The following is a 57,671-nucleotide window of genomic DNA, read 5'->3' on the forward strand; positions in this document are numbered from 1 at the left end:
CTTTACTATACTTAATCGCATTCATTAGTAAATTATCAAATACACGAACCATCTTTTCCGAATCAATCGATGCATATGCACGTTCCTCAGGAAATCTCTTAACAAACGCAAGCCCATGCTCTTCCGCCTGTGGTACTAACTCTTCTATTAATTGCTCAAGTAACTCATTTATACATACTTCTTGTTTTTCTAATACAACTTGCTCATTTGTTAACTTCGTATACTCAAATAAATCTTCTATTAAATTCTTTAACTGCTCCGACTTTACAAAAGCAATTCTCGTATATTCATCATGTTGTTCTTTATTTTCATATTTAGAGTCTCGAAGTAATCTCAAGTAACCCATAATAGAAGTAAGTGGTGTACGTAAATCATGAGATACATTCGTAATAAGCTCGTTCTTTTGCTTTTCTAATTTACGTTCCTTTTCTATATTATTCATAAGCTCTTCTGCCATATTGTTAATATTCTCAGTTAGTGCAGCGATCTCATCCTCACCTTTCTTCTCAATACGATAAGCTAAGTTCCCTCTTTCTATTTCCTTTACCCCTTGCGCCATCGCTTCAATCTGCTTCATCTTTCTCTTTGTTATATAGAAGAAAGAGAAAATGAATACGAGTACACCTATTAGAAATGGAAACGGTCCTTCCACTTTATAATAGACTACCTCCCCTTGAGGAATTCCGCTCACAAACATATATAAGTTCTTACCTTCAATTGTAATAGGTGAAAATGTAATAAACTCTTTTCTTGATCTTTCAATATCATTATTATTCGAATAATTGATAGCAAATGAAGTCGCATTACGAATTGTGTTATGCAAATTGATTTGCTCTTCTTGCGCCTGCTTCGTTTTATACAGAACCTTACCATTTTCATCGGTAACTAATATTTTAAAAGCATCATGCCCCTGCGCTAAGTTTTCATTTTCTAGTTCTATCATATTTCGCACAGCATCTAACTTATTTTCATCAACCATCATTTCCGCTGTACTTTGAGCTTTACGATTAATTTGCTCCATACCATCTTTATAATTAATCTCAGCATGTCGACTAGCATCCTCAAAAATAGGTGCTACTATCTTCGTTGATACAAAGAGACCTAATAACGCACATGCAGTAAACGCAGTAATAAGTTGAATTCTTATACTCCGCTTCACACTCTGTACTACCTTTTTAGCTAACCTTCTAGTTTTCTTATACACATAAGTAAAAGGGCTAAATATCTTTTTCAATCTTATACCCCACTCCCCATACCGTTTTTATATATCTTGGCTTCCTCGGATTCTCCTCGATCTTTTCACGCACTTTCCGAATATGTACCATTACAGTGTTATCAGACTGGAAAGATCTTTCGTTCCAAACCTTTTCATAAATTTGCTCAGCGCTAAAGACCATACCTGGATTACGAGCTAGCAATTCTAAAATTGAGAATTCCCTTGGAGTTAGTTTGACTTCTTCTCCCTCTACAATGACTTTATGGGTCGAGATGTTAATTTTCATATCACCTATTTCTAGCTCGTCCTCATCTTGAATAGCAAAACCATTCATTTTCATATAGCGACGTAGCTGCGATTTAATTCTTGCGATTAGCTCTAACGGATTAAATGGTTTCGTTACATAATCATCTGCACCTGTTGTTAATCCTAAAATTTTATCCATGTCCTGCGTTTTTGCCGAAAGCATAATAATTGGCATCTCTTTCGCCTCCCTTACTTTCATACACATATGAATACCATCTACTTTCGGCATCATAATATCTAATACAACTAAGTGCACTTCATTTTCTTCTAATATACGTAATCCTTCTTCTCCGTCCCCTGCTTGCAGTACTTTATATCCTTCGTTCTTTAAATAAATTGTAATAAGATTCCTAATTTCTTTTTCATCATCTACGACAAGTATTGTTTCCCCAGCCATAATATCTCCCCCATCAGTTTTTAATCCCTAACTTCTATTATAAGAAAACTTCTGAAGAAAAACGCTCGGAAATCCTTAAGATTTTCTGAAGACGCAAAAAAGGTCTAGACTCCCCTTAAGTCTAGACCTTTCAAAAAACCCCTTTTATTTACGAACGTAGATAAAATATAGTACGAATAAAACTCCCATAACATACATAATTGGATGAATCTCTTTACGACGACCACTCACAACCATTGTAATTGGATAGAAGATAAAACCGATTGCAATTCCTGTTGCGATACTATACGTAAGTGGCATTGAAATGATAGTAAAGAATGCTGGTACTGCAATCTCGAATTTCTTCCAATCAATTTCGCCTAAAGATGAAACCATCAAGATCCCTACAATAATTAATGCTGGTGCTGTTACAGCTGGTGTCACAACACTTAATAGTGGTGAGAAGAATAGCGCTAGCAAGAAGAACCCTGCTGTTACAACTGCTGTAAATCCAGAACGTCCACCCGCTGCTACCCCTGCAGAAGATTCAATATAAGACGTTGTTGTTGATGTACCTAAAATCGCACCGATTACAGTTGCAATTGCATCTGCGAATAAAGCTTTTCCTGCACGTGGTAATTTATTGTTCTTCATTAATCCCGCTTGATTTGCAACGGCTACAAGCGTACCTGCTGTATCAAAGAAATCGATAAAGAAGAACGTTATAATAACAATCGCCATTTGAACAGTGAAAATATCTCCAAAGTGAGTTAACGCCATACCGAACGTCGGTTCTAGACTCGGTATTGCTCCTACTACAGCTTTCGGAGTATCAATTAATCCCGTTGCTACTCCTAAGATTGCTGTAAGAATCATACCGTAAAATACTGCACCATTGACTTTCTTAATCATGAAGATGATTGTAGTAACAACTCCGAAGATTGCTAGTAACGTTGTGCCCTTTGTTAAATCCCCCAATCCAACAAGAACAGCATCATTTTTCACGATAATTCCGGCATTTTGGAATCCAAGGAAGGCAATGAATAATCCGATACCCGCCGCTACTGCAAACTTTAACTCTACTGGAATTGCATTAATGATTTTTTCACGAATACCTGAAGCAGTAAGAATAATAAAGATAATACCTGACATTAATGTTCCAGCAATCGCCGTTTGCCACGGAATTCCCATCGTTAACACCGCTGTATAAGCAAAGAACGCGTTTATTCCCATACCTGGCGCTAAAGCAATCGGATACTTCGCAAATATCCCCATAATTAACGAACCAATCGCCGCTGCTAATGCTGTAGCAACGAATACTGCACCTGGATCCATTCCTGTACCTGCCGGTAATCCTTTAACATTCCCAAGCGACAGCGTAGCAGGATTGACAAATAGTACGTAAGCCATAGATAGAAATGTCGTTAAACCTGCTATGAACTCTGTTTTATAATTTGTGCCGAGTTCATCAAACTGAAAATAGCGTTTCATCTTACGTTTCCCCCGTTATATGATTACTCGCCGTATTTCACCCTAGCCCTCTTTTATCTCGAAAAATAAAAAAGGCTTCCATTGCATATACATGGAAGCGTTCTATAAACAAAGACAAGTTTCCCCTTATCTTTATACAAACGCCTCGTAGTCAAGCCATTTACGGTAGCTAGGTAGAAACTTTCGGGCCATATCCCCGATATTATACGACGGCATAATATTCACTTTTCGTTTGAATTACATACTCATATTAACTCGATGATGGGCTTTTGTCAATTTAAAAACGAACATTTTTATAAACTTTTATATTTTCGTTCGTATTAAGAAGAAAAACAAAAAGATCCATCTATACATAAACGATAGATGGATCTTTTTTATTACAATACTATTCCCACTCGATAGTTGCTGGTGGCTTACTCGTTATATCATACACGATACGGTTAACGTGTTTTACTTCGTTTACGATACGTACAGAGATTTTCTCTAATACATCCCAAGGGATACGTGCCCAGTCAGCTGTCATACCGTCGATAGATGTTACTGCACGGATACCTACTGTGTAATCGTAAGTACGCTCGTCACCCATAACACCTACACTACGCATACCAGGAAGCGCAGTGAAGTATTGCCAAACTTCGCGGTCTAATCCTGCTTTTATAATTTCTTCACGTAAAATCGCATCAGATTCACGAACGATTTCTAATTTCTCTTCTGTAATTTCACCTAATACACGAATACCAAGTCCTGGACCTGGGAACGGTTGACGCCATACGATTTCATCAGGAATTCCTAGTTCTGATCCTAATACACGTACTTCGTCTTTAAATAAAGTGTTTAAAGGCTCAATTAATTTGAACTGCATGTCTTCTGGAAGTCCACCAACGTTATGGTGAGACTTAATTGTTTGTGCAGTTGCTGTACCACTTTCAACGATGTCTGTGTAAAGTGTACCTTGCGCTAGGAAGTCCATTCCTTGTAATTTAGAAGCTTCATCATCAAATACGTAAATGAATTCATTACCAATGATTTTACGTTTTTGTTCTGGATCTTCTACACCTTTTAACTTGTTCATGAAGCGTTCTTTTGCATCCACTTTAATAACGTTCATATGGAAGCCTTCGCTAAATGTTTTCATAACACCTTCTGCTTCATCTTTACGAAGTAAACCGTGGTCCACGAAAATACATGTTAGTTGATCACCGATTGCTTTATGAATTAATACTGCTACAACAGAAGAATCTACACCGCCACTAAGTGCGCATAGTACTTTTTTGTCTCCAACAGTTTCACGGATCTTCTCTAATTCTACTTCAATAAAGTTCTCCATGTTCCATCCTTCAGAACAACCACATACGCCGAATACGAAGTTTTTAATTAAATCGTTACCGTGCTCAGAGTGACGTACTTCTGGGTGGAATTGTACACCGTATAAGTTTTTCGCTTCATTGCTCATACCAGCAATTGGACAAGACTCACTTGTTGCATCTACTACGAATCCTTCAGGTAAACCAGTTACTAAGTCACCATGGCTCATCCATACAACTTGCTCTTCTGGAAGGTTCGTATATAATTTTGATTCGTTCTCTACTTTAAGAACAGCTTTTCCATACTCACGGTGGTTTGCACGTTCTACTTTACCACCGAACTGTTGCGTCATAAGTTGCATACCGTAACAAATACCGAAGATCGGTAGACCTAATTCAAAGATTTTTTCATCACAATGTAATGCACCTTCACCATATACACTATTTGGTCCACCAGAGAAAATGATCCCTTTTGGATTCATTGCTTTAATTTCTTCTGCAGTAATTGTATGCGGATGAAGTTCACTGTATACACCGAACTCACGAATTCGACGTGCTATTAACTGATTGTACTGACTCCCAAAATCTAAAACGATAATTGTATCATGCTGCTTCTTCAAAATAATCACCCCAACGTTAGTTCTCGTATATAAATATTTTCACCAATTTGGCGAAAAGCATTACTAATATAATAAAAAAAGCCAGTCCTCCGCCTCTAGTCTCATAACAAAGAAAAGGCAGGGGTCTGGCTTTATAAAGAAAGATAGTCTCCGCTCTTTATAAATATAAGACACACTGCCTTCATAGTCAGGTTGTTTACGGTAACCCGGTAGAGACTCTCAAACCATATCATTGAGGATATATGAAGGATCGTTTTATATTATCTTCCTAGATTCTAACAATGAAGTATCAATATGGTCAAGAGAGAAAGCGACAAAATTCTACAGAAATTAATTTCCTGCGCTCAAAAACACAAAAAAACATCCACTTCTATATAAAAGTGGATGTTTTTCGGGCAAACGGAATTACATCATTCCGCCCATACCGCCCATGCCCATGCCGCCCATGTCAGGCATTCCAGCAGCACCAGCTGGTTCTGGCTTGTCAGCAACTACAGCTTCAGTCGTTAAGAACATAGCTGCAACAGATGCTGCGTTTTGAAGTGCAGAACGAGTTACTTTAGCTGGATCTACGATACCAGACTCAAGCATGTTAACCCATTCGCCAGTAGCTGCGTTGAAACCAACGCCTACTTTTTCGCCTTTTAGACGCTCTACAACTACAGATCCTTCTAGACCAGCGTTGATTGCGATTTGACGAACTGGCTCTTCTAGTGCGCGAAGTACGATGTTGATACCTGTTGCTTCGTCGCCTTCAGCTACGATAGAAGCTACTTTTGTGTATACGTTCATAAGTGAAGTACCACCACCTGCAACGATACCTTCTTCTACTGCTGCACGAGTTGAGTTAAGTGCATCTTCAATGCGAAGTTTGCGCTCTTTTAACTCAGTTTCAGTTGCTGCACCTACTTTAATTACTGCTACGCCGCCCGCAAGTTTTGCAAGACGCTCTTGTAATTTTTCACGATCGAATTCAGAAGTAGTTTCTTCTAATTGCGCGCGGATTTGACCGATGCGAGCTTCGATTTGTTGTGAATTTCCAATACCTTCAACTACAGTTGTGTTTTCTTTCGTTACAACAATTTTACCAGCGCGTCCTAAAGATTCCACTGTAGCAGATTTTAAGTCACGTCCTAGTTCTTCAGTAATTACTTCGCCACCAGTTAAGATTGCGATATCTTCTAGCATTGCTTTACGACGGTCACCAAATCCAGGAGCTTTAACAGCTACTACATTGAATGTACCACGAAGTTTGTTCACTACTAATGTAGCTAACGCTTCGCCTTCTACATCTTCAGCAATGATAAGAAGTGGTTTACCTTGTTGTACCACTTGCTCTAATACTGGTAAGATTTCTTGGATGTTAGAAATCTTCTTATCAGTAATTAAGATATATGGGTTATCAAGAACTGCTTCCATTTTGTCAGAATCAGTAATCATGTAAGGAGATGCATATCCACGATCAAATTGCATACCTTCTACTACGTCTAATTCTGTTGTGAATCCTTTAGATTCTTCTAAAGTAATAACGCCGTCGTTACCAACGCGCTCCATTGCTTCAGCGATTAATTGACCAACTTCTTCGTCAGCCGCAGAAATAGCAGCTACTTGCGCGATAGAAGATTTACCTTCGATTGGTTTAGAAATCGCTTTTAATTCTCCAATTGCAGCAGTAACAGCTTTTTCGATACCTTTACGAAGACCCATTGGGTTTGCACCAGCTGTTACGTTTTTTAAACCTTCACGAATCATAGCTTGCGCTAATACAGTTGCAGTTGTCGTTCCGTCACCAGCTACATCGTTTGTTTTGCTAGCAACTTCTGCTACTAATTTCGCACCCATGTTTTCGAATGCATCTTCTAATTCGATTTCTTTTGCAATTGTTACACCGTCATTTGTAATAAGTGGTGAACCGAATTTTTTCTCAAGTACAACGTTACGACCTTTTGGTCCAAGCGTTACTTTTACTGCGTTTGCAAGAGTGTCGACACCGCGAAGCATCGAACGACGTGCTTCTTCACTAAATTTAATATCTTTTGCCATAATAATTGACCCCCTTGAATTTTTAAATGTATATAATTAACCGATAATTGCTAAAATGTCACTTTCACGTAAAATCAAGTAGTCTGTACCTTCGTATTTCACTTCAGTACCTGCATATTTTGAGAAGATGATAAGATCACCTGCTGCTACCTCTAAAGCAACACGCTCTCCATTTTCAAGCACTCGGCCAGTACCTACTGCAATAACTTTACCCTCTTGTGGTTTTTCTTTTGCAGTGTCTGGTAATACAATACCACTTGCTGTTTTTTCTTCTGCTTGAACAAGTTCAATTACAACGCGATCACCTAATGGCTTTAGCATGAACAATAACCTCCTCATTTTGTTATGTAAATTTTATTTATTAGCACTCAAGTCACACGAGTGCTAACACACTTCTAATAATAAATAATCTCAATTTTTTTTGCAAGTAAAAAAATCATAATTTTTTCGCAAATTACTTTATACACTTTCCTATATAGCATTACTTCTTCTACTGCCTTTACTATATGAATCGTTGTTCCCACTTCTTGTATGTTACAATATGAAAGACACCCTAAGTTGTTTTCGCTAAACGTACAACTTTTTCCTGTCTCCTATTTTATTTTCAAATACTTATTTACAAAAAAAATATAATTCAAATGAAAGTTTATATCGTAGGTAGCATATTTACATGTTATCCTACCTTATCTCATACACTAGCGTTAGAAAGGATGGTTAAACCATTTGAAAAAACAATATTGGTGGATTATCGTTACATACATTTTAATGCAGTTATCAGGCATTGCCGGGTTACCGCTTCTCCTGAAAACTGGACTATACGATAATAGGGGATTTACTAGAGAGGAAAAAATTCAGCTCATAACTGGTCATTGGGCTATCATTAGCTTTTTCATTGCATTATGCGTTGTACTTTGGTTACTCAGAACAGACATTCGTGACAGGCATTTAGATAAAATGCGCTCTACTGTTCCAGCTACAATTGGGTGGATTTTTATTGGTTTCTTCTTAGCACTGTTCTCACAAAGCATTGCCGGTATGATCGAAATGCGTTTATTAGGGATTACACCGGGATCTGAAAATACAGCAAGACTTATGGACATCGCAAGAACGACACCTTGGTTCCTTATCGTCATATCTATAATAGGACCTATTTTGGAAGAAATCGTATTTAGAAAAATTTTATTCGGTACACTTTATAAGAAGTTTAACTTCTTTATTGCCGCTATTATTAGTTCACTTGTATTCGCGGCGATTCATTTTGATTTTACTCACTTATTGGTATACACTTCAATGGGGCTCGTATTCGCCTTTTTATACGTAAAAACGAAACGAATTATCGTTCCTATTGCAGCTCATGTTGCAATGAATACATTAGTTGCAGTCGCTCAAGTTGTAGTAAGTAATGAGCAAATTCAAGAAATGATTAAAGAAGCTGAAAAAATGCAAGGCTTTATCGGAGGATTTTTAGTATGAGAAACTCACCATTGTTCATGGCTGCATTATACTTTCTTCTTGGATGTATCTTTACACGCTTCGCTATTACGAACGTAACAGATACAATCTGGAATATGTGGACAATACTATTTGCAGTTATGGCAACAATTGATTTTAATTTGGCACTTCGCCTTATCTTAGTCAAATTCACAAAGAAAAAACAATAATAAAACGCAGAGGTCATCTCCTCTGCGTTTTATTGTGGATAATTCTTCAAAAAGTAAACAAGCGTTTGTAACTCTACAGCTAAATCAATGTGATGAATTCTTATATTCTCTGACACATTTAAGCGTGCTGGTGTGAAATTTAAAATACCATGCACGTCCGTTTCTGCCAATCTATCTGCCACAGATTGCGCTACTGTAGCGGGTACCGTTAATATTGCCACTTGTATATCAGTTGATAAACGTTCTTCTAATTCATCCAAATGATATACAGGAATTCCTCCGATTTCTGTTCCAACTTTCTCTTCACTAACATCAAATGCCATTTCAATTTTTGTATTATTGTTTTTCGTGAAATTATAATGTAAGAAAGCGGTCCCTAAATTACCTACTCCAATAAGTGCTACACGTGTTATATCATCTTGGTCGAGTGTTTCACGGAAAAATGATAATAAATAATTTACGTTATATCCATATCCTTTTTTCCCTAACGCTCCAAAATATGAAAAATCTCTTCGAATAGTTGCGGAATCAACCTTTACCGCTTCACTCAATTCGGCTGATGAAACACGTTGCTTACCAGAAAGAGATAAGTTTTGGATAAATCGATAGTATAGAGGCAATCGTTTGGCAGTGGCCTGTGGAATTTTTTGCTGATCCATATAACCTCTCCTCTCTTCCTATCTTTATTCTTATACTTGAATCAAATACAGAAGTTTAGTACTCATGAATTTCCTTGTATAATAAAAAGAAGAAGTATTCTCTCTTTATTTTAAACTATACACTATTTTTAGTATGATTGAGAAATATAAACATGGCAAAGTTAAGAAATTATTTGAGGTGAAAACATTGATATTATTACAAGTGAATGGGCTTTCGAAATTATACGGTGCAGAAACGATTCTTGCAAACATAAAATTGGAAGTTCAAACAAAAGATCGTATCGCATTAGTCGGACGAAATGGAGCCGGAAAATCTACATTATTAAAAATAATAGCTGGTGAGTTATCTCATGATGGTGGTGAAATTATAAAGCCGAAAGATGTCTCAATGGGGTATTTAGCTCAAAATACCGGATTAGAAACGTCTTTAACAATTTGGGATGAAATGTTAACCGTCTTTACACACTTGCAGCAGATGGAGACAAAACTTCGAAGGCTAGAGCAAGAGATGGGAAAAGAAGAAAACTTTTCAAATGCGACTATATACGAGAAATTATTAGCTGATTATGACCAATTACAATTAGATTATAAAGATCAAGGCGGCTATCAGTACGAAGCGGATATACGCTCGATTTTAAGCGGTCTTGGCTTCCCTGTTGAAACGCACCAGACGACAATTTCTACATTAAGTGGTGGACAAAAGACTCGATTAGCTCTTGGGAAATTATTATTAACTAGACCAGACTTACTTATTTTAGACGAACCTACAAACCATTTGGACATTGAGACACTAACATGGCTTGAACAATACTTACAAGGCTATCCTGGTGCGATTTTAATCGTTTCCCATGACCGTTATTTCTTAGATAAACTCGTTACACAAGTATACGAAATTTCTAATAAGGAAAGCCGACGATTTGTTGGTAACTACAGTAAATATTTAGACTTAAAATCAGCTCTATACGAGCAAGAGATGAAGCGTTATGAAAAACAACAAGATGAAATCGCTAAACTGGAAGACTTTGTGCAAAAAAATATAGCTCGCGCATCTACGACAAAACGTGCTCAAAGTCGCCGTAAACAATTAGACAGAATGGACGTATTAACTAGACCATTAGGCGATTCTAAATCAGCTTCCTTCCACTTCGATATTGAAAAACAAAGTGGAAATGATGTTTTACAAGTAAAAGATGTAACTATTGGCTATGAACAGGAACCGATTATTGAACATGTAAATATGCGCTTAACTCGTGGTGATAGTGTTGCCTTAGTTGGGCCGAACGGAATTGGAAAATCTACATTATTAAAATCCATTGTGAATAAGTTACAGCTATTACATGGAAACGTTGCTTTTGGATCAAATGTATCTGTTGGTTATTATGATCAAGAACAAGCCAATTTAACATCTTCGAAACGAGTTTTAAATGAACTATGGGATGAATATCCCCTGCAACCTGAAAAAGAAATTCGCACTATACTAGGCAACTTTTTATTCACAGGGGATGATGTATTAAAACCAGTATCTTCTCTTAGTGGTGGACAAAAGGCTCGACTAGCTCTTGCAAAACTTATGATGCAAAAATCCAATTTATTAATTCTTGATGAGCCAACAAACCATCTTGATTTAAATAGTAAAGAGATTTTGGAGAATGCTTTAATTGATTACCCAGGTACTCTTCTATTCGTCTCTCATGACCGCTACTTCATTAATCGCGTAACGACAACGGTTGTTGAGTTATCAACAGAAGGTGCACAAGAATATTTAGGTGATTACGATTATTACGTTGAAAAGAAAAATGAAATGATTGAACGTGCGGAATTTGAGCAGCAAGAAGATGAAGTACCTGTTCAAAAAGTGGTGGCACAAGAAAAATTAAATTATCTCGAAGAAAAAGAACGTAAACAGTTAGAACGTCAACGCACTCGAAAAATTGAAGAACTGGAACAAAATATCGTAGGCTTAGAAGAAGAAATTGCTACATTAGAAGATCAGCTTTGCTTACCAGAAATATATGCAGATTATGAAAAGGCTAGTGAAATTACAACTAAAAAACAAACACTGCAAGAACTGCTTGAAGCTTGTATGGCAGAATGGGAAGAACTGCATATATAAGAGAATTTAAAAGAGGAGGATGTCTCATAAGTCAGGCTTTTTGACGAGATGACCTCTTTTTTATTTTCTTTTTTGAATCAATACCATAGTAAATGAAATTATATAAACAATTCGACAAGGATTGACAATAGTAGCACCTTATATAATAAGAGGATGATGTTTCAAAATGTTTTTTTGGACATCTCCTTATTTTTATTTCCCAAAAATGAATTTCTTCAAAGGTCAGACTTCACCTACGTTATCCACAAGGTTATGCACATATCCACCTTTATAATATAAACTTCCAAATAACTTTTCCACATTATCCACAACTAAATAAAAAGTTATACACATTTCATGTACACAAAAAAACCCATATTATCAACAGATAATTTGGGTTTTATCCACAAGCTGTGGTTAATTTTGTGTATAACTATGCTTCAATATCTAATCCTGGATTTGCATTTAAAGCTAATGTAGCGCGTTTTCCTTGTTCGTATGCAATTGTACCTGCAGCTGCAATCATCGCTGCATTATCTGTGCATAAAGATAGAGGAGGAATAATTAGCTCTATATTTTCTTTTTGTGCAAATTCTGCTTCTAAACGTGCACGAAGCCCTTTATTGGCAGCTACTCCACCAGCAAGAAGCACTTGTTTTACATTATAAGCATCTGCTGCACGAGACGCTTTCGTTACAAGTACATCTATTACACTTTCTTGGAAACTTGCTGCTAAATCTTCTGGTGCAATTTCTATACCGCGTTGTTTTGCGTTATGCACAGTGTTGATAACTGCTGACTTCAATCCACTAAAACTAAAATCATACGAATCAGGTTCTAGCCACGCACGAGGCAAATCAATTGTTGGTTTTCCTTCATGCGCAAGGCGATCAATATGAGGACCACCTGGATAAGGCATTGATAATGTACGAGCTACTTTATCGTAAGCTTCTCCTGCCGCATCATCTCGCGTTTCACCAATCACTTCAAATGAACCATGCTCTTTCATATAAACAAGCTCCGTATGCCCACCGGATACAACAAGCGATAGTAACGGGAATTGTACGTCTTTTACTAAACGGTTCGCATAAATATGACCGGCAATATGATGAACACCAACTAAAGGGATATCATGAGCAAAAGCCACAGCCTTCGCTGCATTTACACCTATTAAAAGTGCTCCAACTAAACCTGGGCCTTCTGTTACAGCAATTGCATCAATATCCTCAAAAGTGATATTCGCTTCTTTTAAAGCTTCTTCTAACACAACTGTGATTTCTTCTACATGATGACGGGATGCAATCTCTGGTACAACTCCGCCAAAACGCTTATGACTTTCAATTTGTGATGCAACGACATTCGCAATGATTTCCGTTCCATTTTTAACAACTGCTACAGCTGTTTCATCACAGCTTGTTTCAATACCAAGTATAATCGTATTTTTTTCCATTATATATTCACCCACATTACAAGACCATCTTCCTGATTGTCCGCATAGTATCGTTTACGAATCCCACCATTTTGAAATCCGTATTTTCTGTATAACTGCTTTGCTACTTCATTTGACACGCGTACTTCAAGTGTCATTGTTTTTACTCCTAACCCTTTCGCCTCGGAAATGACTTCTTTCAATAAGGCATCCCCTAGCTTTTTGCCTCTGTATTCTGGCAGGATAGCTATATTTGTTACATGTGATTCATCAAGAATTATCCACAATCCACAATATCCAATTACGAGACCATCTTTTTCTAGCACGACATAATGTGCATGTTCATTCATCTCTAATTCGCGGTGAAAGGCATCTGCAGTCCAAGGGGTTGAAAAAGATGCTTCTTCAATAGCTACAATTTGATCAATATCATCGAGTGCCATCTTTCTAAATATCATATCCATCTTCTGCAAGGCCCCTACTTGTTTTGACTTTCTAACCATTTTGTTTCAGCTTCAGCTAAACGAAGATAGCTAGGAACAAACGTATGCACGTCTTGTTCTTCTTTTTGTAATCCTAAAAATGCTAATTCACTTGGCCTTGGGTTATTCTTAGTGAACGGAGCAAATACAGCTTGTTCACCTAAATATTCTACAATTGTTTCTTTATGCAATTTAACATCGTTACCGATAAATAAAACAAGCTGTCCTTTATCTTTTAACATTTGCAACCAGTCTACAATAAGAATAATTCGATCTTCTTCTATTGAAGTTAACTGCTCTCCTTCATATGTATATAACCCAGTATAAATTTGTCCACGTCTTCCATCAAATAAAGGACAAATTAGTCCACTAAAGTTAGCACCATTTGCAGCTAACACTTCTAAACTGGATACACCTACAATTGGTATTTGAAGTGACCAAGCTAATGTTTTTGCAGCTGTCACACCTATACGAACACCTGTATATGATCCTGGTCCAGCTGCTACAACAATTTTAGTCAATTCTTTCGGTTTTACACCGCATTCTTTTAAAAGTTTCTCTACAGCTGGCATAAGACGTACAGAATGGTTTTTTGTTAAATTTGTAATGATTTCCCCAATCACGTTCCCTTCCTCAATAAGGGATACACCCATTACGTAATTTGAAGTATCAATTGCTAGTACTTTCATCTTGTAATAGCTCCTCACATAATCTAATATAGCGATCTCCAATTGGCTCGAGTAGAATTTTTCGTGTATCATCTCCAGCATGGAATAAACTAATTTGTAACTTCTCATTCGGTAAATATGCTTCTATTAAATGAGCCCATTCTACTACTGTAATCCCTTCACCATAGAAATACTCATCAAATCCTAAATCTTCTTCACTTTCCGCTAAACGATACACATCCATATGATATAGCGGTAATCTTCCTTTATATTCTTTAATAATATTGAAGGTAGGACTATTTACGACTCTTTTCACTCCAAGACCTTTTGCTAGTCCTTTTGTAAAAGTCGTCTTGCCAGCTCCAAGATCACCTTCTAAAATAATTACATCTTTTTCCTTTACAAGTCCCCCTAATTTTTCTGATAATCGTTGGGTTTCTTCGGAAGATTTTGTTGTTATTTCATATTTACTCACAGACTTCACCTACTTTACTCACAATGTTCTCTGCTCTTTATTATACAGGTTTTAAATATATAAAAAAGTCCTTAGGAGTTTTCCTAAGGATAGTTTGACTGTCTTTATTAGTTTTTTGTTAAAACAAATAAAAAAATACGAAACAACTTGTTTCGTTCTTTTCTTTATATAAAATGGCGGTCCCGACCGGGGTCGAACCGGCGATCTCCTGCGTGACAGGCAGGCATGTTAACCACTACACCACGGGACCATTTGGTTGCGGGGACAGGATTTGAACCTGCGACCTTCGGGTTATGAGCCCGACGAGCTACCGTACTGCTCCACCCCGCGATGATATAAATAGCCTGGCAACGTCCTACTCTCACAGGGACAAGGTCCCAACTACCATCGGCGCTAGAGAGCTTAACTTCCGTGTTCGGTATGGGAACGGGTGTGACCTCTCTGCCATCATTACCAGACTGTATTCATTTAAGACAAGAATCATCATAACTCATTCGACATTTAAAGTCAACAAGTTTTTTATATTCTTTCAAAACTAGATAACATCGCTTCATATTATATGGTTAAGTCCTCGATCTATTAGTATTCGTCAGCTCCACATGTCACCATGCTTCCACCTCGAACCTATCAACCTGATCATCTTTCAGGGATCTTACTAGCTTACGCTATGGGAAATCTCATCTTGAGGGGGGCTTCATGCTTAGATGCTTTCAGCACTTATCCCTTCCGCACATAGCTACCCAGCTATGCCCTTGGCAGAACAACTGGTACACCAGCGGTGCGTCCATCCCGGTCCTCTCGTACTAAGGACAGCTCCTCTCAAATTTCCTACGCCCACGACGGATAGGGACCGAACTGTCTCACGACGTTCTGAACCCAGCTCGCGTACCGCTTTAATGGGCGAACAGCCCAACCCTTGGGACCGACTACAGCCCCAGGATGCGATGAGCCGACATCGAGGTGCCAAACCTCCCCGTCGATGTGGACTCTTGGGGGAGATAAGCCTGTTATCCCCGGGGTAGCTTTTATCCGTTGAGCGATGGCCCTTCCATGCGGAACCACCGGATCACTAAGCCCGACTTTCGTCCCTGCTCGACTTGTAGGTCTCGCAGTCAAGCTCCCTTATGCCTTTGCACTCTACGAATGATTTCCAACCATTCTGAGGGAACCTTTGGGCGCCTCCGTTACACTTTAGGAGGCGACCGCCCCAGTCAAACTGCCCACCTGACACTGTCTCCCGGGTCGATAAGACCCGTAGGTTAGAATTTCAATACAGTCAGGGCGGTATCCCACCAGCGCCTCCACCGAAGCTAGCGCTCCGGTTTCAATGGCTCCCGCCTATCCTGTACAAACTGTACCAAAATTCAATATCAGGCTACAGTAAAGCTCCACGGGGTCTTTCCGTCCTGTCGCGGGTAACCTGCATCTTCACAGGTACTATAATTTCACCGAGTCTCTGGTTGAGACAGTGCCCAAATCGTTACACCTTTCGTGCGGGTCGGAACTTACCCGACAAGGAATTTCGCTACCTTAGGACCGTTATAGTTACGGCCGCCGTTTACTGGGGCTTCAGTTCAGAGCTTCGCTTACGCTAACCCCTCTCCTTAACCTTCCAGCACCGGGCAGGTGTCAGCCCCTATACTTCGCCTTACGGCTTCGCAGAGACCTGTGTTTTTGCTAAACAGTCGCTTGGGCCTATTCACTGCGGCTTTCCGTTAAGAAAGCACCCCTTCTCCCGAAGTTACGGGGTCATTTTGCCGAGTTCCTTAACCAGAGTTCTCTCGCACACCTTAGGATTCTCTCCTCGCCTACCTGTGTCGGTTTGCGGTACAGGCACCTTTTATCTCGCTAGAAGCTTTTCTTGGCAGCGGGGAATCAAAGACTTCGCTCCATAAGGAGCTTCCCCATCACAGCTCAGCCTTCACGATAAGCGGATTTGCCTACTTATCAGCCTAACTGCTTGGACGTGCACAACCAATCGCACGCTTCTTCTATCCTTCTGCGTCCCTCCATTGCTCAAACGATAAAGAGGTGGTACAGGAATATCAACCTGTTGTCCATCGCCTACGCCTGTCGGCCTCGGCTTAGGTCCTGACTAACCCTGAGCGGACGAGCCTTCCTCAGGAAACCTTAGGCATTCGGTGGACGGGATTCTCACCCGTCTTTCGCTACTCATACCGGCATTCTCACTTCTAAGCGCTCCACCAGTCCTTCCGGTCTGACTTCACTGCACTTAGAACGCTCCCCTACCACTGATACCATTGGTATCAATTCGCAGCTTCGGTGGTGTATTTAGCCCCGGTACATTTTCGGCGCAGAGTCACTCGACTAGTGAGCTATTACGCACTCTTTAAATGGTGGCTGCTTCTGAGCCAACATCCTAGTTGTCTAAGCAACTCCACATCCTTTTCCACTTAATACACACTTTGGGACCTTAGCTGGCGATCTGGGCTGTTTCCCTCTTGACTACGGATCTTATCACTCGCAGTCTGACTCCTAAGGATAAGTCATTGGCATTCGGAGTTTGACTGAATTCGGTAATCCGATGAGGACCCCTAGTTCAATCAGTGCTCTACCTCCAAGACTCTTACACTTAAGGCTAGCCCTAAAGCTATTTCGGGGAGAACCAGCTATCTCCAGGTTCGATTGGAATTTCTCCGCTACCCACACCTCATCCCCGCACTTTTCAACGTGCGTGGGTTCGGGCCTCCATTCAGTGTTACCTGAACTTCACCCTGGACATGGGTAGATCACCTGGTTTCGGGTCTACGACCACGTACTAAACGCCCTATTCAGACTCGCTTTCGCTGCGGCTCCGCCTCTTCAGCTTAACCTTGCACGGGATCGTAACTCGCCGGTTCATTCTACAAAAGGCACGCCATCACCCATTAACGGGCTCTGACTATTTGTAGGCACACGGTTTCAGGATCTCTTTCACTCCCCTTCCGGGGTGCTTTTCACCTTTCCCTCACGGTACTGGTTCACTATCGATCACTAGGGAGTATTTAGCCTTGGGAGATGGTCCTCCCAGATTCCGACGGAATTTCACGTGTTCCGCCGTACTCAGGATACATTCAAGAGAGAACGAAGTTTCGACTACGGGGTTGTTACCCTCTGTGACGGACCTTTCCAGGTCGCTTCGTCTACCTCGTTCCTTTGTAACTCCGTATAGAATGTCCTACAACCCCAAGAGGCAAGCCTCTTGGTTTGGGCTAGATTCCGTTTCGCTCGCCGCTACTCAGGAAATCGCATTTGCTTTCTCTTCCTCCAGGTACTTAGATGTTTCAGTTCCCTGGGTCTGTCTTCCATACCCTATGTATTCAGGTAAGGATACCATACCATTACGTATAGTGGGTTTCCCCATTCGGAAATCTTCGGATCAAAGCTTACTTACAGCTCCCCGAAGCATATCGGCGTTAGTCCCGTCCTTCATCGACTCCTAGTGTCAAGGCATCCACCGTGCGCCCTTTCTAACTTAACCAAACTAAAATTAAAAAAATATGAGCTACACTGTTATCTAGTTTTCAAAGAACATACATTTAAACTTGAGAGATAGTTCTCTCAAAACTGAACGAAACGAAACAAGTCAACGTTTATTGATGAACTGCGTTCATCAATTCTCCATAGAAAGGAGGTGATCCAGCCGCACCTTCCGATACGGCTACCTTGTTACGACTTCACCCCAATCATCTGTCCCACCTTAGGCGGCTGGCTCCATAAAGGTTACCCCACCGACTTCGGGTGTTACAAACTCTCGTGGTGTGACGGGCGGTGTGTACAAGGCCCGGGAACGTATTCACCGCGGCATGCTGATCCGCGATTACTAGCGATTCCAGCTTCATGTAGGCGAGTTGCAGCCTACAATCCGAACTGAGAACGGTTTTATGAGATTAGCTCCACCTCGCGGTCTTGCAGCTCTTTGTACCGTCCATTGTAGCACGTGTGTAGCCCAGGTCATAAGGGGCATGATGATTTGACGTCATCCCCACCTTCCTCCGGTTTGTCACCGGCAGTCACCTTAGAGTGCCCAACTTAATGATGGCAACTAAGATCAAGGGTTGCGCTCGTTGCGGGACTTAACCCAACATCTCACGACACGAGCTGACGACAACCATGCACCACCTGTCACTCTGCTCCCGAAGGAGAAGTCCTATCTCTAGGATTTTCAGAGGATGTCAAGACCTGGTAAGGTTCTTCGCGTTGCTTCGAATTAAACCACATGCTCCACCGCTTGTGCGGGCCCCCGTCAATTCCTTTGAGTTTCAGCCTTGCGGCCGTACTCCCCAGGCGGAGTGCTTAATGCGTTAACTTCAGCACTAAAGGGCGGAAACCCTCTAACACTTAGCACTCATCGTTTACGGCGTGGACTACCAGGGTATCTAATCCTGTTTGCTCCCCACGCTTTCGCGCCTCAGTGTCAGTTACAGACCAGAAAGTCGCCTTCGCCACTGGTGTTCCTCCATATCTCTACGCATTTCACCGCTACACATGGAATTCCACTTTCCTCTTCTGCACTCAAGTCTCCCAGTTTCCAATGACCCTCCACGGTTGAGCCGTGGGCTTTCACATCAGACTTAAGAAACCACCTGCGCGCGCTTTACGCCCAATAATTCCGGATAACGCTTGCCACCTACGTATTACCGCGGCTGCTGGCACGTAGTTAGCCGTGGCTTTCTGGTTAGGTACCGTCAAGGTGCCAGCTTATTCAACTAGCACTTGTTCTTCCCTAACAACAGAGTTTTACGACCCGAAAGCCTTCATCACTCACGCGGCGTTGCTCCGTCAGACTTTCGTCCATTGCGGAAGATTCCCTACTGCTGCCTCCCGTAGGAGTCTGGGCCGTGTCTCAGTCCCAGTGTGGCCGATCACCCTCTCAGGTCGGCTACGCATCGTTGCCTTGGTGAGCCGTTACCTCACCAACTAGCTAATGCGACGCGGGTCCATCCATAAGTGACAGCCGAAGCCGCCTTTCAATTTCGAACCATGCAGTTCAAAATATTATCCGGTATTAGCCCCGGTTTCCCGGAGTTATCCCAGTCTTATGGGCAGGTTACCCACGTGTTACTCACCCGTCCGCCGCTAACTTCATAAGAGCAAGCTCTTAATCCATTCGCTCGACTTGCATGTATTAGGCACGCCGCCAGCGTTCATCCTGAGCCAGGATCAAACTCTCCAATAAAGTTAGTTTGTCTAGCATCTAAAAATAAAAATTGACGTTCACGTTGTTTGTTTCGTTCAGTTTTCAAAGAACTAAAAGCGGGTGAAGAGAATCGAACTCTCGACCAGAGCTTGGAAGGCTCTTGTTTTACCACTAAACTACACCCGCGTGGTCGGGAAGACAGGATTTGAACCTGCGACCCCCTGGTCCCAAACCAGGTGCTCTACCAAGCTGAGCCACTTCCCGTTATGGCGCGCCCGAGAGGAGTCGAACCCCTAACCTCTTGATCCGTAGTCAAACGCTCTATCCAATTGAGCTACGGGCGCTTATTCATGATGTTTTTTCGTCGTTGTATTTTGGCGACTCAATTATCTTATCATACTACATTTTCAAATACAAGTACTTTTTTAAAAAGATTTTTTGATGCGGCCGAGAGGACTTGAACCTCCACGGGGTTTCCCCCACTAGGCCCTCAACCTAGCGCGTCTGCCGTTCCGCCACGACCGCGCGGAAAAAACAAAAGTGAGCCATGAAGGATTCGAACCTTCGACCCTCTGATTAAAAGTCAGATGCTCTACCAACTGAGCTAATGGCTCGTAAATGGCTGGGCTAGCTGGATTCGAACCAGCGCATGACGGAGTCAAAGTCCGTTGCCTTACCGCTTGGCTATAGCCCATCGAAATAGTTATCTTCTTTTCAAAGACAAATGTTATTGTACCATAATGACCAATAAAAAACAACTGCTATATAGCAGAAGTTAAAATGGCGGTCCCGACCGGGGTCGAACCGGCGATCTCCTGCGTGACAGGCAGGCATGTTAACCACTACACCACGGGACCATTTGGTTGCGGGGACAGGATTTGAACCTGCGACCTTCGGGTTATGAGCCCGACGAGCTACCGTACTGCTCCACCCCGCGATAATATTATTTATATAATTTATATGGTGGAGGATGACGGGATCGAACCGCCGACCCCCTGCTTGTAAGGCAGGTGCTCTCCCAGCTGAGCTAATCCTCCGAAGTGGTGACCCGTACGGGATTCGAACCCGTGTTACCGCCGTGAAAGGGCGGTGTCTTAACCACTTGACCAACGGGCCAATATATATGGCAGAGAAGAAGGGATTCGAACCCTCGCACCGCGTTAGCGATCTACTCCCTTAGCAGGGGAGCCCCTTGAGCCACTTGGGTACTTCTCTGTATATGGCTCCGCAGGTAGGACTCGAACCTACGACCGATCGGTTAACAGCCGATAGCTCTACCACTGAGCTACTGCGGAATAATAAAGACAATTTGTATCTTATAAAATTTCTCATCGTAAGTCAAGAAGTTTTTTTACAACGTCTTGCGCAAACGGGACATGTTTATAATATACTGGATTGCGTTTTCACTGTCAAGATGTTTTCACTACCAGTTTTAGTTGTCCTTTGCACTTTCCACATACATATCTTTGTGTATTTATTTTACGTCTTCTTACATATTGAAACGAACAACCTATACATTCATACGTATAAACTTTCGTTTCCTCCTCACTAATCATTCGTTTACAAAAACGTGGTGCACCTACTTTCTTTAATAACTCACGAAAATCTCTATCTCGGTGCTTATACCCTTTTCCTGTGATATGTAAGTGATAATGACAAAGTTCATGTTTAACAATCCCGACTAACTCTTCTTTACCATATATTTCGTAATATCGATAATTCAATTCTATATTATGATTCTTCAATAGATAGCGCCCACCCGTTGTACGTAACCTACTATTAAACATCGCTTTATGTAAAAACGGCATTCCAAAGCATTGTAACGATACCTCTTCCACTAACCTCTGAATTTCTTGCTCATCCATTCTCATTCCTCCTAAACAAAAAATATTTTTACACTTTTCTCCCTTCCTATACATATATTAAATAGTACATATACCCATCCTCATTCAAGAAGCGTGATTTCTAAAAATGCAGCATTGATAGAAATCCACTCACCAACCTCTCATCAATATTTCTTTAATATAAAAGGAGGAATTTTTGAGAGCAGGATTAAACAAGGAGGGATTCCTATGCCTACATGGCTAAAGAAACAAATGCAACGTGCATATTTCGAAAAAAACCGGTATCAAATCAAGTTACTAAATGAATGCTGGTTTTATTATAGTAAAATACACCAAAGCTCATAATCAATGAAACTTTCCTATCCATAAAAAGAGAGCAGTTTCATCTGCTCTCTTTATTTTCTATTCAATTGGTAACATTGATAATGCAACACGACCTTTTTTCGTATCAATATCATCTACCCATACCTTTACAATTTGCCCCACCGATACGATATCTAATGGATGCTTTACAAATTGTTTACTTAGTTTAGAAATATGTACTAAACCATCTTGCTTCACACCAATATCAACAAAGGCACCGAAATCAACAACATTGCGGATCGTTCCCTCTAATTCCATACCACGCTTTAAATCTTCTAATTTTAAAATCCCCTTTTTCAAAAGTGGCTTTGGCAACTCATCCCTCATATCTCGTTCCGGGCTAATTAAAGCATCCATAATATCAACTAATGTTGGCTCACCAATCTCGGTCTCTTGAGATAATTTAGAAATATCTACTCCTTCTAAACTCTTTTGCAAGTTTGGTTTCCCCACATCATTCTTTGATAACCCTAGGCTCTTTAATAACAATTCAACATTTTTATATTGTTCTGGATGAATCCCTGTGCGATCTAACGGATTCGCTCCTTCTAATATACGTAAAAACCCGATACATTGTTCATATGTTTTTGCACCTAAACGCGGGATTTTCTTTAATTCAGTACGCTTCGTGAATTTTCCATCTTCCTCACGCTTAGCTACAATATTTTTCGCAACTGTTTTTGATAACCCCGAAACATATTGCAACAATGCAACTGAAGCTGTATTTACATTAACACCAACTCGGTTAACCGCTGTCTCTACTACAAATGTTAATGATTCATTTAATCTCTTTTGAGATACATCATGTTGATATTGTCCCACCCCAACAGATTTAGGGTCAATTTTCACAAGCTCTGCAAGTGGATCTTGCAGACGTCTCCCAATTGAAACAGCACTCCTTTCTTCAACCTGTAAATTCGGGAATTCCTCGCGAGCTACATCAGATGCTGAGTACACACTAGCACCCGCTTCATTTACAATAATGTAAAATACATCTCGTTCTACATTTTGTAATACATCTACTATAAATTCTTCCGTTTCTCTCGAAGCTGTACCATTTCCAATCGCTATCATTTCAACTTCATATTTATCTATAATGGAAATGATTTTCGTTTTTGCATCCTCATATTTACGAACAGGCGGATGCGGATAAATAACATCTATGTGAAGAACTTTCCCTGTATCATCTACTACAGCTAATTTACAACCGGTCCTATATGCTGGATCTACCGCTAACACAACTTTCCCTTTCATCGGAGGCTGTAATAATAAATTACGTAAATTCTCAGAGAAAATATGAATCGCTTGCTCTTCGGCCGTTTCCATTAATTCTTTACGAATTTCTCTTTCTATTGAAGGTTGAATTAATCGCTTATATCCATCTTCCATCGCTAATTGTACATAATGTGCACTTTTAGAAGCTTCATCAAGAATCATTTTTTTATGTAAAAACTGAAGAATTTCTTCAATTGGCGTGATAACAGAAACTCTTAATACGTCTTCCTTTTCACCACGATTCATAGCTAGTACACGATGCGGCACTACTTTTTGCAACGGTTCTTCGTAGCCATAATACATTTCATATATATTCTTTTCATCTTTTTCTTTATCTTTTACAGATGAAGACATAATCCCTTTTCGGAAAGTAGTATTGCGAATCCAACTACGATATGCCGCATTATCCGAAACAAGTTCCGCAATAATATCTTGCGCACCTTGCAACGCATCTTCTGCAGACTCCACTTCTTTTTCTGCATTAACAAATTCCATAGCCTTCTCTGCTGGATTCTCTTTTTTATATAACAATAGCCACTCAGCTAACGGTTCTAATCCCTTTTCTTTAGCAATTGTAGCTTTCGTTCTTCTCTTTTCTTTATATGGACGATATAAATCTTCTACTTCCTGAAGTTTTTTTGCGGCAACAATATGACGACGCAGCTCTTCGGTTAGTTTACCCTTTTCACCAATAAGACGAAGAACCTCTTCTTTCCTATCTTCTAGTTGCATCATATATTGCCATCTTTCTAAGATTGCACGAATTTGCACCTCATCTAGTGATCCTGTCCATTCTTTTCGGTAACGAGCGATAAATGGAACTGTGTTACCTTCTTCTGTTAATTGAATAACATGACGAACTTGCTTTTCTGTAAAGCCTAATTCTTTCACTAACATTTTCATTAACCCTTGTCGATTATCTACCATTTCCATATCCAACCGTAACCTCCTCTATAATAAAAAAAAGTTGCCCTGTAAAGAGAGCAACTTAAACTGCCGATTTAAAAATCTATTAGTCCTAAACTAATTTGTAACGCTTCATCTACACGACTCATCATCACTTCATCCAAATGAGTGATTTTGTCCGTTAAGCGTTGCTTATCGATTGTTCGAATCTGCTCAAGTAAAATAACAGAATCTCTCTCAAAACCATACTTTTTCGCATCAATTTCCACATGAGTGGGTAATTTCGCTTTTTGAATCTGTGCAGTAATAGCCGCTACAATCACAGTCGGACTAAAACGATTTCCGATGTCATTTTGAATGACAAGAACCGGACGAACGCCTCCTTGCTCAGAACCAACAACTGGGGAAAGGTCTGCAAAATACACGTCGCCGCGTTTTACAATCAAAATATTACCCCCCGCTAACTAAGCGTTCTACTGTATGAGCTGCTTCATACTCTGCTAAGAAAGCTTCAGATGCAATACCAAGATTAATTTTTCCCATTTCAATGTACCCACGTCGCATTGATTCATGTTGGTAGCGTTTCTTCGTCTTATGTTGACGCAATAACAGTTGTGTTGCCTGGCAAATTAGTTCATGGCGATTCTTATTCTCTTGTTTTCCAATTCCGTCCAATTCCGTTACCATTTGCTTTGGCAACCGAACCACGATTTCAGTAGTTACACTTGATTCGGACACAAAAATACACCTCCACCGTCAACTACACACCCAAATATATATATGACACCTATTGTAATAATACCATTGTATGGAGCCTGTTGCAAAGACTTCCTTATTCCTTGCTTATGTTTTCCAATTCATAAATAAAACATTCATCCTCTTTTACTTTTTATCTCTTTCAAACAAGGAATAAAGCAATACTTCAGTAATATTTCATTGTAACTTATATTAATAACAATTATAAAAAGAAGCTCCCTAGCAAAAAAGAGCCTATTTTCCATTAGCGAAAATCCTCTAAATGACGAGGTGCTGAGCGATAATAGCTCCTTCTATATATCGTTCAAATAATTGATTACTTCTACAACTTTACCGTGTCGTATAAATATTCTCGGTACACGGAAGCTTATCGTTGCAATAATTTCATAATTAATAGTCCCGGAATATTCAGCAACCTCGGTAGCACTAATATACTCATCACCTTGTCTCCCAATGAGTGTAACTTTCGTACCAAGTGGCACTTCACAAGGAAGATGTATCATGAATTGATCCATTGTTACTCGCCCTACAATCGGTACCCTTTCACCATTTACAAGCACTTTAAATCCTTGCAACCTTCTAAGCCATCCATCCGCATATCCAATCGCAACTGTCGCAATCCATTCTTCGGTTCTCGTTCGGTATGTGACATTATAACTAATCCCATCCCCTTTAATCACTTGCTTAATATGAGCAACCTTCGTATGAAGCGACAACGCTGGTTCCAATTTAAATGGTAAAAAAGGACGTATTTCTACAGATGGGGATAGTCCATACATCGCAATACCAATTCGCACCGCATTAAATGTAATCCCTTGAAACCTTAACGTTGCAGCACTATTGGCTGTATGGACAAATTTAGGGTTCACTCCAAATTCTTTCAACCAACTTAACTGCTGCAAGAATGTATTATATTGCTTATCAAAGTAAGAAGTCTCAACCTCATCCGCTGTTGCAAAATGCGTATATACTCCTTCTAACTCTAAAAATGGTGCACCTTCTAAACTCTTTAAGAACCCTTTTAATTCTTTACGTTCACGTATTCCGATTCTCCCCATACCACTATCAAAATTAATATGGAATTTCATTATTGATGAACCATCCCAGAGCTTTATCGCTTCTTCCACCCATTCTTTTTGAAAAACAGTTAATGCTACATCATTTTCAGCAGCTACATTTACATCACGGGGCGGGGAAGGACCTAATACTAAAATCGGTGCAGTAATACCAGCCCTCCGAAGCACTAAAGCTTCATCTAAAAAAGCAACTGCTAATCTTGTTGCTCCTGCTTCTAATGCAGTTTTAGCCACCGGTACATAATCGTGCCCATATGCATTCGCTTTAACTACAGCAAAAATCTCTACATCACTTGGAATGAACTCTTTAATATGCGTAACATTGTTATAAATCGCATCTAAATCCACTTCTACCCAGGTGTCACGGTAAAACGGTGCTTCTTCCATAAATACACTTCCTTATACACGATATGCGAAGCTTATTCTTTTATATGCTTCTTTTATGAAATCCACCTTCAAACTAAGAAAAGACGCGGTGCACATATATCACCACGTCTAAGATGTTTACTTCACCTGTTTCGCTGTAACTGAACGAGCAACCATCAACAGCTCATTCGGCTCTAAACCTTTAGACACGAGCATATATTCTACTCCGTTATGCGACCACGTTACAGAGTCTTTCGTCAATGCACCAATCGTGAAACCAAGATCAACCGGCTCTCCACTTACACTTACCGCCGATGAGGCCTCTGCAACTTTTGCCTTTTCTTGTATTAAAGTAAAGGATTTCTTACTTCCAGTGTATGTGAGTATTGCACGCTTGCCACTGTCTGTCTTCAACTCTTCTTCCTCTTTCAAAGTCATGCCTTGCGGCGTATCACGCGGATACAAAATAGCAAACGGTTTGTCTTCTTTCGCTGCCGTCTGAACATCCACTTGTGCTCTAGACATATTTTGTTTCGTATCAAATGCACCTTTATCAAACTTTGCATCAAACTTTACTTTAGTGAAATCTACTTTTACAAGGACATTTTGATCATTATCCATCAGTTTCACAGAAACTGGTGTTAAATCACTTTTATTCAGCTTAATTTCTTGTTTTGGCAACATATTTTGATGTTGATAATTTGTTTTTGTTTTAAATACATAATACTTATCTGTTTTCTCGAAAGAGAGATTTTTCTTATCTTGCAAAATATCTCTTACAAGCGATTCATATAAATAAGCCTGGCTACTATTTTGTGGCCAATCACTTTGAAAACGGAAACTCTTATTAAGTGCTGGTGTTAATACAAATACACCTTCATCATTTCTTAAAATAATTTGACTCTGATCCTTTTTCGCATTCTGCAAATTCACACGATAATACGAAGGTTCTTTATGCCAAATTTCTACATTGTACTCCTGAGGCTCATTTCCTGTTTTAATAGATAATTTCGCTTCAGCTTGATAACTCTTCATACTTTTAACTTTAGCTTCTAAATCTTTCACAACATCTTCCTGTTTCTTTTCCATACAACCCGCCAGCACAAAAACGGTCAATAAACCGACAAGAACTAAAAACAGACGCCTTTTCATCACTTCAGCCCCTTTGCCCCTATAAATGAATGGAAGATATGCCTTCCTTATCGCTACCTCAAATATATGAGACAAAGATATAAAATATGCAGACTAGCGTGACGAGCTTTCTAAAACAACTTGAGCAACGGCAAATTCTTTACTATGACTAATTGATAAATGAACAATATGCTCTGTATTTGTAATAATAATCGGCTTACCTCTATCATCATTCCTTACTTCAATATCTAAAAAACTCACTTCTTTCCCGATACCGGTCCCTACCGCTTTAGAATACGCCTCTTTTGCTGCAAATCTTCCAGCTACAAATTCTGTAAGACGACTTCCTTTCAGCCCCTCGGCAACACCACGTTCTCTTTCAGTTAAAATACGTTCCATAAATTTAAGCTTTCCATCTAGCATTTTTTCAATTCGATTTAACTCAATAATATCGATTCCAATCCCTACAATCATTTCAAAATCCCCTTCTTCTATTTAGCTTTCTTCATTCATATTGTAAGAATAACAGAGAATCTTTCTGATGCAAAAGGAGTGATACTAACAACATGCTAATACCATCCACTCGCATTTCTCTACAACCGATTGTCATCTCTTTACTTCTTATACAATTAGTCATGATTATATTGAGCGACTTTTCCCTCTTTCACCTGGCAGCCTACAATGAATATATCGCTAAAGGAGAATGGTGGCGTGTCATAACTTCCTTACTTGTACACGTAGACTTACAGCATTTTCTTTCTAATAGTATTTGTTTATTTGTATTCGGTTCTTCTATCGAAAAACAAATAGGACACTTTTCTTTCATCATTATTTTTTTCCTTTCTGGCATTCTCGGGAATATTTCTTCTTATATTATTATGCCTCTTGAATATATTCACGCCGGAGCATCTGGTGGTATTTTCGGATTACTAGGCGCCCAATTATTTTTATTGTATAGTCGGTATCGCTCTTCAAAACCAAGAGACATCGCTATTTTTTCAATAATGATACTCATATTACTGCTATTTACTTTCTTTAATCCTTCTGCCAATCCTATAAGCCATTTAACCGGCTTAATAATCGGCGGCATTTGCACCCCTTTTTTAATAAAGTGAAACTTTAATCAGCCCTCACCAATCGGGACAAAAAAATCGATGGCGCAGAGCTTATTTAATATAGAAGCTCGCACCATCGACAATTTCCACATCTGTTTGTTTACTTAAATCTCTCATTAGTTGAAATAAAGACTCGTCCTTTTTCTTCGCCTCAATCATACAATCAATTTGCGGAACACTCCCCTTTATCTTTTTCAAAAAAGATAAGAAGGTATCTACATCAATAAAATCCGCGTGTGCTCTCGGGTCTTTTCCATCTCTAGGACTAGAGATGTGCATTTTAACTGGTAACAAAGACGATTCCCACGTATGTACAACACGTGCCCAATCTTCATGCCAATCTTCCTGGTCATTATTCATCATATGATGATGCAAATCAAACACGACTGGAATATCTAATTTCTCACCTAAATATAATGTTTCTTCTAAAGAAAAGGTCGTGTCATCATTTTCTAATATAATCATCTCTTGAATACCTCTTGGAACAGTTGACCAATTTTCTATAAAGCGTTCTAATGCGAGCTCCTTATCGTTATAACCTCCTCCCACATGTAATACACATCGTTGCTTATGTTCAATTCCCATACCCGCAAGCAATTTTTTGTGCATCTGCAATGTCTTTACAGATTGTTTGAAAATACTCTCCTCGGGTGAATTTAGTACAACAAAATGATCTGGATGGAAGTCAATTCGCATATTCATACGAATTGCATATTCACCTAATTCTTTCAGATTTTCTTTTAAAGGACGAATATAGTTCCAATCTAACAACTCCTCATGATTCGCTAAAGGAATAAGCTTGGAACTAAGTCGAAAGAAAGATACATCATGTCCTTTATTATGCTTTAATAACCGTAAGCAATTTTCCAAATTCGAATTAGCAATTCTTTCGAGTTTACGAATTGCAGCCTCTCGATCATCAATCCGCTGAAACTGTGCATATGTCATCGTTTGAGATGGAGATGCATTCTTCAAATGCACACTCATCGCAACATACCCAAGTCTTACAAGCATATAGCACCTCATTTCTATACGAGTTATTATGTAGTATGCACAATTACAGAAATAAAAAAAGAGAATGCCAACAAAGGGCATTCTCTTTTTTATTAAGCTTGTGGACGGCTATGATGTTTTCTTTCGCCGCGTCCATTTGAAGAAGATCCAGGGCGACCTTGACCTTCACCTCTACGACCACGGTTACCATCACGGCTACCAGCATCACGATTACGATCACGGTTACGACCATCGCCACCGCCGCGTCCATCACGGTTACGGTCACGGTTACGACCATCGCCACCGCCGCGTCCATCACGACTACGATTACGGTTACCATCACGGTATCCGCCTCCGTTACCGTTACCACCGCGTTTTTTAGAACCGCCACCTCTTGAAACAACTGGTGGTTCTGATGTTAAAGCGATTGGAGTTGTATCCGGCTCTTTTGTCATCATTTTTAAAGCAGCAGCTACTACTGTTACAGAGTCATTCTCTTCTAACATTTCTTCTGCAATACGCTTGTAGTATGATAAGTTTTCATTTTGGATTGCACTTTGAAGCTTTTCTGCGATTAAACGTTGTTGACCTTCTAATGCCTCGTCAAGTGTCGGTGCTTCCATACGATCAACTTTACGTTTTGTTGTGCGCTCGATATTTTTTAATTGTCCTGATTCACGTGGTGTTACAAATAACATTGCAATACCTTTTTTACCTGCACGGCCAGTACGACCGATACGGTGAACGTATGATTCTGGATCTTGTGGGATATCGAAGTTGTATACGTGTGTTACGCCTGAAATATCAAGACCACGTGCAGCAACGTCTGTTGCAACAAGAACTTCAATAGCACCTTCTTTAAATTTACGTAATACAGACATACGCTTCGCTTGTGTTAAGTCACCGTGAATACCTTCTGCTGCATAACCACGTAAGTTTAATGCTTCTGATAATTCATCAACACGACGCTTTGTACGACCGAATATGATTGCAAGCTCTGGAGATTGAATATCTAGTAAGCGTGTTAACACGTCAAACTTTTTCTTTTCTTGCACTTCTAAATAGAACTGCTGAATGTTTGGCATTGTTACTTCTTTTGCTTTTACTTTAATGTGTTGAGGCTCAGTCATGAAACGCTCAGCAATACGACGGATTGGATCTGGCATTGTCGCTGAGAATAATAATGTTTGATGTGTTTCTGGCACATCTGTTAAAATCGCTTCAATATCTTCAATGAAGCCCATGTTTAACATTTCATCCGCTTCGTCAAGAACAACAGTCTCTACGTTTTGTAAGCGAAGTGTTTTACGGTTAATATGATCTAAAATACGACCCGGCGTACCAACAATAATGTGTGGGTGTTTTTTTAGAGCACGAATTTGGCGGTTAATATCTTGACCACCATAAATTGGTAGAATACGAACGCGTTTATGTTTACCAATTTTGTATAGCTCTTCTCCAACTTGAATTGCTAATTCACGCGTTGGCGCGATAACAATACCTTGAACTGCTTCTTTATTTGTATCCACTTTATCTAATAGTGGTAATCCGAATGCTGCTGTTTTCCCTGTACCTGTTTGCGCTTGCCCAATAATATCCTTACCTTGCAATGCATGTGGAATTGTTTCAGCTTGAATCGGCGTAGCCTCTTCAAAGCCCATACTTTCAACAGATTGCAGTAAAGACTCACTTAATCCTAATTCTCGAAATGTTGTCAATGTTACTTCTCCTTTTCTATCCTATACTTATCATTTAAAAAAAGGCGTTTTCCGAACTTGCGGAAAAGCCCTTTTCCTGAATACTTACGTATATAACCGGGCGTATATTCTTCACGAAAATACTTCTAAACGTTATTACACTTTATCAATTATAAGTTTTGTAGGTGTAAAAAGCAAACCCCAACTGTTACCTTATTTCATATTCAGAGCTTTTTTCTTTACTTTTATTTTTTTATCATTTACTGTAAGCGCTTATTATAAGTTTCCACTATTTTCGTGGCTATCATCCCTATTTATATACACCAATTATTTCAACATCTTAATTACTTCTTCTAATTTCATGCCGCGAGATGCTTTTACTAATACAACATCTTTCGTACCTACTACTGCTTGCAACTCTTTTATTAACTCTTCTTTACTATCATACGCTTTTACACGGTCTTTAGGGAAATTAATTTTTGCACCTTCAGCAATCTGAGCCCCTAATCTACCATATGTGAATACATATGAGATTTTTGCTGGATCAATTAATTTACCTACTTCATAATGAAATTGCACTTCTTGATTTCCAAGTTCTAACATATCACCAAGTACAACAATTTTTTTAGCAAATCCATCTAAGCCATTCATTAGGTGGAACGCAGCTTCCATAGCTGTTGGACTAGCATTATAAGCATCATTGATAATTGTTAAACCACTATCTGTTTTTACAATTTCCATACGCATACCTGTCATTTGAAGTGTTACTAAACCTTTTTTCATTTCTTCCCACGTTACACCAAAGTGTTTTGCAATTGCCATTGAAGCAAGCGTATTATATACATTATGCTTTCCTAGTACTGGCAGATAGAATGACAAAGTTTCATCCCTGTTCATCTTAAAGTGTGTCCCAGTAGCCTGTAATGTTACAGTAGTTGGATAATAATCATTTGCTCTCGCATCACCAAATGTAACTGTTTCAGCTGCTAAATTCATTTCTGGAACACGATTCGTTAATAGCGGCTCATCTCCATTATATACGAACACGCCACCCTTTTGTAAACCTGTAACAATTTCTAACTTCGCTTCAGCAATCGCCTCACGAGAGCCTAAATCCATTAAGTGTGCCTCACCAATGTTCGTGATAATAGCTGCATTAGGACGAGCTAACTTAGATAGAAATTCAATTTCTCCTCGGCTTGACATGCCCATTTCTAATACAGCTACTTCTGTATTTTCCTCTAAATTTAAAATAGTAAGAGGTAAACCGATGTGGTTGTTGAAATTACCTTCTGTTTTTTGAACTTTAAATTTAGTCGCAAGAATACTTGTTACAATATCTTTCGTAGATGTTTTACCATTACTACCCGTTACACCAACAACTTTTACATCCAATTGATCACGATAGTTTTTCGCTAACATTTGCAATGCTGCTAGTGTATCTTCTACAAAAATAACCGGAAGATTTTCAGGTGGGTTTTCTACATCTTTCATCCATAATGTAGCAATCGCCCCGTTTTCAACAGCTTTATCTACAAAAGCATGTCCATCGAAACGTTCACCTTGAATTGGAACATATAAATTTCCTTTTTCAATTTTCCTCGTATCAATAGACACTCCTTGTATAGTAATTCCCTCATACCGCTCTGCTAATCCAGTACCATTTATCATCTGCTCTACTTGTTTTAACGTTCGATTTATCATGAAAACACTCCTTACATAGAGGAAGCACTATTCCTTCGAATAGTGCTTCCTCCTTTTTTGTTAGATTGTATATTTAATTTTTTGTTTTTCTTCGTGGCGCTCAATCGCTAAGCGAATTAGCTCTTCAATTAATTCAGGATACGGTAACCCTGTATGTTGCCATAATAGAGGGAACATACTAAACGGCGTGAATCCTGGCATTGTGTTTACTTCGTTAATATATACTTCTCCATCTTTCGTTAAGAAGAAATCAGCTCGTGTTAAACCCGAACCATCTAATGATTGGAATGCAATAATTGCATCTCGCTTAATTACATTAGACTCTTCTTCTGTCATTTCAGCTGGAATAATTAACGCTGTATCACCATCGATGTATTTCGATTTGTAATCATAAAAATCTTTTTTCGGTACAATTTCACCTACAACTGAACATTTCGGCTCATCATTACCTAATACACCAACTTCTACTTCACGACCTACAATATTTTCTTCTACAATAATTTTACGGTCAAATTGGAATGCCTCTTCGAATGCATTCTCAAGCTCTTCACGATCGTTACACTTATTAATACCAACACTTGAACCAAGGTTTGCTGGTTTTACGAAGCAAGGATATCCTAATACTTCTTCTACTTTTTCATACGCTGTTTCACGATTTTTTTCCCATGCGCTACGAATGAAAGATGCATATTTCGCTTGTTTCAATCCAGCTTCTGCAAAGATATTTTTCATAACAACTTTATCCATACCAGCAGATGATGCTAAAACACCGTTACCTACATATGGAATGTTTAGTAATTCTAATAACCCTTGTACTGTTCCATCTTCACCATTCGGTCCATGTAATAATGGGAAAATAACATCAATTGCATCTTCTTGTTTAGAAGTTGCAGTTGGGATAATTTCTGTACTTAATGATACAGGAGAGATTGTATTCTCTTCCCCACTCATTTGTAATGCCTCAACATTTGTTACTTGGCCTTCAATACGCTCTCCACGCATCCATTGGCCTTGTTCTGTAATATAAATTGGATGAATCTCGAATTTATCTTGATTTAATGCTTTAATAGCAGCAAGAGCCGTTTGTAACGAAACTTGATGCTCAGCTGATTTTCCACCATATAATAAACCTAATTTAATTTTTGTCACTGAAATCACCCTAACCAATTGTTTTCATTTTTCTATTTTAGCACTTTTTATAAAAATAGGTAGTTCCTATTTGAAATAAAATGTAACTTCCACAAATAATTAAAAGACACCACTTATTGGTTTTCTACACTTTTTCTCTTTAATTTCTACACACCTAAACAAAATTAAACTTTAAAGCAAGATTGCTATCTGATCTAGTTATGTACCTAAAATATGTAGAAATCCACTTTTTGTGTATGGCATCTATATTATCCCACCATTTGTGGAGGATGAAAAAACATTGATTAAAGTTTCATTTTATTAAGAAGACTGTTTTGTAAGCGTATCTTTTTGCCTCTGCTCAACAAGACGATCTAAAGAAACGTATACAAAGCCTGCAACTAAACACCCTACACCTAAAATTGTAAATAAGAAGTGACCAAGCAAGCGATCCAATAGAAAACCACCAAGAAGTGGACCGAATGCATTTCCTGTAATCCACTGTAAACTTGCCGCTCCCATATAAGTCCCTCTTAAATGTTCCGGAGCTAAATTTGCTACAAACGTCATCTGTACCGGTGACATAATCATCTCACCTAATGTATATATTGCATAAACGAGCATTAACGTTATTAAAATAATTGTAGCATTTGTATCTAATCCACCAAACCATTTCGGTAACCACCCTATTAAAAACAAACCAATCCCGAACAAGCACGCACCATATAACATCGTCTTTCCGACAGGTTTATCTGTCGCCCATTTTGAAATTTGAAATTGAAATAAAACAACTAATAGACCATTTAACGCCATTAAATATGGATATGGATTGTTAGTTCCGAAAATATTTTTCATTTCGTTATCAAAATGAAGCGGCAACATGCCTTCTGTTTGAGAAAACCCCATAGAAATAATGATTCCCGCTAACAAATAAATCATTAACGCCTTATCTCTCATTAAAATTTTCCAAACTGCACCTGATTCCTTCTCTTCATTCTCTTCTTTTTTATCTGCGTTTTTTGGCATTGTCTCCTGAATAAGAATTAATACAAGTAATGCATAAAACAGCATTGTCGACGAGGCGATAATAAAAACAAGGTTCTTCGATAAAACAACTACTGACACTCCCAGTATCGGCCCAATTGCAGCACCAATATTGTGTCCCATTCGCAATAAACCATATGCCTCTGTTCTTTTTTCTGGTGCCGTCACATCTGCCACCATCGCTGATGCTGCTGGATGAAATAAAGAATTACTTAACCCTAAAAAAATAGATAAAATAGCGTATGGAATAAATCCTTCGATAAATAAAAAACCAAGCATTAATAACGCATTACTCACCATTGAAAATATCATAATTGGCTTTCTTCCATATATATCAGCTATTCTTCCGCCTATAAGTGAGCCAAAGCTTGCGGCGATTGGAGAAAGCGACATAATAATCCCAACTTGTAATAAAGAATCCACCTTATCTTTTAAATATAATGCAAAAAAAGGCATTAACATCATCATCGCAATTCCATTTAATGTTTCGCCAATAAACCGAATCCATATGTTTCGATCCATTTCTCGTAACTCTCGCCACGTATTTCTCATATCTTCCCCCCCTAATTCACCACACATTATTCTATAACATTTTTAGAAAAGTGTAAATTTTCAAAATAAAAGATCCGTTCTAATCCCATTAGAACGGATCTTTTCCTTATAAATTCGCTACATCTTCCTCTTTTTTACTACTATTTAAAACACTACGCTTTCTACTATAGGCGAAATAAACTACTACACCGATAACCATCCAAACACCAAAACTGATCCAAGCTGTTGCTGATAATTGAAGCATCAAATATAAGCAAAAGATAACTGTTAATGCTGGTAAAAATGGTACGAGCGGCGCCTTAAATGCCCTTGGTAAATCAGGATGAGTTCTTCTCATCACAATGACAGCAACGGCTACAAGTGCAAAGGCTGACAAAGTCCCCATATTTACAAGGTGTGCTAAAACATTTAAATCTATTAATCCTGAAATAAGTGCTGCAATAATACCTGTTGTCCATGTATTTAAAAATGGTGTTTTAAATTTCGGATGAACTTTAGCAAGACGCTTCGGCAACAATCCATCTCTGCTCATTGCATATGAAACACGAACTTGCCCATACATCATAACTAGCATTACAGTTGTAATTCCTGTAATTGCTCCTACTGATATCACTCCCGCCAAACCATCTTGTCCAATAAATTGAAGTGCGAAAGCAACTGGATCTGATATATTCAACTGACCGTATGGAACAATCCCTGTCAAAATAAGTGAAACAACAATGTAAAGAACCGTACAAACTAGTAACGATGCAATAATTCCAATCGGCAAATCGCGTTGCGGGCGCTTCACTTCTTCTGCAGCTGTTGATACAGCATCGAATCCAATGAATGCAAAGAAAACTGTAGCTGCTCCAGCCATTACACCATCTAACCCAAATGGCATAAAAGGTGTCCAATTTTCAGGTTTTACATAATTAAATCCAGCGAAGATAAAAATAAGAACAACTGCTAGTTTAATAAATACCATTATATTATTTACACGAGCACTTTCACGAACACCTCTAGATAAAAGAACCGTCATAACTAAAATAATTAGAACTGCAGGTAAATCAATTATTCCACCCTTTCCTGTACCAGGGGCTGAGGAGAGAATGGTCGGAATATGAATCCCAAATCCCTTTAATAATGATTGAAAATACGCTGACCATCCATTGGCTACAGCAGATGTAGCTAATAAATACTCGAGCATTAAATCCCAGCCAATTAAGAATGCAAATACTTCTCCCATCGTCGCATACGTGTACGTGTACACACTTCCTGAGACAGGAACTGAAGAAGCAAATTCAGCGTAACAAAATGCAGCAAAGGCACAAGCTAATGCAGCTATAGCAAATGATAATATAATAGCTGGTCCAGAATGTTTCGCTGCTACAACGCCAGTAAGAACAAAAATACCAGTTCCAACAATTGCTCCGATTCCAAGCATTGTTAAATCAAGTGCCCCTAACGTTCTCGATAATGTCTTTTGTTTACTTTCTTGCAGTAACGTTGAAATCGGCTTCTTTTGAAAAATTTGCTTCATACTGTGCTCCTCCATGTTTTTAGTTTTCTGAAAATTTAATTTACTTTCCTCATTTTACCCACGACATGTTTTTTAGTCAATACTTTTGTCGAAATAAACAGAAAACTATCGAGATACACGCTATACCCTTATCATTCTTTCTATAAAAAAATTCACACAATCATATCTATATATCTTTTCATAACTGTTTTTGGTATTATTATACATGTCGATTCCACAAAAGAGGCATGCTCCTTTATTGAGCATGCCTTTTTTTACTTATTTCACGGTATATGAACCCTCTTCAATCCAGCTATACATGTACTTTTCATCTTCCGTCTCATGTGCTTGTTTTACAATACGAAGCGGACGGAATGTATCTATCATAACAGCCAATTCAAGTGTTTCTTTCTTCCCTATACTCGCTTCTGTTTTTCCAGGATGCGGCCCATGTGGAATCCCGCTCGGATGAAGCGTGATAGAACCTTCTTCCACACCTTTTCGGCTCATAAAGTTACCTTCTACATAGTAAAGTACCTCATCACTATTCACATTACTATGATAATATGGTGCCGGAATTGATTCTGGATGATAATCATATAAGCGTGGTACGAAAGAGCAAATAACAAAATTATGACCTTCGAATGTTTGATGCACTGGTGGTGGCTGATGAATGCGACCTGTAATTGGTTCAAAATCCTCAACATTAAATACCCATGGATATAAATAGCCATCCCAGCCAACAACATCTAACGGATGGTGCCCTAAAACATGCTTATGCATATAACCCCTCGACTTTGTCATTACGACAAACTCACCTTTTTCATCATATGTCTCCAATTTCTCCGGACCACGAATATCTCTTTCACAAAACGGACTATGCTCTAATAATTGTCCATACTCATTGCGATAGCGACTTGGTGTTGTAATTTGGCTATTTGCCTCTACGACAAGAAACTTAGTCTCTCCTTCATCTGGAATAACACGATAAATCGTTCCAATTGGGATCGTTACATAATCACCTTTTCTATAGTGAATCGTTCCGAACATTGTTTCGATTTTTCCTGTTCCATAATGAACAAATAACATTTCATCGCCATCACCATTACGGTAGAAATAGTCCATTTTTTCTGTTGGAGTCACTACTCCAATTAATAAATCCTCATTCCCAAGCATGAAGTTTCTTCCACTTACTGCATCGCCAGTTTTTTTATTTTCTTTCGTGCGAAAATGACGATGAGCAAGAGCTACATCTTCTTCATACTGCAACTGACAAGAATGAGATAATGCCGCATGACCTACTTCCGTTGGCATATAATGATGGTACAAAATAGACTGCGTACCAGAAAAACCTTTTGTTCCCATTACCTGTTCACGATAAAGCGCTCCATCTTTTTTACGAAATTGTACATGTCGTTTATGAGGTAGCTCCCCCATGTGACGATAAAACATGCCCATCACCTGCTTTCATGTCTTTTTTGACCGTATTACGTAACGTACCTAAACCAGTAATCGACAGCTCTACAACATCTCCATCTTGTAGCCACTCTTCTGTGCCAAGTTCTAAAATACATCCTGTTCCTACTGTTCCAGAACCAATCACATCTCCTGGATGTAAGGTCACGTCTTGTGAAGCACGTTCAATCATTTCAGCAAACGTATAGTAAATATCTTGGAAGTTTCCCTTTGATAATAGTTTTCCATTCACGTGAGCAGTCATCTCTAAATCACATCGATTACCATTACGATAAATGTCTAATTCCTCTTTCGTAACGAGGTACGCTCCTAATGAAGTTGCAAAGTCTTTCCCTTTCGCTGGGCCAAGCCCTACTTTCATCTCCGCCGCTTGTAAGTCCCTTGCACTCCAGTCGTTCATAATACAGTACCCAAAAATATATTCCTCTGCTTGCTCACGAGAAATGTTTCGTCCTTCTTTCCCGATTACGCAAGCAATCTCTAACTCATAATCAAGTTTTTTAGACTTCTTTGGACCAATAACAAAATCATCTGGTCCAATAACAGCACGGTGGTTAGTAAAATAAAAAACCGGGATATCATACCATTCAGGTACAACATCTAGCCCTCTTCGTCCGCGAGCTGTTTTTACATGCTGTTCAAATGCATAGAAATCTCGAATGCTACTCGGATTTGGAAGAGCAGCTGTCAATTGTACTTCTTCTAAGGAATATATACCCTTGTCTGGATTCTTAATATTACACAGCAATTCTACATACTCATCCGCTTTCTCTAAAAAGGCGAGCATAGAGGAAGGTACTTTCCCTTCACTAGCAATATTCATATCGATTACTTTGTCACCTTCAAGCCACCCAGCTCGCATTTCTTTCGAAGGGAGACGAAATGTAACAAATTTCATCATAATTCCTCCCTATAAAAATGAAATTTCCACCAGCAAAAGAATTCTTGCTGGTGGATACAAATCTTATAAGTTTCCGCGACGCTCTTGTTCTCTTTCAATTGATTCGAATAATGCTTTAAAGTTCCCTTCACCAAATCCACGAGAACCTTTACGTTGAATGATTTCAACAAATAAAGTTGGACGATCGACAATTGGTTTCGTAAAGATTTGCAGTAAATAACCTTCTTCATCACGGTCTACTAAAATCTTCAATTCTTTTAATTTATCGATCTCTTCATCAATTTTCCCAACACGTGCCGTTAATTCATCGTAATACGTATCTGGTGTATCTAAAAACTCCACGCCATTTGCACGAAGTACTTCAATTGTTTTTACAATGTCACTTGTTAGTAAAGCAAGATGTTGTACACCTGCTCCGTTATAGAACTCTAGGTATTCTTGAATTTGGGATTTTCTTTTTCCATCTGCTGGTTCGTTAATAGGGAACTTAATACGACTTCCATTCGTCATAACTTTTGACATTAACGCCGAATACTCTGTACTAATATCATCATCGTCGAAATGGATCATTTGTTTAAAGCCCATGACGTTCTCGTAATAGCTAACCCACTCTTCCATTTTCTCAACGTTACCAACTACATGGTCTACAGCGATTAAACCAGACTCTTCAAATGGAATATTAAACTCCACCTTTTGGAATCCTGGCATAAATGTTCCTTTATAATTTTTACGCTCTACAAGCGTGTGAATTGTATCACCATACGTACCAATAACTGCTTTTTTCAATGTACCGTCCTCATCTGTTAACTCCTCAGGTGGAGCAATTGCGACGGCACCACGTTTCACCGCTTCCGAATATGCTTTATCAACATCATCAACAAGTAAAGCTACATCTTTCACGCCGTCACCATGAGTCTTTACAAACTCTGCGATACGATTATCGCTACTTAAAGCCCCAGACACAACGAAACGCATATTTTTTTGTACAAGAACGTAAGATACCTTTTCACGGTTTCCAGTTTCTAATCCAGAGTAAGCCACAATTTTGAATCCGAACGCTCTCGCAAGGTAATAACTCGATTGTTTTGCATTCCCTACGTAAAACTCTAAATGATCTACATCACGTACCGGAAAAAAGTCCTCCATTTGTGCAGCTAGCGTATCCATAGATTTTTGTTTCATAATATCTTCATCCCCCTGTAAATAGATTAAATGGCTCATACTTAAAACAAACCGAAAACGCTTCCAACATCAATTAATAGAAATTAGTTAGCAGGCTAACAATTTCTGACCTTTAAAATTTTCTATCTTTTCTGTCAAATTCCTCTTTTTTTCTTACATATAAAATTCGACTTTTTTCTCTTTAAAATACAGTGAAACTTTAATCAGCGGGCTTTTACGGGATAAGGAGAGAATATTAATACTTGAGGGGATATATGAGAGAAAAATAAAAAAGACCCCAACATATTAACTATTTACTAATATGCTAGAGTCTTTATTTTTTTAGAATAATGGTACGTACGGTGTATAAAAACTTATTGTTATCTATATTCATCATACTAATACATTTGTAAGGAATATAATAAACGCTGTTAATACTGCTGCTCCACTTGCTGATCCTAAAATATCCATTTTTGTTACTTGTAATACTTGTTCCTTGTTCATATTCCTCATTCTCCCTTCTTTTGTTTTTGTTACAAAACTTTTATTATACTAATACACTTGAAAGAAATACGATTAATGCTGTTAATACTACCGCTCCGCTCGCTGATCCTAAGAAGTCACCTTTTGTTACGTTTAATACTTGCTCATTGTTCATAATTTTCATTCTCCCTTCTCTTATTTTTGTTACAAAACTTCTATTATACTAATACGCTTGAAAGAAATACGATTAATGCCGTTAATACTACCGCTCCGCTTGCTGATCCTAAGAAGTCGCCTTTTGTTACGTTTAATACTTGCTCGTTGTTCATAATTTTCATTCTCCCTTCTCTTATTTTTGTTATAAAACTTCTATTATACTAGTACGCTTGAAAGAAATACGATTAATGCCGTTAATACTACCGCTCCGCTTGCTGATCCTAAGAAGTCGCCTTTTGTTACGTTTAATACTTGCTCGTTGTTCATAATTTTCATTCTCCCTTCTCTTATTTTTGTTATAAAACTTCTATTATACTAGTACGCTTGAAAGAAATACGATTAATGCTGTTAATACTACTGCTCCGCTTGCTGATCCTAAGAAGTCACCTTTTGTTACGTTTAATACTTGCTCGTTGTTCATATCATTCATTCTCCTTTTTTATAAGTTATCTATATGTAATTTTTAAGAAATGATCAGTTCATAGTTTTCATGTTAACGTTACATTGAAATTAATTACGTAACGTTTGTAACATTAATGTAACATAACTATTATTACGTTGCAATATAATTACGTAAATTTTATTACATTTTTTTTACGTTTTTTTAAATAAACACTCAAAAACCTTGTTTTAATGCATTTTCTACTATAATCATATTTGTAACACTAGTGTAACATTATGGTCATAAAGCGAAATATACTATTATTCATCTCTATTTTGTTACAAAACAAAGTAAAACTTTAATCAACGAGAGTTCCATTCCCTACTAATTATTCCCCTCACCAATCGAGCTTTTACTGGCAAATTAATGCGGGATAAAATACTATCTTTCCAAGATAAGTTTATATGTTTCCTCTATATAACTATGTATAATGGAAACAAAGAGGTGGTCATTTTGAAATTAATCGCACTAGATATGGATGGTACACTACTATCATCTAATCTTGAAATCTCCAAAGAGAACTTACAAGCTATCCAAACCGCAAAAGAAGCTGGTCATATTGTAATGATTTGTTCTGGCCGCGCGAAAGAGGATGCTTTGAAATTATTGGAAGAATATAAACTATCTCTTCCAGTTGGAGCAAGCAATGGGGCAATTGTTTATGTGGACGGAAAAGTAATTAACTCGCGTTGTTTACAAAATGATAAAGTATACAAGCTTGCAAAATTATTAGAATCTGAAGGTTTCCCATATAAGTTGTACACAAATAAAGGGGTTTATTCTCCTTATACATGGCAAGGTCAAGTCATGCAGGCATTCGAAGAAAATAAACATACACTAGATGTTACACTTGAGGAACTTGAAAGAATTACAGAAAAACAAAAGAAATCTAACTTAATTACTGATTTCCCAAAAATAGAAGATGTCGTAAATAATCCAGAATTAGAAATATCTAAATTCTTCATTTTAACATTTAATGCTGCTCATCGTTCACAGCTATTACAAACTTTACAAGAAGATACGGACATTTCAGTTACGGCATCAGCTCCTACTAATGTAGAGATTATGGATAAGCATGGCCATAAAGGCAATGGTTTGCAAGAAATGGCAGCTTATTTCAATATACCAATTGAAGATACTGTTGCAATCGGCGATAACTTTAATGACGTGCCAATGTTACAAGTTGCTGGTTTATCTATAGCAATGGGAAATGCCGAAGAAGATGTAAAAAAACTATGTGACGTTGTAACATTAACAAACAATGAACATGGTGTTGCTCATGCAATCGAGCAATTTGTATTGAAACAAACTTCATCTAGTAAATAAAAAAAAGACTCTTTCACTTTTGGAAAGAGTCCTTTTTTTTACACATGATGACAAGCAACAAAGTGATTTTCACCAGCATTACGAAATTCTGGTACATTCGTTTTACAAATATCTGTAGCAAAGGGGCAGCGTGTATGAAAACGGCAACCTGACGGCGGATTTGCCGGACTTGGAATATCCCCTTCTAGAATAATCCGTTCTCGCTTAACTGTTGGATCCGGTATTGGCACTGCTGATAATAATGCTTTTGTATATGGATGAAGTGGATTCGCAAATAACTCATCACGTGGTGCTGTTTCCACAATAGTTCCTAAATACATAATTCCAATTTTCGTACATAAGTGCTCCACAACACTTAAATCATGTGAAATGAATAAATATGATAATCCCTTTTTCTCCTGTAATTCACTAAACAAATTAATGATTTGCGCTTGAATAGATACATCTAATGCCGCAACAGGCTCATCAGCTACAATAAATTCTGGATCTAATACCATCGCCCTTGCAATAACGATACGTTGACGTTGCCCACCGGAAAACTCATGAGGGTACCGGTCAATATGATACGGCGCTAAACCACATAACTCCAATACTTCTATCACCTTTGCACGGACATTTTCTTTCGTCGCTAGCCCGTGAGCCAACATTGGCTCACCAAGCGCTTCTCCAATTCTCATTCTTGGATTTAATGAGCTAAATGGATCTTGAAAGACGAGCTGCATATTAGGACGATGCTTTCTCAGCTCCTCTTTTGATAAAGCATGAACATCTTGACCTTTAAATTTCACTTCACCTTCTGTTTTTTGAACGAGACGGAGAATTGTTTTTCCTATCGTCGTTTTCCCACTTCCAGACTCTCCTACAAGGCCAAACACTTCTCCTTTATCAATTGTAAAGCTTACCCCATCTACCGCTTTCACATGTCCAATCGTTCTACTAAATACGCCGCCCTTAATCGGAAAATACGTTTTTAAGTTCTTCACTTCTAATAATGGTTCACTCATTGCCCAGCACGCTCCTCATATAACCAACAAGCTACTTTATGATCCTCGTCATGCGCATTAAGATTTGGCGCTTCATTTTTGCATATTTCCATGCAATGTTCACAGCGACCACTAAAGTAGCAAAACTCATCTAAGCCAACCAAATTTGGAACTTGCCCTGGAATAGAATAAAGTTTATCTGTTCGTTTCCCCATTACTGGTTTTGATTTTAGCAACCCCTGTGTATATGGATGTTTCGGATTTTGAAATATCTCTAGTACCGGTGCCTCTTCAATAACTTTTCCGCCATACATAACGACAACGTAATCGGCCATTTCCGCTACAACACCTAGATCATGTGTAATTAACAAAATGGACGTTTTAAATTCCTCTTTTACTTGTCTTAGTAAGTCTAATATTTGCGCTTGAATCGTAACGTCCAGAGCTGTTGTCGGTTCATCTGCAATTAATAACTTCGGATTACAACTAAGTGCAACAGCAATCATAATACGTTGTAACATGCCACCGCTTAGTTCGTGCGGATAAGAATGGACAATTTCATCAGCACGAGCAATACCAACTTTACGAATTAATTCAATTGCTTTTTTGTATGCTTCGTTTTTGCTAAGTAGTTCATGCTCTCTTAACGTCTCAACAATTTGCTCCCCTACAGTAAAGACCGGATTAAGCGATGTCATCGGTTCCTGGAAAATCATCGCGATATCATTTCCTCTTAAACTACGAAGTTCTTTCTCTTTCATTCCTAAAAGACTATTTCCTTCATAAAGAATATCACCACCAACGATGCCGCCAGATTCAGCAATAAGTCCCATAATAGATAAAGCCGTTACACTTTTCCCGCAACCTGATTCGCCTACTACACAAACTGTTTCACCTTCTCGAACTGAAAAGCTAACATGATTGACAGCCTTTACTGTACCTTCTTCCGTCTGAAAGTGTGTTTGTAAATCCTTTAGCTCTACTACTGCTCTACTCATGCTTTCTCACCTACCGCTTCATCTTTGGATCTAATGCATCACGAAGTGCATCGCCAAGTAAATTAATTGATACAACTGTTATAAAGATTGCAAAACCAGGTGGTATCCATAACCACGGGCGTTTTTGGAAATCGATTAATGAGTTTGCTGAGCTAATCATATTTCCCCACGATGGTGTAGGTGGGACAACGCCAAGACCTAGGTAGCTTAGTGCAGACTCACTTAAAATAGATCCAGCCACACCTAACGTCGCTACAACAATTAATAATGGAAAAACGTTTGGAATTAAATGATTGATAATTTTACGAGAATCCTTTAATCCCAATACATCTGCTGCCTGCATAAATGCTTGCTCCCGGAGCGTTAAAATCTGCCCCCGCACAAGACGAGCAAGTCCTGGCCATCCTACTAAACTTAAAATAATCATTACGACATATAACCGGTATTCTGATGGTAGTTTCCATTCTGATAAAATTGCCCCCATTATAATAAGCAATGGCAATCCTGGAATAGACATTAACACATCTGCAATACGCATAATTAGATGGTCTACAATACCACGATAAAAACCAGCAACGGCTCCTAAGAGAGCACCGAGTATAACAGATAGTAACATCGATGCTAAACCGATTGTTAGTGAAATACGTCCTGCTTGCATAAGCCTAGTTAAAATGTCCCGTCCTAATTGGTCTGTTCCGAGCCAATGTGAAATGTTAGGTGGTTTATTGATTTGCGTTACTTGTACTGTCCCCGAAGCGTATGGTGAAAAGATTGGACCAATGAAACTAAATAAAAACATAAATATTAAAACGTATAAACCAAACAATGCCATTTTATTTTGCTTTATTTTTTTATAGGCTTGACGCCATGGTGATGATTCATTTCTTTTTTTCTGTTCTTTCTTTTTCTTTATTGTTGTAATAGTCTCCATATCTTTCCCCCCTTACTTCAGTCGAATTCGTGGATCAACAAATGCATATACAATATCTGCAAAGAAGTTTGCCATAATTGTTAAACAAGAAAGGAACATCGTAAATGCCATTAATACTGTATAATCACGAAAGTTCAATGCTTCTAATTGAATACTTCCAATCCCTGGCCAGTTGAAGATTTGTTCAATAATAATTGCGCCAGAAAATAACCCTGGTAATTCAAACGCAAGTAACGTAATCGCCGGTAAAATTGCATTTTTCAATGCATGTTTATAAATAACAGTTCTTTCTTTTAATCCTTTTGCACGTGCCGTACGAATATAGTCTTGTCTTACAACATCCAGCATGCCCGTTCTAAAATATCTTGTTAATGACCCTACACCGAGAAGCGTTAAAATAAATACAGGCAGAATCATATGACGTAATACTTCCAATATGTATGTAATGCCCGTCGAGTTACTTCCAATATCAATCATGCCACCAATTGGTAATAAATTTAAATCAACTGCCAATAATTTAATTAAAAACAATCCTATAAAGAATGATGGAAATGACATTGCAGCAAAAACACCAATTGTTACAAGTCTATCAAACCATGAATGCTGTTTTGTTGCTGAAACAACACCGATAATAAGAGCAATAATCCAAGTGAAAAATAAAGCTGCAACTGCAACAATAAATGTATTCCAAATGAACTTATTAAGTAATGATGTCACGGGTTCTTGATATTGTAATGAGAATCCAAAATCACCGTGTAATGCGTTAACTAGCCAGTGAAAGTATCTTTCAATTATCGGTTTATTTAAACCGTACAGTTCCCTTAATTCTTGAGCCCTCTCTGGTGTTAACTTTGGATTCGAATCAATATAATCACCTGGCAAGAGTGCAAATAAGAAAAAGATAATAATGGACGTACCAAACAATGTAGGAATCATTTGTAGAAACCTACGAATGATGTATGTTTTCACCTTTTGTCTCCCCAATCCTATTTACTTAAAAATAGAAGAACATTTTTTCAAAGCAGCGTTTATTTCTTGCTGTATGAAAAAATGCCTTCTATTATTTTAGTTAATCTTTATTTTTCAATTGATAGCACTGGCAAGTTAGAACTAATACCATCATATTTTTCTGGATTGATGCCTTGTATACGTGCATTATGAGCGTAAAGTAGTTTACGGTAGTTTAGTAAAATAACTGGTGGATCATCACTTAACTCTTTATATAGTTCTTTATAAACCGCTTTACGTTTTTCAATATCTGTCGTCTCTATACCTTTTACAATTAACTCATCCACTTTTGGATTATTATAGCCAGTGTCACTTTTAGGATTAGTTGATAAATACTCGCTTACAACTTCACTTGGATCACTAATTCCTGGTGTTGAAACTGCCGCTAAATCGTAGTCACCTTTTCCTACTTTTGAAAGCATCGTATTAAAGTCCATTAACTCTGGATTTAATTCAACACCGATTGCTTTGTAACTTTCTTTTGCAATTGGAATAAAGATATCATTTGTTTTACCTGTATTTGACGCGTAGTATGTTAATTTTAATTTTTGACCGTCTTTTTCACGAACCCCGTCAGAACCTACTTTCCAACCAGCTTCATCCAATAATTTTTTAGCCTTTTCTACGTCGTATGGATATTTATTAATACCTTCTTCCGTATATGCCCATGAAACTGGAGCAATTGGTACATTAGCAACAGAACCATAACCTTGTAAGGCTGTATCAACATACTTCTTACGGTCTAATCCATAAGTAAGTGCTTGGCGTACCTTCTTATCTTTCAAATACGCTTTCTTATTATTTACATAGATATAAGCAATATCGCTTGAAGATTCGAGATTAATATTTGCAAAACCTAATCCTTTTAATTGTTCTATATTTTCAGGATTTGCTCTAAATCCACTATAGTCCAGTTCACCTGTTTGGAATAATTGGAATCCAGTATCACCTGATGTAATTTTATAAATAAAGTTTTTAATTTTCGGTTTTCCTGCATAGTAATGTTCATTTGCTACAAAGCGAACTTCCTGACCTGGAACATACTTCTCAAATTTATATGGACCCGCTGCAATCGGTTGGCCATATAATGCTTTTAAATAGTCTAAACTTGTATTTTGTTTATAATCTTTTCCATAGTACGCTTTTGATAATACAGGTCCACCTAAAGCAACTAATGCTTGTGAGTTTACCTTTCCAGTCGTAATTTTAATTGTCTGTGGATCAACAACTTGAATTCCTTCAATAGCAGTTGCTTTTCCTTCTTTATATTCTTTCCCACCTTTAATAGCATACTGAGCTATATCTTGCCCACCTTCATATGCCTTATCGTGTAGAAGCGTTAATGTAAATGCCACATCGTCCGCTGTTAACGGTGAACCATCACTAAACTTTAAGTCTTTACGTAGATGAAATGTATATGTTAACTGATCAGCAGAAATATCCCATTTTTCCGCAAGGTCCGGAGCAGGCTTACCTTGTTTGTCTGTTGTTACTAATGATGCAAAGATAACAGACGTTACATTTCCATCCCAACCATTTTCTTGGAAATATGGTAAGAAAACTCCCCCCGGCTTAGAAATGGCCGTAATAAAAGTATCCTTCCGCTGATTTGCTTTTTCTGGACTTTTCTTCTTATCTGTAGCTGGAATTGTTTCAATCTTAGAATCTTTCAAATCCTGTTTTTTCACTGGTTCTGTAGAAGCTGTATCCTCCTGTCCCCCACAAGCAGATAACACAAGCGAACTACTCAGCAATACTGAAAATACACCAGCCCATTTTTTTGTCTTTTTCTTCATTGTCCCCACCCTAACTTTTTTTAATAATTACACCTTATGAACTGCTTGCCTTATGTATGCCTCCCACAGCAACATTTTATAGCCAATCGGAAAAGTCGGTTTTGAACGTAAAAAAACAGATGTTTTTGAGGGGTAACAATCTTATTCCGACCTTTCCGGTAGACTTTATGGTTATTAGCTTATATCTTTCAGTATATTTTGTCAATTATTTCTATATAAATATTTTGAGAGTTTTTTCAAAATTATTTATCAATCTTTAATTTAGGCAAACTTAATAAAAAATTCATTCTATTATCTAATAGCCCAGCATAGAATATTAACAAGTAACTACCAAAAAGGGGGCGAAAATATGGACAACCTATTCCAATATGTCCTGCACTATGTGCTATTAACAATCATAATAGTCGGGGCGTTATTACTATTCCCGTTCTTCCCAAAGTTCGTCCTCTTTTTAGCTTTTTTTATTATGCTCGGGATCGCTATTATAATTTCAACGAGGGAAGATACCACACAAAAAGAAAGCAGAGTTCAGCGCGTAAAGCTGTAACTCTGCTTTCTTTTTTTCAGTCGTAACGTATTCTTGTTAAACCAATTACGAAAAATACTCCTGCAAATAAAATGAGTATACCAATATATCCTCCTATATCTGCTAATGTGCCTCCCCTTACAATTAACTCCGTAAAGCCACGCATCGCCCAAGTTTGCGGAACAAAATTTGCCGCTGTTTGCATCCAAGCTGGTTCAATTTCCACCGGCCAATAAAGACCACTAATCATACATGTTGAAATTACAACGATATTACCTAGTGCTGACTGCTGTTCTGTTGTTTTTACTATACTTGCCAATAATAAAGCTAGACCAATGACGGCTAGTAACAATACTGAAACGAGTGTAATAACCCCTAATAAATTTCCCCACTGCACATCAAATAATGAATGCGTTAATATCATTAAAACACCAAATTGAATCCACCCTATTAAAAAGAAGGAAAGGATATAACCTGCTAGTATTTGAACTTTTGAAACTGGTGTCCCTAATAAACGAGACCAAACCCCAAGTTGTCTAGCTTTCAAAATAGTTCCTGTCGCACTTAACATGACAATCATGACGAATAGAATTGAAAAACCTGCCGCTCGACCTGTAACGTTATTTAACTTTTGATCATCATGTAAAATCGATTCTTTTTGAATCGAAACAGGATTTACTTTTGTATAAATTGTTTCATACATCGTTTCCCACGAAGTGTTACTTTTCTTCTCAAAATCCCTTGCTGCACTAACTTCAATCTCCATCTTTTTTAATGCACTTGCTACTACTTGCTCTACAGAAGTCCCACCAGTGAAATCAGCACTGGCTTGAAATTGAATATTTTCTACCTTTCTATCTAGCATACTCTTTTGAAAATTTTTTGGAATGATGATTATACCAGATGATTTCTTGTTTTCGATCCTCTGTTTCCCTTCCTCATGCGTTACCTTCTCTATAGAAATTAAATCACTTTTCTTTATTTCCTCATAATACTTGCTAGATAATACAGAACCATCTTTATCTACTAAACTAACATTTACTTTCTCATTCCCACTTCCACCTAAAAGCCCACCGAAAATAAGTGTGAAAATAATAGGCATTCCAAACATGAGTATATAACTTTGTGGCTTAATTAAGATTTGTTTTAATTCTAGCCAACAAAGTGCCCAAACCTTCTTCATCATTTCCCCTCCTATCTCGTGCGTAAACGTAACGTTCCAATCATAACGGAGATAATTCCTGCACTACATAAACTTAAAATAATAGGGAGTAGCACATCCCAAGATGTTCCCGACATAATATTTAAGAAGCTTGTAAGTGCCCATTTATTTGGAACAATATTCGCAACTGTTTGAAGCGTATCGGGAAATACGTAAATCGGTAACATTGATCCACCTAATATAGCTAATATTTGAATGCCGATTCCCCCCATTAAATCTGCCGTTTTTTCCTCACGAATAAAGGCTGCAATTAGCATGGATAAACCAGAAACACAAATTGCATACGAAACCCCCAACACTACTATTTGAGACACGTCTTCGCCCCATTCCACATGAAACATAAAGTGTGTAGCAACTATAAACATTCCAAATTGTATACAGGCAAATAGTAATGTACCTAAAAATTTCCCGAATAAAATTGAAAATGAACTCGTCGGTGTACTGAACAACCGCGCCAACGTTTCGGTTCGTTGCTCTGTCACAACTGACTTCGCACCTACTGTTATGTTATATAGTAAAAACATGACTAACATCGCTGCTGCATAATATTGCATCGCTGCAACTGTTTTTTTACCAACTGTTCCTTTTTCGATATGATCCGTACTTGCAGTTGCTATCATCTGTAGATTTCCACTTACCTCTTTTGCAACTTGTGCCACATCACCCTGCTGGGATTTTACTAATTCTGTTACAACACTTTTAGTAGATACTGCGACTGTTTGAACACGTTCTGAAAAGGAACGAATCATTGATTCAGCAATTTTCGCTTGTATATCTTTGGATGGATCTATAAGCACCTTTGGTTCTTTTAACTTTCCATCTTGTACTTGTTCGCTCCATTTATTTGGGATGACAATTCCTACATCAATTTTCTTTTCCTTTAACATATCTTCAAGCTCTTCCTGAGAGTTAAATACCTTTACTTTCACGTCATCTTTTATTTCTTTAGATTGCAATACTTCTTTTCGAAAGACATCTGCAAACTCATCCGTTCCTTCTTGATAATAGCCAATTACTGTTTTCGGTAGTCCACCACTATCAAATACATTACTTAACGCTGAACCTAAAATTGCTGTTAATAAAAGTGGCATAATTAACATCATCATAAATCCGCGCCGATCAATTAAACGGATTTTTAAATCTTTCCATGCAATAATGAAACTTTTCATCTCGCACTAACCTCCTTAATCACGCAGTGAACGTCCTGTTAATTGTAAAAAGAGTGCTTCTAAATTCGGTTCTTGTACTTCCAGCTTTAAAATTTGCGCGTTGTTCTCAACAACTACTGAAACAACTGTACCAATTGCCTCGCCACCATTTAATCCAATGTCAATCGTGCTATTATCTTCGTCAAAAATAATACGCTCAACAACAGGTAGTGCTTTCAACTTTTGTAGCAGTTCCGTACTATAGCGATTTAATTGCAATTTCACTATAAACCCATCTGTCAGACGATTACATAACTCTCTTTTCGTTCCTAGTGCAATTACCTTTCCGTGATCAACGATGGCAATTCGCTCACATAAATACTCAACTTCTTCCATGTAATGACTCGTATAAATGACCGTCATGCCTTTTTCATTTAATTTTTTAACAGTCTCTAAAATATGATTTCTCGATTGCGGATCAATCCCGACTGTCGGTTCATCCATAATTAATAACTCTGGTTCGTGCATAAGTGCTGCACCAATATTAATACGCCGTTTCATTCCACCTGAAAATGTTTCAATTTTATCCTTCCCTCGGTCCTGTAAACCGACGTAAGCCAACACTTTCTCTGCCCGCTCTTTTGCAACCTTTCCATTTAAACCGTACATCTTTCCCCAGAAGATTAAATTTTCCTTTGCTGAAAGTGTCGGATACAGTGCAATGTCTTGAGGGACAATACCGATTTTCTTTTTCGCTTCTAGTGGATACTCTTTTACAGATTTTCCGCCAACTTTTATATCACCACTATCGTATGGAATTAGCCCGCAAATCATTGATATCGTCGTTGATTTCCCCGCCCCATTTGGACCAAGCAATCCAAATGTTTCACCTTTTTTCACTTCAAAAGAAACACTCTTTACAATTTCCTTCTTGCCAAATGATTTCGTAATATGATCTATGACTAACATATTGATTCAGCCCCTTTGTATTCATCTACACTTTCATTGTAGAAAATTTTCTTCTTCTCTCCATCGCTCTTGAGATAGAAATACAAAATAAAAAAGCAGCAAATTTTGCTGCTTTTTTACACTTATGTATGCCAAAAGTCATGTGTACATCGTGACGCCATACCTTACTGCGTATATCGCTGCTTGCGTTCGATCTCTCAGTTCTAGCTTACTAATTAAATTAGAAACGTGATTCTTTACAGTTCCTTCTGTAATGAATAGCTTTTTGGCAATCTCTTTATTATTTAAACCAAGTCCAACTTCCCTTAAAACCTCTACTTCACGCTCAGTTAATTGTTCTAGTTGTTCTGGCGGGGTACGCTCTACTACTGTTTTTGTTTTTTTTAATTCCTTTACAATTTGCGCTGTTATATCTTGAGGAAGCACAGCCCCTCCACCATGTACCGTTAAAATTGCTTGAACAATGGCATCTGTCTCCATATCTTTTAATAAATAACCACTCGCTCCTTGCTCTAATGCCTCAAAAATAAGCTCACTATCACTAAAAGTTGTTAACATAAGAACCTTTATATAAGGAAACTTTTCTCTAACTAAACGAGTTCCTTCAACACCATTCATACGAGGCATCCGAATATCCATCAAAATAATTTCAGGCTGTAATTGTTTCACCTTTTGTACGACTTCATCCCCATCACTAGCCGTCCCTACCACTTCCAGTTCCGGACGTAAATTTAATATCATTGCCAATCCATCACGAATCAGTGATTGATCATCAACAATCATAATTCGAATCATAACGCTCCCCCTATTACCCATGTTTTTTCTCGGAGTGGAAATTCGATTTTTAGGTGAAAACCTTTTTCTATTTCACTCTCAAATTGAATGATTCCACCATGCTCCTCTACACGTTCTTTCATATTAAGTAAACCAAATCCAGGGCTTACTTCATTGACTCCCATACCATTATCCAAAATACATAACTTAACTTGTTCCACTGAACAAACTAAACTTACTTCACATAAACTAGCTTTTCCGTGACGTTTTGCATTCGTTAAAGACTCTTGCATAATACGAAGCAACGTAGGCTGTAGTGACAACGGAATCAAAACCGGATCTCCTTGTAATTGAAAAGATACTTGTACTTTCGTCGCTTTAGAATATCCATGTAACATTTCACGCATATTCTCTATTATGTTCCCTAGTTTACTTTCCTCTTTTAAGGCATGCACAGAAGCTCTCACTTCTTGAAGTGATTTTCTAGCTAGCCCATGGCATGTATGTAAAACCTCTTCTGTAGCGTCCGATTTTTGTTTCCATAAAACCTCTGCCAGTTGTAACTGAACAAGTAAGGCAGTCATATTGTGACCAACTGTATCATGAATTTCTCGGGCAATATCATTCCTCTCCCGAACGGCAGTCAATTCTTCCACCTCTTTAGCATATAGCCGTAATTGTTCATGTGCTTCTTTTAAAGCTGTATGAGATAATGCTAATTCCCCATATTGCTCATCTACCATTTGCCGAGCAGCTGTAAGTTTTTTTATTAAGTTTCCAGCTAAAGCACTGAAAATGATAAACATAAAGTTAATTGCATTACTCTCCAATTCCAGACTCTCTGTATGTTGATACGTATGTAGTATATTTATAAACCAACAAAGAAAGAAAAAAGCGATAAAAAAATAAGTCATGCTTTTACGCCAATCATGAATAAATAACCCTACCGCATCAATCCCAAATATAATTAAATATAAACATGTCTCGGGAAATAAAAAACCTAATAGCGCTGTGACAATACCGTTTGCTAGCAGGGTATAAAAAATGAGTTTTCTACTCCCTTCTACTTTTACAAGCAAAATATGATTCACAATATAAATAAAAAGTGCAATACCGACAAAAATTTGTAAATTTGCTGTTTCACGTGAAACATGATTTGCATAAACGAAACAAATCATGACGATTGTAGCAATCCGCGCGTATCCTAACATAAAATTCTCCTCACATTTTAATAACCTAAAACTCGTCTCGCAATTGTATTAACAAGAAAATTATACCAATTTATTCTCTTTCCTTACACAAAAAAGAGCAAGCCCTCCCTCAAAATATGAGAAAACAACTTGCTCTTTTTCATTCTATTTTCTTTACTACACAATATTCTCTAACTCATTATATAACTCCGCTCGTAACAACTCTTTTTTCGTTTTTTCTTCATACAATTGTTCAAGCATTTCAACATCAACTACATGTTCCATTTTACATTCAAGTGCATATATATCTTCTTCTATATGCATTAACTCGTTTTCAACTTCCTCTAAATTCCTAGCCTTCTTCTTTTTTATAGGCATTACTTCTAACGCTTTATTCCCTTGCTGTTGCTGCTTCTGTTTTGCTACTTGTTTCTCAATTCTTTCTTCCCACTTTTGACGAGCCCATGCATAGTTCCCTGCAAACTCAAATAATTTGTGCTCATCAATCCAATACGTCTTTTCAAACAATTTATTTAAGAAATAACGATCATGTGAAACAGCTAAAATCGTCCCGTTATATTGTTCCAGGGCTTCCTCTAAAACTTCCCTTGATTCAATATCAAGATGATTCGTCGGTTCATCTAAAATAAGAAAATTAACATCTTGATACATAAGTTGCGCGAGCCTTAACCTCATTTTTTCTCCACCACTAAGTTGCGTTACTTTCTTAAAAACAGCTGGACCATAAAATAAAAATCGCGCTAATATATGTCTTGCTTCTCCCTCTGTTACAGCTACACAATCTCTGAAAGCTTCCAATACATTGTTCTTCATATCCCCATACGCATGTTGCGATAAATGACCGATTTTCACACTACTACCAATCCGAATTTCACCAGTATCTTGCTTCATTTCTTCTAATAGTAACTTTAATAACGTAGTCTTTCCTGTACCATTACGTCCAACGATAGCTGCACGCTCCTGAAAACGAATATGCAAATTTACTTTCTCGAATAAAGAACGTTCAGCAAATCCTTTACTCACTTCTTTCATTACAACAACATCTTTCCCGCTTCTCTCTTGCCCTTCAAACTGAAGTCCCATCTGTTTTCTATCCAAAATGGGTCTCTTTAGTTTCTCTATGCGCTCTAATGCACGTTCCATATTTCTCGCTCTCTTATGCAATCCTTCATTCGGCGGATTCGCTTGATTTGCCCATTCACGTAGACGCTTAATTGCTTCTTTCATTTTCTTTATTTTCTTTTGCTGTTCTTGATACGCTTGAAATTCTTGAAGCAACCTTTCTTCCTTTTCCTCAACAAACTGTGAATAGTTCGTATGATATACGTGAATTTCTCCATCTTCTAAATCAAAAATTTTCTTTACAACTTCATCAAGGAAATAGCGATCATGCGAAATGACCATAACTGTTCCTGTATACTCTTTTAGAAATTGCTCTAACCACTCGACTGCAAATAAGTCCAAATGATTTGTTGGTTCATCTAACAAAAGTAAATCTGGTTTCTGCAATAGCATATACGCAAGGCTTACTTTTGTTTGTTCTCCACCACTTAACTCCATAAATGATCGGGGAAATAGTTCCGTCACCTGTAGACCATTTGCTACCTTCATAATATTCGCTTCTATTTCATAACCACCGAGAAACGCGTACCTTTCTTGAATTACTCCGTATCTCTCCATCAATTTTTGTAAAGCAGATGATTCCTGTTCTTCCGCCATATTTTTTTCTAAAGCATGCATTTCTATCTCCAACTCTTTTTCCTTTTTAAAAGCGGAGCTTAATACATCATATACATTCATTTCATTATTGAATTTTGGAATTTGTGCTACATGACCGATGCATGTACCTTTCTTCATATGAATGGCTCCTGCATCTAAACTCTCCATTCCTGTTAGAAGCTGAAAGATAGTTGTCTTCCCACTACCGTTACGACCAACTAACCCAATACGTTCTCCATTCTTTATTTCAAGCGATATATTTTCAAATATGATGTTTCCACCAAAAGATTTCTTTACATTATTTACACTACAAATTGTCATTTTCCGTACTCCTTTCAATATAAAAAACCATGGGAAAGAAACATTCCCCATGGTTTTTGGCATAGAAAAAGGAAGCCAAATAGCTCCCTTTTCACACGTTTATCAAAAATGGGTGAAGAGACTTCTATCGTTCAATAGCTACTATGCAATTGTTAAAAAAGGGCATACGTATCCCGTTAACAACTACATCATGAAAAATCGCACGACAAAAATAGATATAATCTAAAAATTTGGCACGCGCAGCTAAAGAACGTTTCATCTCATTCACCCCTTTCGTACGGAATTTAATACTTACTTCTTTATTATACTTTCCCATTTCATGTTTGAATAGTCATTTTTCTGAAAATAATGAAGATAGACTAAACATTTCAATAAGTGACATCAAATCTTACAAAACTGTTATGTTCACGTAATGGAAAACGATAGTAGGAAAAGATACCTCCCTATACAATAAAGATAGAAACAAGAGAGACAAAAACAAGGAGGAAAACAATCATGATGAAAGAAATCGTAAAAGCAATCTTTGAGGTATTAGTGAACGGACAAGCAGTTGTAAAAGAACTAAACGAACTATAAAAAGGAGTGAAGGAATATGATGAACATGGTAAAAATGATTTTACACGCTTTAGTCGACGCAAAAGCAGTTA

Annotated in this window: 52 protein-coding genes, 14 tRNA genes, 3 rRNA genes and 2 riboswitches (1 of these 71 cut by a window edge); of the genes, 7 read left to right on the top strand and 62 right to left on the bottom strand. The window is 38.1% G+C overall.

Translation table 11 applies throughout. The features are described 5' to 3' along the window. The 6 genes from QCI75_RS25245 to groES all read right to left on the bottom strand — a co-directional run. Window positions 1-1,234: the 5' portion of a sensor histidine kinase gene (locus tag QCI75_RS25245; RefSeq protein WP_144507732.1), read on the bottom strand. It extends 275 nt beyond the left edge of the window; 1,234 of the gene's 1,509 nt are visible here — the first part of the coding sequence; the start codon lies at window positions 1,232-1,234; the stop codon falls past the left edge of the window. Continuing rightward, window positions 1,218-1,919, bottom strand: coding sequence for a response regulator transcription factor (locus tag QCI75_RS25250; RefSeq protein ID WP_144507734.1), 702 nt, complete (start codon window positions 1,917-1,919; stop codon window positions 1,218-1,220). Before QCI75_RS25250 ends, QCI75_RS25245 begins: the two co-directional genes overlap by 17 nt. A 144-nt stretch (window positions 1,920-2,063) precedes the next feature. Further along, window positions 2,064-3,389, bottom strand: coding sequence for an NCS2 family permease (locus QCI75_RS25255; RefSeq protein ID WP_098780136.1), 1,326 nt, complete (start codon window positions 3,387-3,389; stop codon window positions 2,064-2,066). 128 nt (window positions 3,390-3,517) lie between these two features. After that, window positions 3,518-3,619, bottom strand: a riboswitch (purine riboswitch). Between the two features lie 155 nt (window positions 3,620-3,774). Then, window positions 3,775-5,313: a glutamine-hydrolyzing GMP synthase gene (gene guaA, locus QCI75_RS25260; RefSeq protein ID WP_144507736.1), complete on the bottom strand. Its 1,539-nt coding sequence runs from the start codon at window positions 5,311-5,313 to the stop codon at window positions 3,775-3,777. A 164-nt stretch (window positions 5,314-5,477) separates the two neighbouring features. Beyond that, window positions 5,478-5,579: riboswitch (purine riboswitch) on the bottom strand. Window positions 5,580-5,718: 139 nt separating this feature from the next. After that, entirely contained in the window at window positions 5,719-7,356 is a 1,638-nt protein-coding gene (gene groL, locus QCI75_RS25265; RefSeq protein ID WP_144507738.1) for a chaperonin GroEL, read from the bottom strand. Between the two features lie 36 nt (window positions 7,357-7,392). Further along, a complete protein-coding gene (groES, locus tag QCI75_RS25270; RefSeq protein WP_000917305.1) occupies window positions 7,393-7,677 on the bottom strand; it encodes a co-chaperone GroES in 285 nt (94 codons plus the stop codon). A 402-nt stretch (window positions 7,678-8,079) separates the two neighbouring features. Here groES and QCI75_RS25275 point away from each other — a divergent pair, with 402 nt between their 5' ends. Both QCI75_RS25275 and QCI75_RS25280 read left to right on the top strand, forming a co-directional pair. Further along, window positions 8,080-8,829, top strand: coding sequence for a CPBP family intramembrane glutamic endopeptidase (locus QCI75_RS25275; RefSeq protein WP_002113444.1), 750 nt, complete (start codon window positions 8,080-8,082; stop codon window positions 8,827-8,829). After that, window positions 8,826-9,017 (top strand): YdiK family protein, encoded by a 192-nt coding sequence (locus QCI75_RS25280; RefSeq protein ID WP_001246201.1) that lies wholly within the window; start codon window positions 8,826-8,828, stop codon window positions 9,015-9,017. Before QCI75_RS25275 ends, QCI75_RS25280 begins: the two co-directional genes overlap by 4 nt. A 29-nt stretch (window positions 9,018-9,046) precedes the next feature. Here QCI75_RS25280 and QCI75_RS25285 read toward each other — a convergent pair whose 3' ends face one another. Next, entirely contained in the window at window positions 9,047-9,676 is a 630-nt protein-coding gene (locus tag QCI75_RS25285) for a redox-sensing transcriptional repressor Rex (protein WP_002113443.1), read from the bottom strand. Window positions 9,677-9,863: 187 nt separating this feature from the next. Here QCI75_RS25285 and QCI75_RS25290 point away from each other — a divergent pair, with 187 nt between their 5' ends. After that, window positions 9,864-11,789, top strand: a complete 1,926-nt coding sequence (locus QCI75_RS25290; protein ID WP_353761573.1) for an ABC-F family ATP-binding cassette domain-containing protein — start codon at window positions 9,864-9,866, stop codon at window positions 11,787-11,789. 412 nt (window positions 11,790-12,201) lie between these two features. Here the strand turns inward: QCI75_RS25290 and tsaD are convergent, their stop codons facing one another. The 22 genes from tsaD to QCI75_RS25400 form a co-directional block, all read right to left on the bottom strand. After that, window positions 12,202-13,218: a tRNA (adenosine(37)-N6)-threonylcarbamoyltransferase complex transferase subunit TsaD gene (gene tsaD / locus QCI75_RS25295; protein WP_098780148.1), complete on the bottom strand. Its 1,017-nt coding sequence runs from the start codon at window positions 13,216-13,218 to the stop codon at window positions 12,202-12,204. After that, a complete protein-coding gene (gene rimI, locus QCI75_RS25300) occupies window positions 13,218-13,661 on the bottom strand; it encodes a ribosomal protein S18-alanine N-acetyltransferase (RefSeq protein WP_144507742.1) in 444 nt (147 codons plus the stop codon). Before rimI ends, tsaD begins: the two co-directional genes overlap by 1 nt. A 14-nt stretch (window positions 13,662-13,675) precedes the next feature. After that, entirely contained in the window at window positions 13,676-14,368 is a 693-nt protein-coding gene (tsaB, locus tag QCI75_RS25305) for a tRNA (adenosine(37)-N6)-threonylcarbamoyltransferase complex dimerization subunit type 1 TsaB (protein ID WP_144507744.1), read from the bottom strand. Continuing rightward, complete coding sequence (gene tsaE / locus QCI75_RS25310) at window positions 14,349-14,822, bottom strand: tRNA (adenosine(37)-N6)-threonylcarbamoyltransferase complex ATPase subunit type 1 TsaE (RefSeq protein WP_144507746.1); 474 nt, start codon at window positions 14,820-14,822, stop codon at window positions 14,349-14,351. The genes tsaB and tsaE overlap by 20 nt, the downstream gene beginning before the upstream one ends. A 174-nt stretch (window positions 14,823-14,996) precedes the next feature. Continuing rightward, window positions 14,997-15,072, bottom strand: a tRNA-Asp gene (locus QCI75_RS25315). Window positions 15,073-15,075: 3 nt separating this feature from the next. After that, window positions 15,076-15,152: transfer RNA gene (locus QCI75_RS25320), tRNA-Met, on the bottom strand. Window positions 15,153-15,164: 12 nt separating this feature from the next. Beyond that, a 5S ribosomal RNA gene (gene rrf, locus QCI75_RS25325) occupies window positions 15,165-15,280 on the bottom strand. Between the two features lie 101 nt (window positions 15,281-15,381). Beyond that, a 23S ribosomal RNA gene (locus tag QCI75_RS25330) occupies window positions 15,382-18,303 on the bottom strand. A 146-nt stretch (window positions 18,304-18,449) separates the two neighbouring features. Continuing rightward, window positions 18,450-20,001: ribosomal RNA gene (locus QCI75_RS25335) — 16S ribosomal RNA — on the bottom strand. Together the 16S, 23S and 5S rRNA genes with 14 tRNA genes alongside form the textbook arrangement of a ribosomal RNA operon. A gap of 76 nt (window positions 20,002-20,077) precedes the next feature. Then, a tRNA-Gly gene (locus tag QCI75_RS25340) sits at window positions 20,078-20,148 on the bottom strand. 1 nt (window position 20,149) lies between these two features. Further along, a tRNA-Pro gene (locus QCI75_RS25345) sits at window positions 20,150-20,226 on the bottom strand. 3 nt (window positions 20,227-20,229) lie between these two features. After that, window positions 20,230-20,306: transfer RNA gene (locus QCI75_RS25350), tRNA-Arg, on the bottom strand. A gap of 98 nt (window positions 20,307-20,404) precedes the next feature. After that, window positions 20,405-20,487: transfer RNA gene (locus QCI75_RS25355), tRNA-Leu, on the bottom strand. Window positions 20,488-20,503: 16 nt separating this feature from the next. After that, window positions 20,504-20,576: transfer RNA gene (locus QCI75_RS25360), tRNA-Lys, on the bottom strand. A 5-nt stretch (window positions 20,577-20,581) separates the two neighbouring features. Continuing rightward, window positions 20,582-20,656 (bottom strand) — tRNA-Gln (locus QCI75_RS25365). Between the two features lie 87 nt (window positions 20,657-20,743). Further along, window positions 20,744-20,819, bottom strand: a tRNA-Asp gene (locus QCI75_RS25370). 3 nt (window positions 20,820-20,822) lie between these two features. Further along, a tRNA-Met gene (locus QCI75_RS25375) sits at window positions 20,823-20,899 on the bottom strand. Between the two features lie 24 nt (window positions 20,900-20,923). Beyond that, a tRNA-Val gene (locus QCI75_RS25380) sits at window positions 20,924-20,999 on the bottom strand. Between the two features lie 4 nt (window positions 21,000-21,003). After that, window positions 21,004-21,078: transfer RNA gene (locus tag QCI75_RS25385), tRNA-Glu, on the bottom strand. An 8-nt stretch (window positions 21,079-21,086) separates the two neighbouring features. After that, window positions 21,087-21,177, bottom strand: a tRNA-Ser gene (locus QCI75_RS25390). 5 nt (window positions 21,178-21,182) lie between these two features. Further along, window positions 21,183-21,257 (bottom strand) — tRNA-Asn (locus tag QCI75_RS25395). A 114-nt stretch (window positions 21,258-21,371) separates the two neighbouring features. Then, window positions 21,372-21,827 (bottom strand): SprT family protein, encoded by a 456-nt coding sequence (locus QCI75_RS25400; protein ID WP_144506118.1) that lies wholly within the window; start codon window positions 21,825-21,827, stop codon window positions 21,372-21,374. Between the two features lie 207 nt (window positions 21,828-22,034). Here QCI75_RS25400 and cmpA point away from each other — a divergent pair, with 207 nt between their 5' ends. Continuing rightward, a complete protein-coding gene (cmpA, locus tag QCI75_RS25405; RefSeq protein ID WP_001143642.1) occupies window positions 22,035-22,151 on the top strand; it encodes a cortex morphogenetic protein CmpA in 117 nt (38 codons plus the stop codon). A gap of 57 nt (window positions 22,152-22,208) precedes the next feature. Here cmpA and QCI75_RS25410 read toward each other — a convergent pair whose 3' ends face one another. The 7 genes from QCI75_RS25410 to QCI75_RS25440 all read right to left on the bottom strand — a co-directional run bounded on the left by QCI75_RS25410 (window position 22,209) and on the right by QCI75_RS25440 (window position 28,316). Next, the gene (locus tag QCI75_RS25410) at window positions 22,209-24,377 is read right to left on the bottom strand and encodes a Tex family protein (protein WP_353761574.1); all 2,169 of its coding nucleotides are present in this window, start codon (window positions 24,375-24,377) and stop codon (window positions 22,209-22,211) included. 68 nt (window positions 24,378-24,445) lie between these two features. Beyond that, window positions 24,446-24,796, bottom strand: coding sequence for a type II toxin-antitoxin system endoribonuclease NdoA (gene ndoA / locus QCI75_RS25415; RefSeq protein ID WP_000635965.1), 351 nt, complete (start codon window positions 24,794-24,796; stop codon window positions 24,446-24,448). Window positions 24,797-24,800: 4 nt separating this feature from the next. Continuing rightward, window positions 24,801-25,088, bottom strand: coding sequence for an antitoxin EndoAI (locus QCI75_RS25420; RefSeq protein WP_000004570.1), 288 nt, complete (start codon window positions 25,086-25,088; stop codon window positions 24,801-24,803). 311 nt (window positions 25,089-25,399) lie between these two features. Further along, window positions 25,400-26,569, bottom strand: a complete 1,170-nt coding sequence (alr, locus tag QCI75_RS25425) for an alanine racemase (RefSeq protein ID WP_144506117.1) — start codon at window positions 26,567-26,569, stop codon at window positions 25,400-25,402. A gap of 117 nt (window positions 26,570-26,686) precedes the next feature. Continuing rightward, window positions 26,687-27,637, bottom strand: coding sequence for a LolA family protein (locus QCI75_RS25430; RefSeq protein WP_142344742.1), 951 nt, complete (start codon window positions 27,635-27,637; stop codon window positions 26,687-26,689). A 156-nt stretch (window positions 27,638-27,793) separates the two neighbouring features. Further along, complete coding sequence (gene acpS / locus QCI75_RS25435; RefSeq protein ID WP_002009969.1) at window positions 27,794-28,153, bottom strand: holo-ACP synthase; 360 nt, start codon at window positions 28,151-28,153, stop codon at window positions 27,794-27,796. Between the two features lie 31 nt (window positions 28,154-28,184). Next, a complete protein-coding gene (locus QCI75_RS25440) occupies window positions 28,185-28,316 on the bottom strand; it encodes a hypothetical protein (protein WP_353761581.1) in 132 nt (43 codons plus the stop codon). Here QCI75_RS25440 and QCI75_RS25445 point away from each other — a divergent pair. Continuing rightward, a complete protein-coding gene (locus QCI75_RS25445) occupies window positions 28,303-28,794 on the top strand; it encodes a rhomboid family intramembrane serine protease (RefSeq protein WP_353761576.1) in 492 nt (163 codons plus the stop codon). The two genes, QCI75_RS25440 and QCI75_RS25445, sit on opposite strands and share 14 nt — an antisense overlap. Window positions 28,795-28,845: 51 nt before the next feature. On the opposite strand, the gene uvsE is transcribed toward QCI75_RS25445, so the two are convergent. The 14 genes from uvsE to QCI75_RS25515 all read right to left on the bottom strand — a co-directional run bounded on the left by uvsE (window position 28,846) and on the right by QCI75_RS25515 (window position 42,071). Further along, complete coding sequence (gene uvsE / locus QCI75_RS25450; RefSeq protein ID WP_353761397.1) at window positions 28,846-29,808, bottom strand: UV DNA damage repair endonuclease UvsE; 963 nt, start codon at window positions 29,806-29,808, stop codon at window positions 28,846-28,848. 92 nt (window positions 29,809-29,900) lie between these two features. Further along, entirely contained in the window at window positions 29,901-31,505 is a 1,605-nt protein-coding gene (gene cshA, locus QCI75_RS25455; RefSeq protein WP_144506114.1) for a degradosome RNA helicase CshA, read from the bottom strand. Window positions 31,506-31,811: 306 nt separating this feature from the next. Then, the gene (murF, locus tag QCI75_RS25460) at window positions 31,812-33,188 is read right to left on the bottom strand and encodes a UDP-N-acetylmuramoyl-tripeptide--D-alanyl-D-alanine ligase (RefSeq protein WP_144506113.1); all 1,377 of its coding nucleotides are present in this window, start codon (window positions 33,186-33,188) and stop codon (window positions 31,812-31,814) included. Between the two features lie 60 nt (window positions 33,189-33,248). Next, window positions 33,249-34,337: a D-alanine--D-alanine ligase gene (locus QCI75_RS25465; RefSeq protein WP_144506112.1), complete on the bottom strand. Its 1,089-nt coding sequence runs from the start codon at window positions 34,335-34,337 to the stop codon at window positions 33,249-33,251. A 300-nt stretch (window positions 34,338-34,637) separates the two neighbouring features. Then, window positions 34,638-35,912, bottom strand: coding sequence for an MDR family MFS transporter (locus tag QCI75_RS25470; RefSeq protein WP_144506111.1), 1,275 nt, complete (start codon window positions 35,910-35,912; stop codon window positions 34,638-34,640). Window positions 35,913-36,018: 106 nt separating this feature from the next. Beyond that, entirely contained in the window at window positions 36,019-37,434 is a 1,416-nt protein-coding gene (gene bcaP / locus QCI75_RS25475; protein ID WP_144506110.1) for a branched-chain amino acid transporter BcaP, read from the bottom strand. Between the two features lie 258 nt (window positions 37,435-37,692). Beyond that, entirely contained in the window at window positions 37,693-38,865 is a 1,173-nt protein-coding gene (locus QCI75_RS25480; RefSeq protein ID WP_098778399.1) for a homogentisate 1,2-dioxygenase, read from the bottom strand. Next, window positions 38,831-39,787 (bottom strand): fumarylacetoacetate hydrolase family protein, encoded by a 957-nt coding sequence (locus tag QCI75_RS25485; RefSeq protein WP_144506109.1) that lies wholly within the window; start codon window positions 39,785-39,787, stop codon window positions 38,831-38,833. The genes QCI75_RS25480 and QCI75_RS25485 overlap by 35 nt, the downstream gene beginning before the upstream one ends. Window positions 39,788-39,853: 66 nt before the next feature. Continuing rightward, entirely contained in the window at window positions 39,854-40,972 is a 1,119-nt protein-coding gene (gene hppD, locus QCI75_RS25490) for a 4-hydroxyphenylpyruvate dioxygenase (protein ID WP_144506108.1), read from the bottom strand. 372 nt (window positions 40,973-41,344) lie between these two features. Beyond that, entirely contained in the window at window positions 41,345-41,455 is a 111-nt protein-coding gene (locus QCI75_RS25495) for a DUF3948 family protein (protein ID WP_105587145.1), read from the bottom strand. A 43-nt stretch (window positions 41,456-41,498) separates the two neighbouring features. Then, complete coding sequence (locus QCI75_RS25500) at window positions 41,499-41,609, bottom strand: DUF3948 family protein (RefSeq protein WP_001058532.1); 111 nt, start codon at window positions 41,607-41,609, stop codon at window positions 41,499-41,501. Window positions 41,610-41,652: 43 nt separating this feature from the next. Continuing rightward, window positions 41,653-41,772 (bottom strand): DUF3948 family protein, encoded by a 120-nt coding sequence (locus QCI75_RS25505; protein WP_002074222.1) that lies wholly within the window; start codon window positions 41,770-41,772, stop codon window positions 41,653-41,655. Between the two features lie 34 nt (window positions 41,773-41,806). Continuing rightward, the gene (locus QCI75_RS25510) at window positions 41,807-41,926 is read right to left on the bottom strand and encodes a DUF3948 family protein (protein ID WP_002074222.1); all 120 of its coding nucleotides are present in this window, start codon (window positions 41,924-41,926) and stop codon (window positions 41,807-41,809) included. A gap of 34 nt (window positions 41,927-41,960) precedes the next feature. Next, window positions 41,961-42,071: a DUF3948 family protein gene (locus QCI75_RS25515; RefSeq protein WP_001058532.1), complete on the bottom strand. Its 111-nt coding sequence runs from the start codon at window positions 42,069-42,071 to the stop codon at window positions 41,961-41,963. A gap of 474 nt (window positions 42,072-42,545) precedes the next feature. Between QCI75_RS25515 and QCI75_RS25520 the strand changes: the two genes are divergently transcribed. Next, a complete protein-coding gene (locus tag QCI75_RS25520) occupies window positions 42,546-43,418 on the top strand; it encodes a Cof-type HAD-IIB family hydrolase (RefSeq protein ID WP_144506107.1) in 873 nt (290 codons plus the stop codon). Between the two features lie 38 nt (window positions 43,419-43,456). On the opposite strand, the gene QCI75_RS25525 is transcribed toward QCI75_RS25520, so the two are convergent. The 5 genes from QCI75_RS25525 to QCI75_RS25545 form a co-directional block, all read right to left on the bottom strand. Next, window positions 43,457-44,422 (bottom strand): ABC transporter ATP-binding protein, encoded by a 966-nt coding sequence (locus QCI75_RS25525; protein WP_144506106.1) that lies wholly within the window; start codon window positions 44,420-44,422, stop codon window positions 43,457-43,459. After that, window positions 44,419-45,399: an ABC transporter ATP-binding protein gene (locus QCI75_RS25530; protein ID WP_144506105.1), complete on the bottom strand. Its 981-nt coding sequence runs from the start codon at window positions 45,397-45,399 to the stop codon at window positions 44,419-44,421. The genes QCI75_RS25525 and QCI75_RS25530 overlap by 4 nt, the downstream gene beginning before the upstream one ends. A gap of 10 nt (window positions 45,400-45,409) precedes the next feature. Next, window positions 45,410-46,330, bottom strand: coding sequence for an oligopeptide ABC transporter permease (gene opp4C, locus QCI75_RS25535; RefSeq protein ID WP_353761399.1), 921 nt, complete (start codon window positions 46,328-46,330; stop codon window positions 45,410-45,412). Between the two features lie 12 nt (window positions 46,331-46,342). After that, window positions 46,343-47,299 (bottom strand): ABC transporter permease, encoded by a 957-nt coding sequence (locus tag QCI75_RS25540; RefSeq protein ID WP_144506103.1) that lies wholly within the window; start codon window positions 47,297-47,299, stop codon window positions 46,343-46,345. A 107-nt stretch (window positions 47,300-47,406) separates the two neighbouring features. Further along, window positions 47,407-49,134 (bottom strand): ABC transporter substrate-binding protein, encoded by a 1,728-nt coding sequence (locus QCI75_RS25545; protein WP_144506102.1) that lies wholly within the window; start codon window positions 49,132-49,134, stop codon window positions 47,407-47,409. 349 nt (window positions 49,135-49,483) lie between these two features. Between QCI75_RS25545 and QCI75_RS25550 the strand changes: the two genes are divergently transcribed. Then, window positions 49,484-49,681 carry a hypothetical protein gene (locus QCI75_RS25550; RefSeq protein WP_002115459.1) on the top strand — a complete coding sequence of 66 codons (198 nt, stop codon included), beginning with the start codon at window positions 49,484-49,486 and terminating at the stop codon, window positions 49,679-49,681. A 16-nt stretch (window positions 49,682-49,697) separates the two neighbouring features. Here the strand turns inward: QCI75_RS25550 and QCI75_RS25555 are convergent, their stop codons facing one another. From QCI75_RS25555 to QCI75_RS25585, 7 genes are all read right to left on the bottom strand, one after another. Next, window positions 49,698-50,843 carry an ABC transporter permease gene (locus QCI75_RS25555; protein ID WP_353761401.1) on the bottom strand — a complete coding sequence of 382 codons (1,146 nt, stop codon included), beginning with the start codon at window positions 50,841-50,843 and terminating at the stop codon, window positions 49,698-49,700. An 11-nt stretch (window positions 50,844-50,854) separates the two neighbouring features. Then, entirely contained in the window at window positions 50,855-52,051 is a 1,197-nt protein-coding gene (locus tag QCI75_RS25560) for an ABC transporter permease (RefSeq protein WP_144506100.1), read from the bottom strand. A 15-nt stretch (window positions 52,052-52,066) separates the two neighbouring features. Beyond that, entirely contained in the window at window positions 52,067-52,999 is a 933-nt protein-coding gene (locus QCI75_RS25565; RefSeq protein WP_128283245.1) for an ABC transporter ATP-binding protein, read from the bottom strand. 138 nt (window positions 53,000-53,137) lie between these two features. Then, window positions 53,138-53,794, bottom strand: coding sequence for a response regulator (locus tag QCI75_RS25570; protein ID WP_144506099.1), 657 nt, complete (start codon window positions 53,792-53,794; stop codon window positions 53,138-53,140). Further along, entirely contained in the window at window positions 53,791-54,984 is a 1,194-nt protein-coding gene (locus QCI75_RS25575) for a sensor histidine kinase (RefSeq protein WP_144506098.1), read from the bottom strand. The genes QCI75_RS25570 and QCI75_RS25575 overlap by 4 nt, the downstream gene beginning before the upstream one ends. Window positions 54,985-55,140: 156 nt before the next feature. Further along, window positions 55,141-57,024 carry a ribosomal protection-like ABC-F family protein gene (gene abc-f, locus QCI75_RS25580; protein ID WP_353761404.1) on the bottom strand — a complete coding sequence of 628 codons (1,884 nt, stop codon included), beginning with the start codon at window positions 57,022-57,024 and terminating at the stop codon, window positions 55,141-55,143. A 124-nt stretch (window positions 57,025-57,148) separates the two neighbouring features. Next, window positions 57,149-57,283 carry an RAxF-45 family protein gene (locus QCI75_RS25585; protein ID WP_079999070.1) on the bottom strand — a complete coding sequence of 45 codons (135 nt, stop codon included), beginning with the start codon at window positions 57,281-57,283 and terminating at the stop codon, window positions 57,149-57,151. Window positions 57,284-57,671 lie beyond the last annotated feature (388 nt).

This window comes from Bacillus cereus group sp. RP43 (assembly GCF_040459645.1).
Taxonomy (GTDB): Bacteria; Bacillota; Bacilli; order Bacillales; family Bacillaceae_G; genus Bacillus_A; species Bacillus_A mycoides_C.

Excerpts from the sequence above, each read along its gene's own strand:
- QCI75_RS25510 (WP_002074222.1), bottom strand. The coding sequence starts at position 41,926 with ATGAAAATTATGAACAACGAGCAAGTATTAAACGTAACAAAAGGCGAC.
- QCI75_RS25550 (WP_002115459.1), top strand. The coding sequence starts at position 49,484 with ATGGACAACCTATTCCAATATGTCCTGCACTATGTGCTATTAACAATC.
- QCI75_RS25495 (WP_105587145.1), bottom strand. The coding sequence starts at position 41,455 with ATGAACAAGGAACAAGTATTACAAGTAACAAAAATGGATATTTTAGGA.
- alr (WP_144506117.1), bottom strand. The coding sequence starts at position 26,569 with ATGGAAGAAGCACCGTTTTACCGTGACACCTGGGTAGAAGTGGATTTA.
- QCI75_RS25585 (WP_079999070.1), bottom strand. The coding sequence starts at position 57,283 with ATGAAACGTTCTTTAGCTGCGCGTGCCAAATTTTTAGATTATATCTAT.
- QCI75_RS25570 (WP_144506099.1), bottom strand. The coding sequence starts at position 53,794 with ATGATTCGAATTATGATTGTTGATGATCAATCACTGATTCGTGATGGA.
- cmpA (WP_001143642.1), top strand. The coding sequence starts at position 22,035 with ATGCCTACATGGCTAAAGAAACAAATGCAACGTGCATATTTCGAAAAA.
- QCI75_RS25410 (WP_353761574.1), bottom strand. The coding sequence starts at position 24,377 with ATGGAAATGGTAGATAATCGACAAGGGTTAATGAAAATGTTAGTGAAA.
- groES (WP_000917305.1), bottom strand. The coding sequence starts at position 7,677 with ATGCTAAAGCCATTAGGTGATCGCGTTGTAATTGAACTTGTTCAAGCA.
- uvsE (WP_353761397.1), bottom strand. The coding sequence starts at position 29,808 with ATGCTTGTAAGACTTGGGTATGTTGCGATGAGTGTGCATTTGAAGAAT.
- QCI75_RS25575 (WP_144506098.1), bottom strand. The coding sequence starts at position 54,984 with ATGTTAGGATACGCGCGGATTGCTACAATCGTCATGATTTGTTTCGTT.
- groL (WP_144507738.1), bottom strand. The coding sequence starts at position 7,356 with ATGGCAAAAGATATTAAATTTAGTGAAGAAGCACGTCGTTCGATGCTT.
- QCI75_RS25430 (WP_142344742.1), bottom strand. The coding sequence starts at position 27,637 with ATGGAAAAGAAACAGGAAGATGTTGTGAAAGATTTAGAAGCTAAAGTT.
- rimI (WP_144507742.1), bottom strand. The coding sequence starts at position 13,661 with ATGGATATGATATTTAGAAAGATGGCACTCGATGATATTGATCAAATT.
- QCI75_RS25480 (WP_098778399.1), bottom strand. The coding sequence starts at position 38,865 with ATGTTTTATCGTCACATGGGGGAGCTACCTCATAAACGACATGTACAA.
- QCI75_RS25285 (WP_002113443.1), bottom strand. The coding sequence starts at position 9,676 with ATGGATCAGCAAAAAATTCCACAGGCCACTGCCAAACGATTGCCTCTA.
- QCI75_RS25485 (WP_144506109.1), bottom strand. The coding sequence starts at position 39,787 with ATGAAATTTGTTACATTTCGTCTCCCTTCGAAAGAAATGCGAGCTGGG.
- QCI75_RS25505 (WP_002074222.1), bottom strand. The coding sequence starts at position 41,772 with ATGAAAATTATGAACAACGAGCAAGTATTAAACGTAACAAAAGGCGAC.
- murF (WP_144506113.1), bottom strand. The coding sequence starts at position 33,188 with ATGATAAATCGAACGTTAAAACAAGTAGAGCAGATGATAAATGGTACT.
- QCI75_RS25500 (WP_001058532.1), bottom strand. The coding sequence starts at position 41,609 with ATGAACAATGAGCAAGTATTAAACGTAACAAAAGGTGACTTCTTAGGA.
- QCI75_RS25255 (WP_098780136.1), bottom strand. The coding sequence starts at position 3,389 with ATGAAACGCTATTTTCAGTTTGATGAACTCGGCACAAATTATAAAACA.
- opp4C (WP_353761399.1), bottom strand. The coding sequence starts at position 46,330 with ATGGAGACTATTACAACAATAAAGAAAAAGAAAGAACAGAAAAAAAGA.
- abc-f (WP_353761404.1), bottom strand. The coding sequence starts at position 57,024 with ATGACAATTTGTAGTGTAAATAATGTAAAGAAATCTTTTGGTGGAAAC.
- QCI75_RS25560 (WP_144506100.1), bottom strand. The coding sequence starts at position 52,051 with ATGAAAAGTTTCATTATTGCATGGAAAGATTTAAAAATCCGTTTAATT.
- QCI75_RS25440 (WP_353761581.1), bottom strand. The coding sequence starts at position 28,316 with ATGACTAATTGTATAAGAAGTAAAGAGATGACAATCGGTTGTAGAGAA.
- QCI75_RS25530 (WP_144506105.1), bottom strand. The coding sequence starts at position 45,399 with ATGAGTAGAGCAGTAGTAGAGCTAAAGGATTTACAAACACACTTTCAG.
- QCI75_RS25470 (WP_144506111.1), bottom strand. The coding sequence starts at position 35,912 with ATGAGAAATACGTGGCGAGAGTTACGAGAAATGGATCGAAACATATGG.
- QCI75_RS25555 (WP_353761401.1), bottom strand. The coding sequence starts at position 50,843 with ATGAAGAAGGTTTGGGCACTTTGTTGGCTAGAATTAAAACAAATCTTA.
- QCI75_RS25400 (WP_144506118.1), bottom strand. The coding sequence starts at position 21,827 with ATGGATGAGCAAGAAATTCAGAGGTTAGTGGAAGAGGTATCGTTACAA.
- tsaB (WP_144507744.1), bottom strand. The coding sequence starts at position 14,368 with ATGAAAGTACTAGCAATTGATACTTCAAATTACGTAATGGGTGTATCC.
- QCI75_RS25280 (WP_001246201.1), top strand. The coding sequence starts at position 8,826 with ATGAGAAACTCACCATTGTTCATGGCTGCATTATACTTTCTTCTTGGA.
- QCI75_RS25515 (WP_001058532.1), bottom strand. The coding sequence starts at position 42,071 with ATGAACAACGAGCAAGTATTAAACGTAACAAAAGGTGACTTCTTAGGA.
- QCI75_RS25545 (WP_144506102.1), bottom strand. The coding sequence starts at position 49,134 with ATGAAGAAAAAGACAAAAAAATGGGCTGGTGTATTTTCAGTATTGCTG.
- tsaD (WP_098780148.1), bottom strand. The coding sequence starts at position 13,218 with ATGGAAAAAAATACGATTATACTTGGTATTGAAACAAGCTGTGATGAA.
- acpS (WP_002009969.1), bottom strand. The coding sequence starts at position 28,153 with ATGATTGTAGGGATTGGAATCGATATTATTGAGTTAAATCGAATTGAA.
- QCI75_RS25525 (WP_144506106.1), bottom strand. The coding sequence starts at position 44,422 with ATGAGTGAACCATTATTAGAAGTGAAGAACTTAAAAACGTATTTTCCG.
- bcaP (WP_144506110.1), bottom strand. The coding sequence starts at position 37,434 with ATGAAGCAAATTTTTCAAAAGAAGCCGATTTCAACGTTACTGCAAGAA.
- hppD (WP_144506108.1), bottom strand. The coding sequence starts at position 40,972 with ATGAAACAAAAATCTATGGATACGCTAGCTGCACAAATGGAGGACTTT.
- QCI75_RS25250 (WP_144507734.1), bottom strand. The coding sequence starts at position 1,919 with ATGGCTGGGGAAACAATACTTGTCGTAGATGATGAAAAAGAAATTAGG.
- QCI75_RS25565 (WP_128283245.1), bottom strand. The coding sequence starts at position 52,999 with ATGTTAGTCATAGATCATATTACGAAATCATTTGGCAAGAAGGAAATT.